Genomic DNA, 57,625 nt, shown 5'->3' on the forward strand with positions numbered 1-57,625 from the left:
TGCAGGCGGCGGGGAGCGGGCTGATCGACGGCAAGGCGGTGCGGCTCAGCGGTGACGTGACCGCGGCCGATCCACTCGGGGCGGGTGCCCCGCTGCTGGTGACCGATGGTTTGCGGCGGGAAGACACGACGTTCAGTCTGGCGCGTGACAACGCTTCCTATACGTACACGGCCACCGAGACCAGTCCACCGGGTCGGCAGGATGGGAGCGCGGGCAAAGCGCCGCGGCAGATCCTTCCGTTCCCGGGCGTCGAGCACCAGAGCGTCGCGGTGCTGGACGGGGCGGCTTCGGTGCAGGCCTCGACCTTCGGTTCGTGGCTGTTGCAGTCGCCGGAGTACGACCCGGTCAACGCCTTCGACGGGGATCCGGGGACCGCGTGGGCCGAGGGGGATCCGACGACGCCGGTCGGCCAGTGGGTCCAGATCACGTTCGACCACCCGGTGACGCTGTCGTCCGAGATCACCGTGCAGCTGCTCGACGACAGCGTCTTCCGGCCGGTCGCCACGCGGTTGCGGGTGGCCACGGATCAGGGCTCTGTCAGCGACGCGGTGTCCGCGACCCCGGACAGTCAGCCGCTGGCGCTGCCGCCGGGGCCGACCACGAAGCTGCGGGTGACGATCGAGGGTGCGCGGGGCGGGGTGCCGGGCGGGTTCGGCGCCGGGATCGTCGACTTCGGCATCCCGGGCGTGCACGTCACGCGGTACATTCAGGCGCCGCACGACGCGAGCACCGCGGGGCGCGACGTCACATTGTCGTTCCACCGGCAGGTGAGTGGTCAGACGCTGTACTCGGCCGGCGATCCGGAGTCCGGACTGTACCGGCAGTTCACGCTCGACGCGCCGGCCGGCTTCACCGCGACGTTGGCGGCGGTGTCCGTCGCCGGTCCGTCTCTGGACTCCTTCCTGGACGGGGTCTCCAAGCCGACAGGCCTGAGCATCACTGCGAGCCCGTCGCTGGGGGACCTGCCCGCGTTCCGGCCGCGGAACCTGGTCGACGGGTCGTACCTGACGGGATGGCTGGCCGGGGACGACCATCCGGAGGTCCATATGGCGTGGAACGGGAAGCGCAGTATCACCACGATGACGCTGATCAGTCCGGCCGGATATGCGGCGGCGCCGTTGAGCGTGCACATCGCGAGCCCCGATGGGACGCGTGACGCGCAGGTCGGTCCGGATGGGACTGTGACTTTCCCGGCGCTGAGCACGGATCAGCTGGACATCACGTTCCCGTCGATCGCCAAGGTCGAGCTCTACGACCCGGTGGCCGGGGCGGATCGGAACCTGCCGCTGGGGCTGTCGGAGATCTACGTTCCGGCGCTGTCGGACCTGCGGTCGGCAGCGACGGACGTGAACGCGCCGTTCCAGCTGCCGTGCGGGCAGGGTCCTGATATCTCGGTCGACGGCAAGAGCTATCCGACCTCTGCCTCCGGCACACTGGGCGACTTGCTGTATCGGACGCCTGTGAGCGTGCATCTGTGTCCTGGCAATACGACGGTCTCGTTCGGCGCGGGTACGCATCGGATCACGGCGCCGGGGTCGGGCGGGCTACTTGCGGTGAGCGACGTGACGCTTTCCTCGGCCCCGTCTACGCCGGCCTCGGGATCGCAGCCTCGTACCGTCGATATCGCCTCGTGGAGTGCCGAGAACCGGAGCGTGGATGTCGGGCCGGGCGACGCGGCGTATCTCGAAGTGCACGAGAACCAGGCGAAGGGTTGGGCCGCGAGCCTGGACGGACGCCAGTTGACGCCGGTGCGGCTCGACGGGTGGCAGCAGGGCTATGAGATTCCCGCCGGTGCCGGCGGGCTCGTCACGCTGACGTACACACCGGCCACCGGCTACCGGCTGACGCTGCTGCTCGGCATCGCGGTGGCGGCGCTGCTGGTCGGGCTGACGTTGCTCGCCGGAGGCATCGGGCGCTGGGACGGGCTCGGGGCGTCGGACGCGGCAGCGGCGTGGGGCCCGTGGACAGTGGTTGTCGGCGCCACGATACTGCTCGCGCTGGTCGCGGGGCCGGTCGCGATCGCCGCGCCGGTGCTGTTCCTGCTCGGGCGGTACCGGGCGTGGATCCTGCCGGTACTGGCGTTCGCGGGCTTCGCCGCCGCCGGGATCATCGCCGCGGTCTCAGTGAGCGGACCGGCGCCGGCGCGCAGTGCCGTGGCGGCGGTCCCGGGACCGGCGCCGGCGTCGGTCAGCAGCGTCGCGACGACGGGGAACGGACCGACGCCCGGCGCCGGGGCTTTCGGCCCGGCCGCGCAGGTGCTCGCGGTGGTGGCGCTCGGGGCGGCGCTCACCGTGCGGCAGAAGCCTGCTCAGTCGCCTTGAGGCGGCTGGGACCGGGGCCGTGCGGATCTGGCCGCGGGGATGCGGCGCAGGCACGTCAAGCAAGCCCGGCGCGCACAGGCCCGGCCTGCGAAGGCCCGGCGCGCCGATCCGACCCGTGCGGGCTCGCGGAGGGAGCGACATGATCGTCGGCGTCACGGCGGTCCTCGGCGCGGCGATCTCCAACAACGCCGGCCTCATCGTCGAGAAGCGCGCACTGGACCGGCTGCCACCCCTGGACCTGCGCCGTCCGCTCCAGATGGCGCGCACGCTGCTCGGTCGTCCGTTGTGGGCGCTGGGTTTCGTGCTGCTGCTCTTCGGCGCGGGACTCTATACATATGGGCTCGCGTTGCTGCCGCTGTCGGTCGCGCAGCCTTTGTTCGTGGTCGGGCTGGCCCTGGTGCTGGTCGTCGCGGCGGTAGTGCTCGCCGAGCCGCTGCGATCGGCCGAGCGGCGGGGCCTGGTCGTCGTCGGTGTGGCCTTCGCCTTGCTCGCCCTGTCCTTCGACTCGCGTACCGACAAGGCGGGAGTCCAGCAGCACGCCGCCATATGGACCATCGTCGTGGCCGGTCTCGCGGCGGGTTCGGTGCTGGTGTTCCTGACGGCTCGCACCGGCGTGCTGTACGGCGTCGCCGTCGGCCTGATGAACGCGGTCGGCGGGCTGAGCGCCAAGGCGACGGCGGCGTACCTCGTGCGGCACGGTTCGCCGGCCGGTCTGCTCGGATACGTCGCGGTGTTCGGGATCGCCGGGGCGCTGATGCTCGGCATGACGCAGATAGCGCTGCAACGCAGCCGTGCGGCGGCATTCTTGCCTGCGCAGGTGGTCGCCGGCAACGTCGCGGTCACCGCGGCCGGGACACCGGTGTTCGGCGAGCATCTGCCGGATACGCTGCCACGCCTGGTGCTCCGGCTCGCCGGATTCGGCGTCGCGTTGCTCTCGCTCGCGGTCATGCAGGGAACCTCCGAGGCTTCTCCCGCACCGTCGCAGCCGGCCCCGTCCCGGTCGCAGCCGACCCGGCCCCCGCCGCCGGCAGCCCGGGCCGCGGCGCAGCCAACCCGGCCCGCGCCCCAACCCTCGCTCCAGCCCGCACCGTATCCGAGTGCATCGCATGCTCCGGGAAAGCACGCCGGCGCGCCCCGCCCCCTCCGCTTCCGCCTCCCGCTCCCCCGCCGTCACACCGGCCGGCGCCGCTCCACCGCCTCGGCCAGCACGGACTCGAAGTTCGACACCGTCGAGGACCACGGCAGCGCCGATGCTCCGGCAGCCGCCGCCTCCCCCATGGCGTGACGCCGTCGGCCGTCCAGCGCCAGCGTGGCCCACGCCGAGGCGAAGCCGCCCTCGGTGCCCGCGAGCAGCCCGGTCCGGCCATGGTTCAGCGCGTCGCGCACGCCCGGCACGTCGAAGCCCACGGCCGGGGTGGCGCGCACCGCCGCCTCGGTGATGACCAGGCCCCAGCCCTCGATCTGCGCCGGGTGCAGCAGCAGCCAGGCCCGGCACAGCAGGGCGTGCTTGTCGCGCTCCGACAGCCGTCCCGTGAACTCCACGCCGGGGCCGGCCAAACCCTCCAGCCGTTCCCGCTCCGGGCCGTCGCCGGCGATGGCGAGCCGGCCGCCGGTGACCGGCCGCACTCGATCCCACAGGCGCAGCAACAGGTCCAGTCGCTTGTAATCGGCGAGGCGGCCGAACGCCACAAACAGCGGCTCTCCGGACTCGGCCAATACGTGCGCCGGTCGGTCCACGCCGTTGAGCACGATCCTGATACGATCCGGATCAACGCCGATGCCCTCCAGCTCCCGCGCGGTCGACGGCGACACCGCAACGAAGAGGTTGCCTCGATGGACACGCGGCATCACGACGGTCTCGGCATAGCGCCCGGCGACCGACACCGGGGGACGGTAGCGGACCGGCCACAAATCCGCGTGCACGTGGTTCACCAGGCAGACCACCGGGCCGCGCCACCACAGCGGGGCCAGGTAGGGCAGGCCGTTGCAGACCTCGACGACGACGTCGATGTGGCGGTCGATGTGGCTTGCCGCGTGCCGTCGGACGGTGAGCGGGGCCTTCAGGAACTGGCTGAAGTCGCCGCCGTTGCGGACCACGTCGTAGACGCGCTCGCCGGTCCGGCCGCCGCACACCAGGGTCACCCGGTGGCCGCGGGCGACCAGGCCCATGGCGAGGTGGTCTACGAGCATTTCCGAACCGCCGGCGCGCGGATGGGCCAGATCGCGCCCCGCGATGAACGTGATGTGCATCGCCGCCGTCCTCAGGGATGGGCCTGGCGAACAGGTCGTCAGTCAAGCTACTGTCCTATTGACGAATCGTCAACAAGGTTCGCCACGCGGACGGGGCTCCATTTTCAAGGGGTGTGTCGTGGCTGTGAGCAAGACTGAGCCATCCGCGCCAGCCGGCCGGCCGGGCCGCAGCCCGCGCCGGCGGATGGCCCCGGACGACCGGCGGCAGGCCCTGATCACGGTCGCGCTCGACCTGTTCAACACCCGGCCGTACGGCGACGTGTCGGTGGACGAGATCGCCGAGGTCGCCGACGTCTCGCGGCCGTTGCTCTACCACTACTACGGCGGCAAGTACGGGATCTTCCTAGCCGCCCTCGAACACGCCGCGGACCAGCTGATCACGGTGGTCATCGAGGCCTCGCGGGACGCCCCGCAGGACTGGCTGCTGGCCGGGCTGCGCGCCTACCTGGACTACGTCGAGCGGAACCCGATCGGGTTCGGCGCGCTGGTGCGGCACGGCGCCGGGCCCGGCGAGGGCGAGGACCAGGCGATCCTGGACGGCGTGCGGGACAAGCTGCTGCGGCTGATCGTCGACGCGCTGGTCGTGCCCGAGCCGCCGGCCGAGCTGCGTACTGCGATCCGCGGCTGGATCGCTCAAGTAGAGGTCTCCTGCCGGGACTGGCTGCCGGCGGCCAGGCCGCCGAAGGCCGACCTGTACCTGCTCGACCTGTTCGGCGGGGTGCTGCTCACCGCCGCACGTCACGACGAGGACGTACGGCTGGCTTTGCGGAGTTCGGCCACGGGGCTCGCGGGTTCCGGCGTCACGGTCATCTAATCTCGTCGGCGTCGCCGAACTCGCTATCGCAGAACACTGACGACTCATAGGCGAGACCCGCAAGAGGGTCGGTGCGCAGCTGATTCGGGACCAGGGCGCGGTACAGCGCGTCCTGGGCCCGCTGGGGCAGCAGCGCCGCCAGCCGCACGACGATCCCGTTGCGACCCGGCACCCAGACCTCGAACCGCGGCCGCAGCGCGACGCCGAGCACCGCCTCGGCGACCTGCTCGGGCGTCAGCCGCCGGCTCGCGGCACCGGTCGCCGGGCCGGCCGCGAACGACGTGTCGACCACGCCCGGCAGCACCACCGACAGGTGCACGCCGGTGCCGCACAACTCCTCGCGCACCGCGGCGCAGTAGCCGTAGACGGCGTGCTTCGTCGCGGCGTAGCAGGCCTGCCCGGGTGGGGCTATACGCCCGGCGGCGGAGGCGATGGTGATGACATGGCCGCAACCGCGCTCGCGCATCCGCGGCAGCACCAGCTTCATGCCGTGCAGGACGCCGAAGACGTTGACGCCGAACTGCCGCTCCGCGACGGCGTCGGGCTCCTCGGCGAACGGCCCGGCCCACATCACCCCGGCGTTGTTGACCAGGACGTCCAGCGGGCCGAGGGCCTTCTCGGCGTCATCAAGAAAGGCCGCGAACCACGGCCGGTTGGTGACGTCGAGCGGGATGCCGACGGTCATCGCCCCGGTCCGGGCGGCGATGCTCTCGGCGGCGGCCTTCACGGCGTCGGCGTCCAGATCGCCCAACGCCACGGCCGCGCCGGCAGCCGCGAGCCGCCGGGCGGTGGCCAGGCCGACGCCCCGGGCCGCCCCGGTGACCGCCACCACCGTACCGTCGAGACGTTCGTGTGCTGACATAGCGGGCTCTCCCCGGCCGGAACCCGGCCCGGTCCGGACCGGCCGGGCCAAGTGACAACACGAAGTGTCGGTTCTACGATGCGATAAGTCAATACACTGTGTTATCGAATCGGAGCAGGCCGTATGGCGGACACAAGCGCATGGCCGAGCTAGAGACCCGCCGCTATCGCGGCCTGGACGCCTCCGAGCGCCTGCTGGACCGGCGCACCCGACTGGTCGAAGCCGGCTTCGATCTGTTCGGCACCAAGGGCCACCACGCAGTTTCGATCCGTCAGCTGTGCCGCCAGGCGGGACTGACGGAACGTCACTTCTACGAGTCGTTCGCCGACAAGCGCGAACTGCTCAGCGCGGTCTACGAGGACGTGTTCACCACGGTCCGCGACGCGACGTTCTCGGCGGTGGCCCAGGCGCCCGGAACCCTGGAGGGGCAGGCCCGCGCGGGGCTGCGCACCTTCATCAGGGCACTGGCGGACGACCCGCGCGTGGCGAGGGTGCTGCTGTTCGAATCGGTCGGGGTCAGCGCGGAGCTGGACAAACGCCGCCGCGCGGTCGTGAACGAGTTCGCCGGCCTCATCGCGGCGACGGTGCTGCCCCACTCCGGCGAGCCGATCACGCCGCGGCTGTCGATGGTGGCGGCGATGATCGTCGGCGGGCTCAACGAACTGCTGGCGGAGTGGACGCTGGGGCAGCGGTACGGATCGATCGAAGAGCTGATCGACTTGGGGGTCGACACCTGCATGGCGCTCTACGACAAGTTCGTCAGGCGGACGTGAGCGGTGAACCGCGCCGGCTAGCACGTGGGAGGTGATCAGATGAGGTTTGGCTGCGGGACCTCTGTTGTTTCCTCAAGGCCGGCTGACGATTCCGCCGCGACGAAGCGGGCCAGCCGTTCGACGCCTTGGGCGATGTCGTCGAGCGTCAGATAGCTGACGGAGAGCCGGATGGTGCGCTGGCCGCCGCCGTCCGGGTGGAAGTACGCCATCGGGGTCCAGATGACGCCGAAGTCCTGGGCCGAACGAGCCAGTGCCGCCTCGTCCGCGCGGAAGGGGACTGAGAGCGTCAGGAAGAACCCGCCCTCGGGCCGGTTCCAGTGCACGCCGAGCGCGGCTCGACGCTCTGGCGGGAAGTGGCGGTCCAGAGCGCGCAGCGTCGCGGCCATCGCCTCGCCGTAGTGCGCGCTGGACTCGACGGTGAGCCGGGAGGCGCGAGTATCGGCGCTGAGCAGCATCCCCGCGACGACGGCCTGGCTGAGCGTCGGCGTGTTCACCGTGATCATGCTCTTGAGCTTCGCCAGCTCGTCGGCCAACAGCGACGTGCCGCCGGCGCTGTCCACGACCACCTGATCGGCGACCGCGTAACCGACTCGGGCGCCGGGAAACAGCGTCTTCGACAGCGACCCGAGGTGGACGACCGTGCCGCCGGGGTCCAGGGACTTCAGCGTCGGCAGCTGGGCCCCGGGGCTCACCAGCCGGTAGGGGCTGTCCTCCAGGATCAGGATACCGAGGCGGCGCGCGACCGCGATCAGCTCGTGGCGCGCGGCCAGGGACATCGTGGTCCCTGAAGGGTTGGAGTGGTCGGGAACGACGTAGAACGCGCGCGGGTTGCGGCCCCGAGCTCGTTCGCCTGCCACAGCCGCTTCCACATCGGCCGGCCACAGACCGTCCGCACGCTCCTCCACCGGGCGGATCGTGACGTCCAGAACGCGAGCCGCCCCGGCGATGCCGACGTAACACGGACTGGCGACCAGCAGGACGTCGTCGGGCCCGGCGATGAGGGCGCGCACCGCGAGGAACATGGCCTCCTGGCAGCCGACGGTGACCACGATCGCCTCCGGCGAGACGTCGATGCCCTCGTCCGCGCGCAGTGACGCCGCGATCACCTCCCTGATCTGCCCCGCCGCCGGGCCGTATTGGAACAGCGCGTCGCGGGTCTGCTCGGGCGACTGGCCGGAACGCCGCAAGTGGTCCAGATAGCCCTGCAGGTGCTCGAAGACCTTCTCGGTCGAGAAGAGGGCGCCGTAGGGCCGGCCCGGTGCGAATGAGATGGCATCGGGGTAGCGGGCCGTGATCTCGTTCAGGAAGTTCATCGTGTCCAGAACCGGATCCGACACGCTGGCGTGCAGGGCTTCTTTGCGCAGCGGCCGACCTTGCGGTGACTGAGCCGGAAGAGCCTGGGCCTGCGGTAGTTGCGGTGCCGGCGGGCTCGCGATCCGCACCGGCCCGTCCGAGGACCACACGGTTTCCGGGTCGGCTTGCGCCACGGAGTCGACACCCGCCAACTCCATCGCGTCGAGGAGTTCGGCGTGCATGATGTCCAGCACCTGCCGCACGCCTTCGGCCCCGGCGACGGCCAGCCCGTGCAGCACCGACCGGCCGAGGAGCACGGCGTCCGCGCCCAGGGCGAGCGCGGCCAGGACGTCCCTCCCGCGCCGGACGCCGCCGTCGAGCAGCACCGGGCACGCGGCACCGGCCGCTTCGACGACCTCCGGCAGCACGCGCAGCGTCGCGGGCGCGCCGTCGAGCTGTCGGCCGCCGTGGTTGGACACGACGATCCCGTCAGCCCCGGCCCCGACCGCGAGCCGAGCGTCGTCGCCGCGCAAAATCCCCTTGACCAGCACCGGCAGCGGGCTGATCGACCGCAGCCAGTCGAAGGTCGACCAGTCGAGGAAGGGCTCGAACTCGGTCGCCGCATGGCTGCCGGGATGGGAGTAGTCACCGGCCGGCAGGTTCGCCGGGACGACGCCCGGCGGCAGCTGGAAGCCGTTGCGCACATCCCGCAGCCGACGGCCCAACCGCGGCGCGTCGACCGTGAGCATCAAGGCCCGGAACCCGGCGTCATGGGCTGCGGCGATCAGATCACGGGTGACCGCGCGGTCCCGGAAGCAGTACACCTGGAGCCACAGCGGCCCGGTCGTGCCGCGTGCGATGTCCGCGAACGGCCGGCCGGCGAACGTGCTCACCGTGAGCGGTACGCCGAAGCCCGCAGCCGCCCGGGCCGTGGCCGCCTCGCCCTCCGGGTGGACGAGGGTGTGGTAGGCGGTGGGGGCGATCCCGAACGGCGCGGTCCAGTCCTCGCCCAGAACCTTCGCCGAGGGATCGGGCCGGGAGCGGTTGGCCAGAACCCGGGGCCGCAGACCGATCTGGTCGAAGGCCTCGGTGTTGGCGGCGAGGGTCCGCTCCTGCCCGGCCCCGCCCTCGATGAAGTCCCAGACCTCCGGATCCAACCGGGCGCGGGCGAGATCGGCGAAGTCGGCCAGATCGAGCGGCCCGGGATGGCGGCCGAAGCTCATCCGGCGGCCACCCGATCGCGCTCGACCGCTTCATAGAGCGCCCGGATGTTGGCCGTGCCGAACCCCTGGGCGCCCCGCCGCTGGATGAGCTCGAAGAACAGCGTGTTGCGGACGTAAGGGGAACGCGAGAACAGCTGCAGGAGATAGCCCCACTCGTCCCGGTCGGCGAGTACGTGCGTATCGCGCAGGTCCGCGACGGCTTCACTCAGTTCGCCCACTCGCGCGGCGAGCATGTCGTAGTAGCTGTCCGGGGTCGACAGGAACGCGACCCCCCGGCTCCGGAACTCGCGAACGGATCCGACGATGTCGTCCACCAGGAACGCGACGTGCTGCACGCCCGCGCCGCCGTTCCTCTCCAGGAACGCGTCCACCTGGCCGGGCTTCTTCGTCGCGTCCGGGGCGAGGATCGTGAAGGTCACCGTGCCGGACGCGTCACGGACGACGACAGAGTCCATCGCCTGCTCCCCGACAGCGACGTACTCGCTGTGGTACCTCTTGAGCCCGAACGCCTCGCAGTAGAAGTCCGCCGCCTTGTCCAGTGCCCCGGCCTCCACGCAGACGGCGAAGTGGTCGATCTCGCTGATCCGCTGCGCCGGCCGTGGCGATCCCCCGGACGGGACGCCGATCCAAGCACGTCCGTCGGGGAATCCGGAGTCGCCGGTCCTGGGGACCAGGGTGTGGCGAAGGCCCCCGATACCGGAAACCGTCGCCGGTCCCAGGAGTTCCGAACCCGCCGCCACCGCCGCGTCCCGGACCGCGGCCACGTCGGCACAGACGAACGCGATGTCGACGATGCCGTCTCCGTGCTCCGCCAGAAAGCCCTCCGTGGCGGGCCCGGACGTCACCACGAGGCCGACTTGCGACTGCCGCAGAAAGGTGGACCCGCTGTCGGTTCCGTCACAGTGTCCCGCTTCGACGAAACCGAACGAGGATACGAGGTACTCCACCGCCGCGGGCCGGTCGTGGACATACAGTTCGACATAAGCGAGCTCGTGCACTGTCATGGCTTTCCTTTGCTGGCCCGGAATGATTGGCGAGGAACGAATTCTCATGGGCGCGAGAACAGATCGGAGAGAATCGGCCCGTACCGGCGAACCGGGACGGAATCCATCATTTCCTCGTGCACGCAGTCGACGGCGTGGGTCGTCACAGCGCCCTTGGCGAACGCCGTCCAGTCGACTCCGAGCTCGTCCCGGATCCGCTGGGAGCCGTCCGCCTCGATGCTGACGATGCTTCCGCCGAACATCCGCGTCCGATGCTCCGCGAGCAGCCCCAAGCAGTACCGCGTCGTCTCCGACAGCCGGCTGATCCGGGAGCCGGAGAGCTCGCCGAGCGTCTGTCCGGCAACCCCGCGGATCGACTGCTCGACGAGCTCTAGCAGGCCCTCAGGCACATCGTCGCCGGTCTCGCGGCCGCGGCCCAGCGCGGGACCGGCATCGAAGAGCACGAGAAGCGACACGCACTCCCCGAGCTCCTCCAGAACCACGGCCATCTCCTGCGCGACGGTTCCGCCGAACGACCATCCCCCCAGGGCGTAGGGCCCCTCAGGCTGCACCTGCCGAAGCATGGCGACGTACTCGATCGCCAACTCCGCGACCGATTCCGGCCGCTGATCCGCTTCGGAATAGCCGCTGGACTGCAGACCGTAGACCGGGCGTCCCTTGGGGATGTGGGGCAGGAGCCGCGAGTAGCACCAGCTCAACCCGCCGATCGGATGGACGAGGAAGACCGGCTGGAGTTCCCCTTCAGCCCGGAGCGGGAGCAGCGACGCGAACGAGTCGCCCGGCACCAGGTCGAGCCGGCTCGCCAGCCCCGCGACCGTCGGCGCTTCGAACAGCGTCCGGATCGCCAGTTCCACGCCCAGGACGGACCGCACCCGCGACACCAGCCTGCTGGCCAGGAGCGAATGTCCGCCGAAGTCGAAGAAGTCGTCGTCGATCCCGATCCGGCTCACACCCAGGACCTCGGCGAACAGCCCGCACAGGACCTCCTCACGGTGCGTGCGCGGCTCGTCGTCCGAGACGGCGGCCCCGTCGAGGACGGGGGCCGGCAGCGCGCGCCGGTCCAGCTTCCCGCTCGGCGTCAGCGGCAACCGTTCGACCTCGACGACCAGCGGCACCATGAACTCCGGCACGGACTCGCCGACGAAACCGCGTACCCGCGAGGGGACCAGCTCGTGGGCGGCGGCCGACACCACGTACGCGACCAGGCGCTTGTCGCCGGGCCGGTCCTCGCGGACGATCACCGCGGCCTGGGCGACGTCCGGATGACGGAGCAGCACCGCCTCGATCTCGCCCGGCTCGATCCGGAACCCCCGCAGCTTCACCTGTCCGTCGGCACGGCCCAGGAACTCCAGCTCACCCGCGGGATTCCAGCGGGCCAGGTCCCCGGTCCGGTACATCCGGGTCCCGGCGGGGCCGAAGGGGTCGGCGACGAACCGCTCGGCCGTCTGTCCCGGCCGCCGCTGATAGCCCCGCGCCAGCCCCTCTCCGGCGACGTACAGCTCGCCGGTCACCCCCGGCGGCACCTGCCGGAGCATGCCGTCGAGCACATGCACCCGGGCGTTCGGTATCGGCGACCCGATCGGCGCCGTGGCCGGCCAGTCCCGGACGTCGGATGGCAGGGAGTAGGCGGTCACCACGTGCGTCTCAGTCGGCCCGTAGTGGTTGTGCAAGCGCCTACCGGGCACCGCCCGATGGAAGGCGGTGACCCGCTCGGACAGCACGAGCGCCTCACCCGCCTGCGCGATCTCCAGCAGATCCGGCAGCAGGAGTCCGGCCTCGGCGGCCGCCTCGCACACCGCGTCGATCATCACGTTGGGTGCGTGGAGCTCGCTTATTCGGTGGTCGCGCAGCCAGCGGACGAACTGCTCCGGATCCCGCCGAGTGTCGTCGGCGGGAACGACCAGGCAACCGCCGCGACTCAGGGTGGAGAGGATCTCCGTGGCCGAGACGTCGAAGCTGAGCGCGGAGAACTGCGCGGTCCGCACCGTCGGCCCGGCCGGTGACACGGACACGTGCCACAGGACGAGGTTCAGGAGAGCACGGCCGGGCAGCACCACGGCCTTGGGCCGCCCGGTGGACCCCGACGTGTACATCACGTACGCCGGATGCTCCGGGCGCAACGGAAGGACGCGATCCCGGTCGCCCGGATCCGCCGCCGACCCGTCGTCCTGTTGCGCCTCCACCAGGATTCGGGGGCAGGTCGTCTGCGGCAGAGCCTCAGCCGTCTCAGCGGTGAGCAGCAGAACCGCCGGCGCGGTGTCGGCGAGCATGAAGGAGATCCGGTCGGCCGGATAGGAGGGGTCGATCGGCAGGTAGGCCGCACCGGTCTTGAGGACCGCGAGGAGCGCGACCGCCATTTCGGCCGAGCGGCCCACGGCCAGCGCGACGACCTGCTCCGGCCCGATTCCCCGGCGCAAGAGCCGGTGGGCCAGCCGGTTGGCCCGCGCGTTCAGTTCGGCATACGTCAGCTCCACCGCGCCGCAGACGATCGCCACGGCCTCCGGCGACCGTGCCGCCTGCGCTTCGATCAAGCCGGGAATCGTCAGGTCCGGCAGCGGCAGGTCGGTGTCGCTCCACTCCGCGAGGCGGCGGCGATCGAGATCCGTGAGCACGTCGATCTGCCCGATCGGCACGCGCGGATTCGCCACCACCGCTTCCAGAATCAGCATCAGGCGGGCGACGAACCCTTCGACGGTCGACCTGTCGAACAAGTCGGACCGATACTCCACGGCGCCGTCCACGAAGGGCGTGGCGTCCGCGCGGTGGATCTCTCCGAACTCGAACGTCAGGTCGAACTTCGCCGTCTGCGACTCCATCGTCATGGGGGACATGTCCACGTCGGCGAGGTCCCATGACGACGCCTCGACCGCCTCGGCGTTGTTCTGCACCGTGACCATCACCTGGAACAGCGGATGGCGGGTCGTCGAGCGCTCGGGGTTGAGGGCCTGGACCAGGGCCTCGAACGGCAGGTCCTGGTGGTGGTAGGCCGCCAGATCCGTCTGTCGGACGCGTTGCAGCAGCTCCGCGAAGGTCGGATCGCCCGACACGTCGGTGCGCATGACGAGGGTGTTCATGAAGAAGCCGACCAGGTCGTCCGTGGCGTCGTCGGTCCGGCCGGCGATCGGACTGCCCAGCGGGATGTCGGTCCCGGCGCCGAGGCGCGAGAGCAGCACCGCCACCGCGGCCTGCAGCACCATGAACAAGGTGGTCCCGGATTCCCGGGCGAGTCCGGCGAGGCCCGCGGACAGGGTGTCGGGGAACTGGAACGGGACCATGCCGCCGGGCGAAACCCCGGACAGCGGGCGCGGGCGGTCGAAGGGGAGTTCCAACTCGGCCGGCAGGTCGGCGAGCGCGGCCCGCCAGAACTCAAGCTGCTTATGTGCCAGACTCTCGGGGTCCTCCGAGTCTCCCAGCAACTGCCGCTGCCATAGGGAGTAGTCGGCATACTGCACGGGAAGCGTCGGCCACACGGGTATGGCACCCTCGCGGCGCGCCCGGTACGCCTCGGCGAGGTTCTGCAGCATCGGTGCCGCCGACCAGCCGTCGAACGCCACGTGATGCACCACCAGCAGGACCACTTGTTCGTCCGGCCCGAGGGGGAACAGCCACGCACGGACCGGCAAGTCCACCGTGAGGTCGAAGCCCTGCGCGAAAGCGGCCGCGAGAGCCTCCTGCAGATCCTCCTCGCTGGTCGGCACCACCCGCAGCACCGGCCGCGAAGCAGGCCCCGTCAGCACTTCCTGCCACGGCCGGCCGTCGGCTTCCGGGAACACGGTCCGCAACGCCTCATGACGCGCCACCACATCACCCAACGCCGCCTCCAAAGCCCCGGCGTCCAACACCCCCGACCACCGGAACACGAACGGCACGTTGTACGCCGCCTGCTCCCCCATCCGATTCAGGAACCAGAGCCGGGCCTGAGCGAAAGACAACGGCACCCGCTCCGGACGCACCACCGGCACCAACCTCGGACGCACCACCGCAGCCTCATCCAACCGCTCCGCCAACCCGGCAACAGACGACGCCTCGAACAACGCCCGAACCGGAACCTCCACCCCCAACACCGACCGCACCCGCGACACCAAACGCGTCGCCAACAACGAATGCCCACCCAACTCGAAGAACCCGTCATCGATCCCGACCCGCTCCACCCCCAGCACCTCGGCGAACAGACCGCACAGGATCTCCTCGCGCGCCGTCCTCGGCGATCGGCCCTGCGAAGCCGCGGCGAAATCCGGCTTCGGCAACGCCCGCCGATCCAGCTTCCCGTTCGCCGTCAACGGCAAGGTGTCCAGTACCACCACCGCGGCCGGGACCATGAACGCCGGCAACGACGCCCCGACGGACCGCCGCAGCTCGGCCGGCTCGACGGCCCCGGGGAAGGCCTCCACCACATAGCCCACCAACCGCTTGTCACCCGGGATGTCCTCCCGGGCGATCACCGCGGACTGCACAACGCCCGGATGGCCGGCGAGCGCCGCTTCGACTTCGCCGAGTTCCACGCGGAATCCGCGGATCTTGACCTGTTCGTCGGACCGTCCGGCGAACTCCAGCTCCCCCTGGAAGTTCCAGCGGGCCAGGTCGCCGGTGCGGTACATCCGGCTGCCGGCCGGGCCGAACGGATCGGCGACGAACCGCTCCGCGGTCGCCGCGGGGTTCTTGACATATCCGCGGGCGACTCCGTTCCCGGAGACGTAGAGGTCCCCGGTGACCCCCACAGGCATCGGCTGCAACGCCGCGTCCAGGACGTACACCCGGGCGTTGTCCAGCGGATGTCCGATCGGCAGCGAGGTGCCGAGGGCGCGGTCGGCCCGCACCTCCAGGTGCGTGGCGCACAGGGTGATCTCGGTCGGCCCGTACAGGTGGCGCACGACCATGTCCGGGTAGCGGTCGAGCAGGAGACGCACGGCGCTGGTCGGCACCACGTCGCCGCCGGGGAGCACTTCGCGGACGCCTGCGAAGGCCTCCGGACGCTCTTCCACGAGGACCCGGAACAGGCCGGCCGTGGCCATCAGGATGGTGATCTTCTCCTTCGAGATGAGGGACTCGAACGAGGCGGAGTCGAGGTCTCCGGGTGGTGCCACGACCACGTGCGCGCCGGTCATGAGCGGTACCCACAGCTCGTAGTCCGACGCGTCGAACGAGTGCGGCGCGTGGAAGAGGATCCGGTCGTCCTCGCTGACGCCGAACCCGCGGTGGAACGCGAGATCCACGAGGTTCGCGTCGGTGACGGCGACTCCCTTGGGGACGCCCGTCGAACCCGAGGTGTACATGACATAGGCCAGTTGGTCGCCGTGCCGCGCCGGCCAGGCCTGGCGGCTTCCGTCCGACCCGCCGTCGGCTTCAGCGGCGGTCGGCACGGCACCCGGGTCGAGGACGATCAGGCCTCGGCCGACCGCCTCCGCGACCAGCGCGTGCTCTCTCGTCGCCCGGTCGACCACGATGACCTGGGCGTCGACGTTCTCCAGGACGAACACCATCCTGGAGAGCGGAAAGCCCTCCGGGATCGGGACGTAGTATCCGCCGACCTTGAGAACCGCGAGGAACGTCGCGACGAGGTCGACCGAGCGCTGCATCAGGACGGCGACCGCCGTCTCCGGTCCGACGCCCCGGCCGATCAGTTCCCGGGCCAGCCGGTTCGCCCGCTCGTCGAGCTCGGCGTAGCTCAGCACCACTCCATCGCACGACACCGCCGGCGCGTCCGGGTCCCGGTCCACCTGGGCCCGGAACAACTCCGGCAGCGTTCCCGCCGGTGCGGGGCACGCGGTGTCGTTCCATTGCGTCAACAGCTGTCGGCGCTCGTCCGGCCCCGGCACATCGATCAGGGACATCGCGACGCCGGGGTCCGCGGCCACGGCCTCCAGGACTCTCGCCAGCCGGGCCACGAACGCCTCCGCGCTGACCTTGTCGAAGAGGTCCGAGCGGTACTCCATCTCGCCGCCGAGCCACCGGGGCTCGCCGTCCGCCGGTTCCCGCTGGCTGAAGATGAAGGACAGGTCGAACTTCGCCGTGTCGGCCGCCGCCTGAACCGGACGCGTGACGAGTCCGGCGAAGTCGTCCTCGGCCTCGTCCGCGTTCTGCAGCGCCACGCTGGCCTGGAACAGCGGATTGGATCCCGCGATCCGTTCGGGGTTGAGGGCTTCGACGAGCGCCTCGAACGGGACGTCCTGGTGGGCGTACGCGGCCAGATCCGTCTCGCGCACCCGGGCCAGCACCTCGCGGAACGAGGGATCGCCCGACAGGTCGGTCCGCAACACCAGGGTGTTGATGAAGAAGCCGACGAGGTCGTCGAGCACGTCGTCGGTCCGGCCGGCGATCGCGGTGCCCAGCGGGATGTCGGTGCCGGCGCCCAGCCGCGAGAGCAGCACCGCCACCGCGGCCTGCAGCACCATGAACATCGTGACCTGGCACTCCCGGGCCAGCGCCAGCAGGCCCGCGTGGACGGCTGGTCCCACCTCGAAGCGGATCAGGTCGCCGGGAGCGCCGGCCGCCGGCCGGGCGTGGTCGAACGGCAGCTCCAACTGGTCCGGCAGGCCGGCCAGGGTGTTCGTCCAGAAGGCCAGCTGTTCGCTGAGGAGGCTGTCGGGATCCTCGGCCTTGCCGAGCAAGGCCGTCTGCCACTGCGCGTAGTCCGCGTACTGGACGGGCAACGTCGGCCAGTCGGGCACCGTTCCGTCCCGACGTGCCGCATAGGCCTGCGCCAGATCCCGGCGCAGCGGACCCGTCGACCATCCGTCACAGGCGATGTGGTGGATGACCAGCAGGAGCACGTGCTCCTCGGGGCCGAGCTCGAACAGCCGGGCCCGAAGCGGCGGCTCGGATGCCAGGTCGAAGCCCTGCGCGAAAGCGGCCGCGAGAACCTCCTGCAGATCCTCCTCGCTGGTCGGCACCACCCGCAGCACCGGACGCGAAGCAGGCCCCGTCAACACTTCCTGCCACGGCCGGCCGTCGGCTTCGGGAAACACGGTCCGCAACGCCTCATGACGCGCCACCACATCACCCAACGCCGCCTCCAAAGCCCCAGCGTCCAACACCCCCGACCACCGGAACACAAAAGGCACGTTGTACGCCGCCTGCTCCCCCATCCGGTTCAGAAACCACAGCCGGGCCTGAGCGAAAGACAACGGCACCCGCTCCGGACGCACCACCGGCACCAACCTCGGACGCACCACCGCAGCCTCATCCAACCGCTCCACCAACCCGGCAACAGACGACGCCTCGAACAACGCCCGAACCGGAACCTCCACCCCCAACACCGACCGCACCCGCGACACCAAACGCGTCGCCAACAACGAATGCCCACCCAACTCAAAGAACCCGTCATCGATACCCACCTCGGGCACGCCCAGGATCTCCGCGAACAGCTGGCACAGCAGCTCCTCGCGCGGCGACCGCGGAGCGCGGCCGGCCACCACCGCATAGTCCGGAGCCGGCAGGGCCCGCCGATCCAGCTTGCCGTTCGCCGTCGACCCGAAGGCGTCCACCACCACAAAGGCCGAGGGGATCATGTACTCGGGCAACGTCGAGGCCAGATGCGCACGGAGCGCGGGAACCTCCACCTGGACACCCGGCGCGGCAACCACATACCCGACCAGACGCCTGTCCCCCGGCCGGTCCTCACGCACCAGCACCGCGGCCTGACCGACCGACGGATGCGAGGCCAGCACCGCCGCCACCTCGCCGAGCTCGATCCGGAAGCCGCGGATCTTCACCTGGTCGTCGGTCCGCCCCAGGAACTCCACCTGTCCGGCGGCATTCCACCGTGCCAGATCCCCCGTGCGGTACATCCGCTCCCCGGCCCTGCCGAACGGGCAGGCCACGAACCGATCCGCCGTCAAGTCCGGACGGTTCAAGTAACCCCGCGCCACCTGGGCCCCGGCGACGTACAACTCCCCGACCACACCCACCGGAGCCAGCCGCAGTTCCTCGTCCAGCACATACGCCCGGACACCGGCCGGTGCGCGGCCCAACACCGGGGCCGCCGACACGCCGAACTCACACCACAACGAGTCGACGGTGTTCTCCGTCGGCCCGTACGCGTTGACGCCCACCAGATCCGCGCGGTCCCGCACCCGGCTCCACAGCGCTTCCGGCACCGCTTCGCCACCGAGGACCAACGCGCGCAACGACAAGCCGGCGCCGTCCAGCAACCCGCCGTCCACCAGCTCCGCCGCATAGGTGGGCGTCGTCTCCAGCAGCTCCACCCGCTGACCCCGCACGTAGCGCACCACGGCGGCCGGATCCCGGCGCACCCCCTCGCTCAACAGATGCAACTCGTGCCCGGCGAACATCGCCACCACCGGCGGCCAGCTCGCGTCGAAGGTCAGCGGCGCCGTCGTCGCCACCCGCGCCCGCTCCGCACCCGAGCGCGCCAGAAGCGGCGCGTACCTCGTCACCCGATAGTGCTCAGCGAGATTCGCCAGGCTCCGGTGCTCCACCACCACCCCCTTCGGCACGCCCGTCGACCCCGAGGTGTAGATCACGTACGCCGCGCCACCCGATGCCGCCGCGGCACCGGACAAGTCCTCACCGGGACATCCCGCCAGCACCACACCGGTGTCAACCGAGTCCAGCAGGACACTGTCGAACCCGGCGGGCACCGCCACCCCCGACACCGTCACCACCACCGCCGGCCGCACATCGGCCAGCACGAACCCCACCCGCTCCACCGGCGCCTCCACGTCCACCGGCACATACACCCCACCCGCCTTCAACACCGCCAGCAGCGCCACCACCGACTCCACCGACCGCGGCACCAACACCGCCACCCGGACCTCGGCACCCACGCCACGCCCCACCAACAACCGCGCCAGCCGATTCGCCCGGTCGTTCAGCTCCCCGAACGACACCTCCGCGTCCCCGCACACCAGAGCCCTGGCCCCGGCACCACGCCGCACCGTGTCCTCGAACAGTTCCACCACACCCGGCAGACCGGCGTCCGGCGGCAGCGGCTCCGAACCACCCCACTCGCCCAGCAACAACCGGCGCTCGTCCCCGGTCAGCACATCGACTCGGCCGATACGCAGATCCGGGTCGGCGCTCACCGTGTCGAGCAGATTCGCCAACCGGAGCGCGAAGACCTCGACCGTGCCCCGGTCGAACAGTTCGGTCGCGTACTCCACCGAACCGGCCAGCCCGGCCGGCTGCCCGTCGGGCCCGAACCGCTCCGCCACCGAGACCGTCAGATCGAACTTCGCCGCGGCGGCACCCTCGGGCCAGAGCTCCGCCACATCGAGCCCCGCCATCTCGAACCCGGCCCCCGCGGTGTTCTGGAAGACGAGCATCACCTGGAACAACGGATGCCGGGCCAGCGACCGCGTCGGCTTGAGCAGCTCCACCAGACGCTCGAACGGCAGATCCTGATGCGCGAACGCGTCCAGGTCCGTCTCCCGGACCCGGGCCAGCAGTTCCCGGAACGTCGGATCGCCAGACGTGTCGGTCCGCAGCACCAGGGTGTTGACGAAGAAGCCCACCAGGTCTTCCAGCGCCTCATCCCCACGCCCGGCGACCGGAGTGCCCAGGGGGATGTCAGCTCCCGCGCCCAGCTTCATGAGCAGCGTGGCCAGGGCGGCCTGCACCACCATGAACGGCGTCACGCCCGACTCCCGCGCCAACCCCGTGACCCGCTCGTACCGCACCGCGTCCAGCGCGAACTCGACGGTGCCCCCGCGATAGTCGGCGACCGCCGACCGCGACCGGTCCGTCGGCAGAGCCAGCTCCTCCGGCGCACCGGCCAGGGCCCGACGCCAGAACTCCAGCTGCCCCGCCATCAGGCTGTCGGGATCGTCCTGCGACCCCAGCAACTCCCGCTGCCAGATCGTGTAGTCGGCATACTGCACCGGCAACCCGTCCCACACCGGGGCCTGGCCACCCACCCGAGCCGCATAGGCATGGGCCAGATCACGGCCCAACGGCGCCAGTGACCAGCCGTCGCAGGCGATGTGGTGCATCAGCAGCACCAGCACGTGCTCGTCCGGGGCCGTCGAGAACCCACGCACACGGATCGGCACCTCGATCGCCAAGTCGAACACGTACCCCGCGGCCTCGGCAGCCCGACCGGCCACCTCACCAGCCTCGGCCTCAGCCCACACCACCGGCACGACAACCTCGTCCATCGGCAGAACCCGCTGCACCGGCTCACCGTCGACCACCGGGAACACAGTCCGCAAAGTCTCATGCCGGCCCACCACATCGGCCACCGCCGACTCCAACGCCCCCCGATCCAGCACGCCCGCCAGCCGCAACGCCACCGGCACGTTGTACAGAGCGCTCGCGCCCTCCAACTGCCCGACGAACCACAACCGCCACTGCGCAAACGACAACGGAACCCGCCCCGGGCGCTTCGCCGCCGTCTGGAGGAGCGCCCGCGAGGCCGCCGCGGAATCCAGCCGCCGGGCCAGTTCGGCCACGGTCGGAGCCTCGAACACCGCCCGGATCCCCAGCTCCACGTTCAACGCCGAGCGGATCCGGCCGATCAGCCGGGTCGCCAACAGCGAGTGGCCGCCGATCTGGAAGAAGTCGTCGTCGACCGTGACACCGTCGACTTCGAGGAGCTCGCCGAACAGCCCGCACAGGAACTCTTCGTGGGGGGTGCGGGGCGAACGCCCGGTCCCGCGGTCGGCGACCGCCGGCGCTGGGTGCACGGTGAGGTTGTTCCGCTGGTCGAGCAGCCGCTCCCGGTCGCGCTCGGTCAGGATCTCCAGCCGGGACAGGCGCACCGCCGGGTCGGCCACCACCAGGTCGAGCAGCCGAACGAGGCGGTCGGCCAGCGTCTGGACCGTTTCGTGGTCGAACAGGTCGGTGGCGTACTCGACGGTCCCGGCGATCCCGTCCGGAAGGCCGTCGGCCCCGCGCAGTTCCCGGAGCTCGAAGCTCAGGTCGAACTTGGCCGCCTCCTGCCCCCCGACCTCGAACTCCTCGACCCGCAGACCCGGCATGTCGCAGAAGGCCCCGGTGTCGGCGTCGAAGGCCAGCACCACCTGGAACAACGGGTGGCGGGCCAGCGACCGCGGCGGGTCCAGGATCTCCACCAGGCGCTCGAAGGGCAGATCCTCGTTCTCGAACGCCGCCAGGTCCGTCTCCCGGACCCGGTCCAGCAGCTCACGGAACGTCGGATCCCCCGACGTGTCGGTCCGCAGCACCAGCATGTTGACGAAGACCCCGACCAGCTCGTACAGCGCCTCATCGGCACGCCCGGCCGTCGGCGTGCCCAGCGGGATGTCCGACCCGGCCCCCAGCCGGGACAAAAGGGCCGCCAGCGCCGCCTGCACGACCATGAACGGCGTCGCCCGCGCTTGGCGCGCAAGTTCCTCGATCCGCGCGTGGGCCTCCGCCCCGATCACCACGGGAACCGTCGCGCCCCGGTGGCTGGCCGCCACCGGACGCGAACGGTCGAACGGCAGGGCCAGCTCCTCCGGCAGGCCCTCCAGCGCATCGCGCCAGAACCACGCCTGCCGAGCGGCTACGCTGCCCGGATCGTCCTCCGCCCCCAGCAGCTCCCGCTGCCAGAACGTGTAGTCGGTGTACTGAACCGGCAGTTCCTCCCAGACCGGCGCCGCCCCGGCCAGGCGCGCGGCATACGCGGCCGCGAGATCCCGGCCCAGCATCCCCAGCGACCAGCCGTCGCAGGCGGTGTGGTGCATCAGCAGCACCAGCACGTGCTCGTCCGGGGCCGTGGAGAACCCGCGCACGCGGATCGGCACCTCGGTCGCCAGGTCGAACACGTACCCCGCGGCCTCCGCGGCCCGACCGGCCACCTCATCAGCGCCGGCCTCAGCCCAGACCACCGGCACGACAACCTCGTCCATCGGCAGAACCCGCTGCACCGGCTCACCGTCGACCACCGGGAACACAGTCCGCAAAGTCTCATGCCGGCCCACCACATCGGCCAGCGCCGATTCCAACGCCGCCCGATTCAGCACGCCCGCGAGCCGCAAGGCCACCGGCATGTTGTACGACGCGCTCGCGCCCTCCAACTGCCCGACGAACCACAACCGCCACTGCGCAAACGACAACGGAATCATGCCGGCTCCCTCGTTCTTCCCGACCGTCGCCAGTCGCGGGCCGCAGCCGAAGCACGCCGAGTCATCGACGGGCACGGGGCCGCGGTGGACGTGTAGACAGCCCTCTGCGGGGCTGGCGATCTACGCTTCGTAGTGCTCACGCGTCGTCGTGGTCCAGCTCGGCCAGCGGCCGCTCGCCGTCGGAGACCAGGGCTGCGAGCAGGTTCCGGAAGTAGCGCGGGACGCGCTCGACGAGACCGGGGGCGACGGCGTCGGCCGCGAACTCGAAGTCACAGCGGAATCCGTCCGCACCGGCCACGATGTTCAGCGCCAGCGGGTGGCCGGTGTGGCTGATCGGCGACGGGTCGGCCTTCGACACCGTGAGTCCGTCCATCAGGGGCACCTCCACCTGGCGGTAGAACGAGATGGAGGTCGTCGACAGGCCGCCGCGCAGACCCGCTCCGGGCGGGCCCAGCTCGGTGACCAGCTCCGCGAACGGGTGGTCCTGGGTCTCCAGTCCGATCACGAGATGCTCCAGGACCTCGGCCACGTAGTCCGAGGCCAGGACGTCCGCCGACAACCGCAGCCGCAGCGGCAACAGGTTCGAGCAGAATCCGACCACCGGGTCCAGTTCCTGCGGACGGCGGGCGGACAGGACCGGGACGACGAGGTCGCCCTGCCCCGTCACGCGGTGCAGCACGGCCCCCCACGCCGCGACCAGGTAGGCGAACACCGTGGCGCCCTGTTCGCGGGCGGCGTCGCGGATCCGGTCGCAGAACTCGGCGTCGAGCTGGACGCTGTGCCGCACCGCTCGGTACGGGAAGGTCTCGGGCTCCTCCGACATCGGCAGTTCCAGCGCCGGCGCGCCCTTGAGCAGGGAGTGCCAGTACTCCCGGTGTTCAGCGGCCGCGGCGCCGCCCGCGACCCGCTCGTGCCAAGTGACGTAGTCCCGGAACTGCACCGCCGGCGGCAGCTCGGGGACGGCACTCCGACAGCCGGCGTTGTAGAGCTCGACGAAGTCGCCCACCAGGACGCTGAACGACCAGCCGTCCACCGCCGCGTGGTGCGCCGACATGACCAGCAGGTGGCGCTCGGGCTCGACCTGCGCCACCGCGACGCCGAACACCGGACCGCCGGCGAGGTCGAGCCGTCCCCCGGCCCAGGACTGCAGGAAGAGCCCGAGCTCCGCCTCCGTCGGGCAGCCGCACTCGGTGAGCACCTCGGCCAGAACCGCTTCCGTCGCGGGCTGGACGATGAGGGTCCCGCCTGCCACATCGAGGGTGGTCCGCAGGGACTCGTGGCGCGTGACAAGGCCCCGCACGGCGCCGCGCAGCGCGTCACGGTTCAGCGAGCCTTCGAGCCAGAACCCGACAGACATCTCGTACGCGGGGACGCCGCCCTCGTCGAGCGCCGCCTGCTGGCGCTGGGCGAGGGTGGCACGCAGGGGTGCCGGACCTGGCGTGGTCCCGGTCCGACCGGTCCGACCAGTCCGACCGGTCCGACCGGTCGGTTCGGCGCCGAGCACACCGTGCTCCCGTAGTTCGGCGACGGAGTCGCGCACCGCGGCCCGGACGTGGTCGAGGTCGGCCTGCTCGTGCGCGGTGGACAGGAAGAAGTTGCGCAGCTCCCAGACGAACACGCCGCGGTCGAGCAGGTTGAAGTAGAGCGGGTCCATGTTCTGCTCGTGCTCGAACCGGAAGAGCGAGGAGAACCGGCGGACGTCGATCGGCACGTCGAGCTCGCGGAAGTCGGCGTTCAGCTGGTCGACGAACACCTCGGTCTTGCGGTCGAGGTCCCGCTGCAGGCCGGGTCCCTGCGCGCGCAGGTGGTCCAGGACCGCCTTGGCCGCCGCCATGGTGAGTGGATGCTGGTTGAAGGTGCCGGCGAAGAAGGTGGACTCCGTCGTCGGGCGGGAGTCGTCGCCGAAGTTCCAGACGCCGCCGTCGACGGTGTCCATGATCCCGCCGCGCCCGGCGATCACGCCGATCGGCATGCCACCGCCGATGATCTTGCCGTAGGTGGCGAGGTCGGCCTCGATGCCGTAAAGCCCCTGGACGCCGGCCGGGTGGCAGCGGAACCCGGTGACCATCTCGTCGAAGATGAGCTTCGTGCCGTGCCGCTGCGTGATCTCCCTGACGCGGCGCAGGAATTCGGGGTTCTGTACGCCGGGCGTGCGCAGGGTCACCGGCTCGGTCATGACGGCGGCGAGCCGCGGTCCGTGCCGGTCGATGTAGTCCAGGGCCTCGTCCGTGCCGAATTCGAGCACGTGCACGTTCTCCACCGAGCCCGACGGGATGCCCGCCGTGATCGGCCGGGTGCGCAGCACGCCGTTGTCGTGGTGCGGGGCGGCGAGCACACTGTCGGCGTGGCCGTGGTACGCCGTGGAGAAGACCACGACGCCGTCGCGGCCGGTCCAGACCCGGGCCATGCGAAGCGCCGTCATGACCGCCTCGGTGCCGGAGTTGAGGAACGCGACGCGCTCCATGCCGGTGAGTTCGAGCAGGCCGGCGGCGACTTCCTCGACCAGCTCGGTGCGCGCGGCCAGAACGAAGCCGGTCTCCATCCGCTCGCGCAGGGCCGCCATCACGACCGGCGGATTGTGTCCGAGCAGGTGGACGCCCCAGCCCAGGGTGAGGTCGACGTACTCGTTGCCGTCGACGTCCCACAGCCGCGCACCCTGCCCGCGCTCGGCGGCGATCGGGTACAGCATCTCCTTGGTGGAGGGTCGGAAGCCGATGGAGGAGCGGCTGTCGGCCACGAGCTGCCGGAACCGCTGGGCGACGTCCTTCGAGCCCTTGGTCCGGGCGCCGAACCGCTCGGCCAGATCCTTGAGATAGGCGGCCCGCTGCGCCGACTCGACCCCTCCGGACCCGCCGCGGGCGCCGGGGGCGAGGGGAACAGCCGACCGGACCGGGGTCGGCCGGACGGCGGGCTGCGACACCGGTGCCGGGACGCCGGCTGAGGCGGTCGCCGCGGGCGCGGCGCCCTCGGCCAGCAGGTCGAGCTGGCGCCGCATGATGAGGAGTTGCTCCTGGATCACGCGTTCGACCGCCGTCGAGGCGCCGGGAGCCGGCGAGCTGACGGTCGGCGACGAGACCATCGCGGACGTCGGACCGACTGCGGTCGGCGAGGCGGCTTCGGCCGCCGGGGCCGACCACGCCTCGACCACGGCGGGGGCCGCGACGGGAACCGCGGCGAGGGCCGCGGCCGGTGCGGACGGCACCGGCCGCACTCCCGGCAGCTTCCCGCCGGGCGCGTTCGCGGCGACGTAGGCCGCCAGCCCGGACGGCGTCGGGATGTCGCCGAACAGCTGCCGGAGCGGGACCTTGCAGTCGAACCGGTCCTCCACCACCCGCAGCATGCCGAGCAGCGACATCGAGTCCGCGCCGAGCTCCGCGAAGGAGACGTCGGGGTCCAGGCCGCCGGACGGGACGTCGAAGTAGCCGCCGACGATGGTGACGATCTCCTGAAGCAGAGTCTCCACGGTGTTCTCCTCGTGGTCCATGTCGGGCGACCCGGTTCAGGCGGGCCGCGAGACGGTCGGTCGGGTTCCTCAACAGGTCGGACCCGCGGCAGCCGCTCCGGACGGACGGCACCACCCGTCCGGATCATCCCCTCACGTCACGCGTTCTCTTTCCTTCGCACCACGGGCCGAGGCGCGCTCCCGGCGGTGCCGAGCTGCGCCGCCAGGTCCCGGATCGACGGCGAGTCGAAGACCAGCCGGAGCCGCATCTCACAGCCCAGGACGGTGCGGACTCGGCTGGTGACCTGCATGGCGAGCAGCGAGTTCCCGCCGAGGGCGAAGAAGCTCTCCTCGGCGTCCACCTCCGGGAGGCCGAGCACCTCGGCCACGATCTGGCACAGCTGCTGTTCCCGGGATTCGGCGGGCGTCACGGCGGGGTCCGCGGGACCGGCGGCCGACGCCTCAGTGCTCGACGATCCGGTGCTCGAAGACCCAGTGCTCGACGACCCGGTGTTCGGCGGCTCGATGCCCGATGACTCGGTAGCCGACGACTCCTCGCCCGACGGCTTGAGGCCCAGCAGCGCCTTGCGGTCCAGCTTGCCGTTGGCCGTGATCGGGAACGTGTCGAGGAGCACCACCCGGTCGGGCAGCATCGCGGTGGGCAGCCGACCGCGCAGGAACTCCCGGACGGCGGACGTCGTCAGCCCGTCGCCGCCCTCGCCCCCCGCGATGACGAAGGCCACGAGCTGCGCCATCCGTGTGCCGGCGTCGGTCGCGACGACGGCGGCGCGGTCGACCGCGGGGTGCCCGAGCAGCGCGGCCTCCACCTCACCGGGCTCGACGCGCAGGCCGCGAACCTTGACCTGGTGGTCGATACGGCTCAGGATCTCCAGCTGACCGTCCGGGCGCAGGCGCCCCTTGTCCCCGGTGCGGTACATCCGCTGTCCGGGGGTGCTGTGGAACGGGTCGGCGATGAACCGCTCGCTGGTGAAGGCGGGCTGCCCCACATAGCCCTGACCCACACCGAGCCCGCCGACGCAGACCTCGCCGACGAAGTCCGGCGGCAGCAGCTGGAGGTGGTCGTCGACGATGTAGATCCGGGCCGTACCGACCGCGCGCCCGGCCACCTGCCGGGGGTTGTCGCCGATCTCCGCGACGGCCGAGTCGACGGTGCACTCGGTGAGGCCGTACATGTTGAACGCGAGCAGCCCGGGCTGCTCGTGCAGGCGCCGCCACAGCCGGTCGGAGGCCCGCTCGGCGCCGATCATCACGATGGCCGGCGGGTACGGCACCGTCAGGGCGCCGGCGTCGATCAGGATCTCCATCTGGCTGCTACTGCAGTCCAGCACGTCGATCGCCGTCCCGGGATCCGAGCCGCGGGCGATGAGCCGCAGCGGGTCCATCCGCTCCTCGTCGTCGATCAGCAGCAGCCGGTGTCCGAAGGCGATCATGCTCAGACACTGGTTGATGAACACGTCGAACGTCATGGAGCTCAACGCGCCGACGTTCACCTGACGGCCTTCGGGCAGCCGCGCGTACATCGGCGCCAGCTGAGTGGTGGCGTGCGCGACCAGGCCCGCCTGGTCGATGACCACGCCCTTGGGCTGCCCGGTCGAACCCGATGTGAAGAGCACGTAGGCGGGCGCCTTGGCCGGGCGGCGGACGGAGCCGCCGTCGGCGCGATCCCCCGGTGCGGACCCGGCCGCGCCGGCCAGGAGTACCGCGGCCGAGACCGTCGCCACCTCGGCGAAGGACTCGTCCGCGACGACCAGGGCGACCTTCCCCTCCCGCAGCAGGAGTCGCCGGCGCGCGACCGGCTGCTGGGGGTCCAGCATCATGAAGGCTCCGCCGGCGCACCAGGTGGCGAGCATCGCGACGATCAGGTCCGAGCGCCTCGGCAGACAGATCCCCACCATCGTGCCGGTCCGCACACCGCGGGCGCGCAGGCCGGCGGCCATCGTCCGGGCCCGGTCTGCCAGCTCGGCGAAGGAGAGGTGCTCGGTGCCCGAGACCACCGCCTCCCGCTCGGGGACAGACGCGGCGATCCGCTCGAAGAGCTCCCACGCCGAGGCGCACTCCGAGTCCAAGGCGGCGGCGTCATGCGCCCGATCGCCGGCGCCGAGTGCGAGGGTCTGCGCCAGTTCGGCCCCGTCGAGGACCGGGATGCTCCCGAGCGGGACCTCAGGCATCCGGGTGAGCGACGCCAGCAGCGTCCCGTACGCCTCCGTGAACCGCAGCATGACCGCGTCGGAGAAGCGCCGCCGGTCGTACTCCACGCCGATCGTGAGCCGGCCGGCCAGCCGGCGGATCCGCAGCGTCAGGTCGAACTGCATCGCCGACAGCTCCGACTGCTCCGGCGCGGCCGCCACCTCCAGCCCGTCCAGCGCCCAGACCTCGGCCGGGTCGAACGTGTCGTACTCGATGGCCGCCTGGAACAGCGGGTTGCGGTCCGCGTCCCGCTCCGGCGCCAGGGCATCCACCACGAGTTCGAAGGGCACGTCCTGGTAGTCGAGCGCGTCCCGGACCGTCGCGCCTACCTCGTCGAGGAACTGCGCGAAGGTCGAGGTCGGCCGCACCTCCGAGCGCAGCACCACCGTGTTGGCGAAGAACCCGATCGTCCGGAAGTAGTCCGAGTGCGGCCGGTCGATCATCTGCGCGCCGACCGTCTCATCGGCCCCCGCCCAGCGCCGCAGCAGGATGAAGTACACCGCCAGCAGTCCGGTGAACGGCGTGATCGAGCGCTCCTTGCAGAACGTCTCGAAATCCGCGGCCACGTGCTCCGGCAGCGGCACCGGCAGTAGGGACCCGACGGCGACGTCCGGGTCGTGGCCGCCGTCCTCGGGCAGGTTCGGCTCGACACCGGTCAACCGGCCGCGCCAGTAGTCCAGGCCCTCACGGTCCGCCTCGGCGCCGTTCTGCAGCAGGCAGAAATCGGCGTACTGCTTGGCCGGCGCCGCGAGGACGGCCGCGTCGGGGTCGGCGTAGGCCAGGCGCAGTTCCTCGGCGAAGACCCGCGCGGACATCTCGTCCATCATGATGTGGTGGGCCAGGAACATCACCAGATGCCGGTCGGACGACAGGCGTATCGCGGTCGTCCGCCACAACGGCCCCGACGCGAGGTCGAAGGGGGCGGCGGACCGTCGCCGGAGCTCTGCGTCCGCCCACTCCCGGCGTTCGGCCGGCGACTCTCCCTCGGCCGCGACGACGTCGATCAGGACGCTGTCGGCGTCGTCGTCCGCGTCCCGCACCACCTGCAGGACTTCGCCGTCACGGGTCACGAACGTCGTACGGAACGCCTCGTGCCGACGGTGCAGCATCTTGAGCGCACGCTCAAGGCGGTCCGTCGCGAGCTCCCCGTCGACGACGAGCACAGCCTGCCAGATGTCGGAGGCGCCATCGGGTCGCAGGGCCCAGGCGAAGTACATCCTCCGCTGCGCTGAAGAGGCGACGACCGTTCGGGATTGACGCCCGGTGAGACCACCATCCGAACCCGACACATCCCGCCAATTCTCGTGAGGCATTCCGGGCATGGGAGCTCCAACCGATCGGTCATGTCTTGGAGGGATTCAGTCTACGGATTCGGCGCAGATCCCCCATAAGGTCGAAGGGGTTGCGGGCATTTTGCGAGATGCCGGAACACCCGTCGACAAAGCACATCATCACCGAGCCGTACATGCGGCATCGGTTCGCTTCCGCCCCACGACAGATGTCGGTTCTTTGTCTTGCCGGCGAGACAGGAGCGGAACAGGTCATGCGAGAACGGCGAAGCCGGCTCTTTGTGCGATGTCCCGATCGCCGCGCCTGCCGGCCTCCGGCGGGCGCGGCGGCTCCTGCCGCGTTCAGGACGCGGCGTCGACCAGGCCGCTCAGCGCGTCGCTGAGGTCGCTGAGCACTGGGTTCTTCAGGACGACGCCGGTGATCCGCGCTATGCCGAGCTCCTCGCGCAGCGCCTGGGCCAGGCGTACCGCGACGATGGAGTTGCCGCCCACGGCCAGGAAGTCGTCGCCGATACCGATGCCCTGGTCCCCCAGGAGCTTACGCACGTTGGTGACCACCAACTCGTCCATCGGATTGCGGAACCCGTTGTCGACCGTCACCTGCCCGCCGCCTCTCTACCGCGACTCATCGGCCATCTCCCTGATCAGGCTGGCCGGCCGCATGTCCGTCCAATGCTCGGCGACGTACGCCAGACACTTCTCTCGGGTTTCCTCGCCGTACACGACCGTCCAGCCGGCCGGCACCGTGGCGAACACAGGCCACAGCGAGTGCTGGTTCTCGTCGTTGACCAGGACCAGGAAAACGCCTTCTTCATCTTCGAACGGGTTCACCGGGGCACTCCTGTATGGGCAACTGATACTCGGCGTCGAAGCGGCGGTCGGCACCGCGGCAGCGACGCCGGGGGCCGCCCACCGCGGCGCGCCGGTCCATCCTGCGCCTGTCTCGCTGGCGAGACAACATTCCCGCCGGTCATTCCCGATCCGCTCCGCGAGCAGTGGTCCGCGATAGTCGACAGCGTCGAGAATCGATGGCGGTCCGGCGTGTCGGCCGGGCCCCGGTTCGATTTATCCTCGGGATCGCCGAGGACGACCGGTTCCGGCGGCACCCGAGAATAGGGCACAGCGGATTGGCGTGCTCGCCTCGAAGCGCGCCGCCGACGCTGTACCCGCGGCATCGAAGGTGAGATTCAAGGACGCAGAATCTTTGCATATCACAACCCTTCCACGCCGTGTCTTCACAATTCCGTACCCGGAAGTGGACGCGGGGAAGTACGCCGCAGAGGATTGCGATGTACGCCAGTTCCACACAGCATATCCACACCCTCGGAGCCGCATGTGATCATCCTTGGCATCAACTGTGTCTTCCACGAGTCCTCCGCGGCGCTGATCATCGACGGACGTGTCGTCGCGGCCGCCGAGGAGGAGCGCTTCAACCGTGTGAAGCACGCCAAACGCGCCTCAGTGGACACGGCCGACGTGCTGCCGGTGCAGTCGATCGCGTACTGCCTCGACAGCGTCGGGCTGACGCCCGGGCAGATCGACCGGATCGCCTGCTCCTTCGACCTCGACCTGCGGCGGACGACGTTCGAAGTCGACCCGCTGAGCACTTCCGGGGACTGGGGCAGCGCCGAAGGCGAAGCGCTGTTCCTGCAGTCCCTGGCCCGGGTGCCGGAAGCGATGAGCACGCTGCTGAACACCGACCTCACCGATCGGTTCCGGTGGGTACCGCACCATCTCGCCCACGCCGCGTCGGCGTTCTACCCGGCGGGCGACGGGCATGCCGCGGTCATGGTCGTGGACGGCATAGGGGAGTCGGCCACCGCGTTGTTCGGCGGCGGCCACGGCACCACCATGGCCAAGACCGGCGAGCTCCGCTACCCCGACTCCATCGGGTTCGTGTGGGAGAAGCTCAGCGACTTCCTCGGCTTCTCACCCTATGACGCGTCCAAGGTCATGGGACTGGCCTCCTACGGCGACGGCGGCCGCTTCGCCGAGGCGATGGCCGACCTCACCGGGGCCGACGGCAAGGTCGCGGTCCGGTCGGAGGAGTTCAAGTTCCGCCTCCCCGACTTCCACGACCTCGAAGCCCGCTTCGGAGCCCGGCGGCTGCGCGACGCACCCATCGAGCAGCGCCACATGGACGTCGCCGCGGCCCTGCAGGACTGGAACAACCGCGTGATCCTGACGCTCGCCGAGCACGCCTACGACCTGCACCCCGCTTCCACGCTGTGCTACTCCGGCGGCGTGGCGTTGAACTGCACGACGAACTGGCTGCTGAAGGAGAAGGGTCCGTTCTCCGACGTCTACATCCCGTCGGCGCCGCATGACGGCGGGACGGCGATCGGAGCGGCGCTGTGGACGTACTTCGAGGCCGGCGACCAGGAGCACCCGGATCCCGCCGAGCCGGACACCCCGTACACCGGGCCCGAGTTCCGTGACGAGGAGATCCTGGCCGCGTTCGCAGCCGCCGGCCTGCGGCCGGAGCGCTCGGCGGACGTCGCCGAGGAGGTGGCCGGCCGCGTGGCGGCCGGGGCGGTCGTGGGCTGGTTCCAGGGCCGGATGGAGCTGGGCCCGAGAGCGCTGGGGAACCGGTCCCTCGTGGCCGATCCGCGCGACCCGGGCATGCGCGACGTGTTGAACCGCAAGGTCAAGCACCGCGAGGACTTCAGGCCGTTCGCGCCGAGCGTCCTGGCCGAACGCGCGGCGGAGTGGTTCGAGATGGGACGGTGGTCCGAGAGCTACCGCTTCATGCTGTTCACGTGCCCGGTCCGGCCGGAGCGCGCGGAGCGGATCCCCGCGGTCGTGCACACCGACGGGACCTCGCGGGTGCAGACGGTCTCGGTCCGGGACAACCCGCGGTACCACCGGATGATCTCCTGCTTCGAGGCGATCACCGGCGTGCCGATGGTGCTCAACACGTCCTTCAACGACAGCGAGCCGATCGTCTGCTCCCCCTCCGACGCCCTGGCCACGTTCGCCGGGACGCGGATCGACGCGGTGGCCGTCGGCGACTACATCGCGTCCCGCTGACAGACTCCGGCACCGCTCGCACGATGCCATGTGGAAGAACCTCGATGCCTCGCATCGAGGGGCGTGAAAGGGATCCCACCGATGACAGGCGTGTACGCCACGTGCCCTCCGAGGGACGGCCACACCCCCGCCTCCTACCGCGAGCGGCTGATCGGGGTGGCCAGATGGGCCGAGGAAGTCGGGTTCCACGGCATCCTCACCCACACCGACAACACCACCCTCGACCCGTGGGCCGCGGCACAGCTGATCATCGAGCACACCGAAACGCTGGTCCCGATGGTGGCCGTGAATCCGATCTACATGCATCCGCTGAGCGCCGTGCGGATGATCAACACGATCGGCTTCCTCTACGGCCGGCGCGTGGACCTGAACATGGTCAGCGGCGGGTTCGCCGGCCACCTCCGCGAAGCCGGCGGCACCCTGGACCACGATCAGCGCTTCGCCCGCCTGGCCGAATACGGGGAGGTCATGCGGCTCCTGCTCGCGGCCGACCGCCCGGTCAGCCATTCCGGCGAGTTCTACGCGCTGAAGGCGGCGAACCTGAACCCCCGCCTGCCCCCGGAACTGATGCCGGAGTTCTTCGTCGCCGGCGCCTCGCAGGCCTGCCTCCAGACCCAGCGGACGATCGGCGCGACCAGGCTGACCTACCCCCACGAGATCGCCACCTACGGAACGCCGTCGCCGCTGGACGGCAACGGCGTGGGATTCGGCATCATCGCCCGGGAAACCGCCGAAGAGGCCTGGTCCGTGGCGCACCGTCGGTTCCCGCCGGACGAACTCGGCGAGGAACTCCACGAATACTCCGCCGAGAACACCGAATCCCACTGGCACCAGAAGCTGTCACGCGATGCCGCGCTCCCGCCCGCCCAGCAGAGCCCGTACTGGCTCTATCCGTTCAAGTCGTATCGAACCTTCTCGCCCTATCTGGTCGGCACGTACGCCGACGTCGGTCAGGCCCTGTCCGAATACTTCGCCATCGGCGTGACCACGGTCATCCTCGACTCGGACGGCCAGACCGAACGGGACGACCTGCGCCACGCGGCCATCGCGTTCGACCTCGCCGAGAAGGCGATGGCCGCCGCGCCGCTCTCCGACTACGCGGGCTCTTCGAAACCGAGTCAGACATCACAGCCTTGAGCATCGCGGTCGCCTGTGACGCGGTCAGACGTCAGACCGGCTGCCTTCATCAGCTGGAATCAGCCCGCGACGGACCGCACCATGCCGAGCAGCGCCGCCGCCTGCTGCATGAAGTACATGTGGCCACCGGGCAGCTCGACCGCGGTGAACTCCGCCGTCGTCAGGTCCCGCCACTGCGCGATCTCCTCCGCCGACACGACATCGTCCTGGCTGCCGCGGATCGCGGTGATCGGCACGTCGAGCGGTGCGCTCGCCGACGGCCGGTAGTCCTCGTGCATGCGAACGTCCGCGCGGAGCATCGGTAGCTTCAGCTCCCGCAGCTCGGTGTCGTCCATCGCCGGATCGTGGTAGCCGGCGATCCGGCGCAGCTCGGCCAGGAAGCCGTCGTCGTCCTCGACGTCCGTCGCGCGTTGGTCGCGCGTGGAGTACGGGCCCGGGCTGCCGCTGACGAACAGGCGGGCGACCGTGACGCCGTCCGTGTCGCGCAGGCGCCGGGCCAGTTCGAAGCACTGGAGGGCGCCGAGGCAGTGGCCGAACAACGCGATCCGCTGCCCGCCGGCGAGCAGCGGCCGCAGGTCGCCCATGACGGCGTCCACCGCCTTGAGGACATCGGTGTACGCGGCCTCGCCGATCCGCCGGCCGTGTCCCGGAAGCTCGACCGGATGCACCCGCACACCCTCGACGTCGAACTGGTGCCAGGAGCGGAAGACCTCGGGACCCGCGCCGGCATGGGGCAGGCACAGCAGGAGCGTCGATCCGCGGAGTTCCCCGTCAGTCGCCATGTTCCCTGTCTCCTCGTACTCTTCGCTGGTCAGCGGCCCGAAATGAGTTCCAGCACGGTGGCACCGTCCGGGCTCTGGCTGGTGCTGATGACGCTCTTGTGCGGATCGCCGGCGCGCACCTCGCCCAGGATCGTGTCGCCCTCGCCGGCGGGCTCCGAACCCATCAGGCTTTTGCGATAGAGAGTCGCGAGCTGGCCCAATGTCAGCCCGCTCATCTTCTCCATCCTGGCCCCGAGGTGCGAGTGCTCGTGAGCGCCACCGGTGCCGTCGACGCCGCCGTCCAGGAGGCCGTGGATCTGCGCCAGGCTGTCCAGCAGGTCCGGCTGCTCGGCGGCCAGGTAGTCGCGCAGCGCCGCGCCTTCGTCGACGAACGGCGCGTAGACCATGCAGACCAACTGCTCCTCGGTGACTCCGTAAGCCTGCTCGGCATAGCCTTTCATCAGGTCCCGCATGTGCCGGACACCGTCCTGGCCCTCGTACCGCCGGTACATCATCTCGACGAGGTGCTCCGGGAAGTCCTTCTTCCGCATGATCCCGACGGCGAAGTCCACGTACTCGGCGAGTCCCTCGGCGTAGGACCTGCGGTACCGGTGCTCGCTCTTCAGGCCGCGCAGGTGCGCCATCAGACCCGGGTTCCCGCAGTCGGACTCGCTGAAGCTGAACGCGATGTCGTCGAAGACGAAGCCCAGATAGCCGGTCAGGAAGTCCCAGTGACTGCCGCTGGCGTAGTCGGCCTCGTCGTAGATCGAGAAGAAGGTGAGGCCGCGTTTGACGTTCTGCGGCACGGTGTGGAGCGTCTCACCGAGCCCCGCCGGACCGTGGATGTCGGTGAAGTACTGCCGCGACAGGCCGTCGAAGAGTTCGAGTACCCGGTTGAACCCGCCCTGCTCCGACTTCCGCGGGTTCAGGCTGAACGCCCGGGCCAGCTTGTTCATCCACGCCAGGTAGGCACGCTGCTCCTCGGGGGAGTCGCCGGTCACGATGACGTCGACCCCGTCGCCGTGGGCGCCGGCCACGGCGAACGCTCTGACCATGCTCAGGTTGCAGGCGTTGCAGAAGGTGGGACGGCCGTCTCCGGCGGAGCGGTGCCCGGTCATCAGGATGTCTGTCCGGTTCTTCTCGACGACCTTGCCGGGGAGCGGCAGGTCCACCCGGAACGGTGCGACCGTGTCGCCGTCCACGCACAGCAGCTCGCAGTCGGGGTCGTCGTGCAGTTCGAGCGCCTGATAGACGCGTTCGATGTTCTCCATGACCGCCTGCGGCATCCCGGCGTGCCGATTGGTCATGACGCGCAGCTGGAACGTGTCCCCGAAGACCTGTCGCCACACGAGCTGCATGCACCGCACGAAGGCCAGGGCGTAGCTGCTGTCCTTGCCGCCGCCGTAGGCCACCATCACCACTCGCCCGTCGACGCTCCCGGACTCCGCCAGATGCGCGCGCAGCCGGACCGCCGAGCCGGCGGCCGCGTCCAGGTCTCCGGGCGGCAACGCGGCACGGAGCCGCTGGTAGACGTCGAGGTCCGGCGAGACGGGGTCACGCCGGACGGCGCCGCCTTGGGTGTCGCTCATAAGAGGTCCTTCCTTTCGGTTCCGGACTGCGGTGCACCGCCGTCGACCGCGGCCGGCCGGCGGCCGGCACGGTCTGACCGCTCCAGGAAGTCGGCCAGCGACGCGACCGTCGGAAACCGGAAGAGGTCGGCCAGGCGGACGTCGATCCGTGGCTCGCCCTCCCGAAGCTGGGACCGGACGGCGAGCAGCCGGAGCGAGTTGCCGCCGAGCCCGAAGAAGTCGTCGTGCACACCGACGCGGTCCACGAGCAGGGCCCCAGCCCAGACGTCCGCGATCCGCGCTTCGAGCGGGTCGCGGGCGGCCACGTAGACCTGGCCGAGTTCGGGACGGGTGGCCGGGGGCACGGGCAGCAGCGAGCGGTCGACCTTGCCGGCTCGGGTCGTCGGGAACTCGTCCACCTGGAGGAAGACCTCCGGCACCATGTAGGTCGGCAGGCGCTCGGCCAGCCATTCGCGGAGCATGCCGTCGACCGGCTGTCCGGCGAGGTCCGCCCGCACATACGCCACGAGGCGCGCTCCCGCACCCGCGCCCGGGTCGTCGCGGCGGGCCAGCACGACGGCCTGGTCCACCAAGGGATGGGAGCGCAGCGCCTCGGCTATCTCCCCCAGCTCGATGCGATATCCCCGCACCTTCACCTGGTCGTCGGCGCGGCCGGCGAACTCAAGCATGCCGTCCGACCGCCACCGGACGATGTCACCGGTGCCGTACATGCGGCTGCCCGGCGGGCCGAACGGATCGGCCACGAACCGTTCGGCGGTCAGCTGGGGACGTCGCGCGTACCCGACGGCGACACCCGTCCCCCCGACGTACAACGTTCCGGAAACGCCGACCGGCACGGGCTCCAGCCAGTCGTCCAGGACGTAGACCTGGAGATTGGCCAGCGGGCGCCCGATGACCGGCGGGGCGCCGGGGCTCAGGGCGGCCAGCGTCGTCCACACGGTGCTCTCGGTCGGGCCGTAGGCGTCGACGACCCGCCGGTCCCGGGCCCATGGCTCGACGAGCTCCGCGGTGAAGGCCTCGCCGCCGACGACGAGGGTGTGCAGGTCCGGCAGCGTTCCGGGAGACCAGGTCAGGGTGGCGACAGCGGCCGGCGGCAGCGTCACCGAGGTGATCCGGGACTCGCGCAAGCGGTCCTGCAGGGTCGATCCCAGCCGCTCGTCCTCCTTGGCGATCTGCAAGAAGGCCCCCGCGGTCCAGACGAAGAACATGTCGGAGACCGAGACGTCGAAGCTGAAGGAGGCGAACTGCAGGAGCCGGTCGTCGGGGACGATCCCGAAGTCGTGGCGTTGGGCCAGGGCGAGGTTCGTCAGGGCCCGGTGGTCGATGACCACTCCCTTGGGACGCCCCGTCGATCCGGAGGTGTAGATGATGTAGGCGGTGTCCGCTGCCGTGACACCGGAGCCGGTGCAGGGCAGGTCTCCCCCGGCCCGCTCGATGCCTTCCGCGTCCGCGCCGTCCACGACCACCAGCGGTACGCCGGTCGGCCGCAGCCGCTCGGCGATCGAGTCCTGGGTGATGACCGTCCGGGCCCGGGAGTCCTCCAGCATGAACTCCAGCCGCTGGGCCGGGTACGCCGGATCCAGTGGTACGTAGGCGCCGCCGGCTTTGAGGACTCCAAGGACGGCGACGGCCATGTCCAGCGATCGGGTCAGGCACAGGCCGACCACCGTGCCGGGGCCGACCCCGCGGTCGCGCAGGTACCAGCCCAGGCGATCGGATCGCCGATCCAGTTCGCCGTAGGACAGCTCGCTGTCGCCGCAGCCCACCGCGGACCGGTCCGGATGGAGCCGGGCCCGCTCGGCGACCGCCTCGTGGACGAGTTGGTCCGGCACGTCCACGGCGGTCGCGTTCCAGTGCCTCAGCAACTCGGTCCGCTCCGCACCGGCGACGAGGGCGATGCGGTTGACCGGAGCGTCGAAGTCCTCTGCGAGCCCTTCCACCAGGACCGCGAAGTTGCCCGCCCACCGGATGACGGTCGCGGCCCGGAAGAGGTCGGAGCGGTATTCCAGACGGATGGCCAGATCGCCGCCGGCGACCACCGCCGCCCGCAGTTCGAGGTCGGTCCGGGCGGTGTTCAGCTCCAGGGACAGCGGTTCCACCTTCGCTCCGGGAAGGTCCGGGACGCGGTCGGCGGCGGGATCCGCCTCGAAGCGGTAGACCGTCTGGAAGACCGGGTCGTAGCTCAGCTCGCGGTCCAGGGCGAGAGCGGGGAGCACCGCGCCGAACGGGATGTCTCCGTGCGTGCGGGCGTCGGCAACGGCCTGGCCCACCCGGCGCAGCGCCTCACGGAACGCGGGGTTGCCGGACAGGTCGGCCCGGATGGCTAGGACGTCCGCGAACGGTCCGATCGCGTCCTGCGTGTCATGCGTCCGCCCGCGCTGGTCCTCGACGCCGACCACGATGTCGGACTGCCCGGACAGCCGCGACAGGAAGACCTGGTAGGCGCTGAGCAGCGCCACCTCCAGGGTCGTGCCGCAATCACGGCTCTTCGCCACCAGAGCGTCGACCACGCGGGCCGGGATCCGGACCGACTCCGAGGCGCAGTTCGCCGTCCGCAGCTGCGGTCTGGCGAAGTCCGTCGGCAGCCCCAGGAGCCGGGGTGCGTCCGACAGGGTCTTGGTCCAGAACTCCTCGTGCTCCCGCAGGCCACCGGATTGCAGCTGGTCGCTCTGGCGGAGCGCGTATTCGGGATAGTGCGACGAGACCGGGGCGAGTGGAGGTTGCCCGGAAGTCTGTGACCGGCGGTAGCTCGCGGCCAGGTCCGCCACGAGAACCCCGAGGGACGCGTCGTCCGCGACCAGTCGGTGCGCGCACACCAGCAGACCCCATTCGCCGCCGGGCAATTCGGCGATGACGCATCGGACGAGGGGGCCGCGGGCGGCGTCGAAGGGCCGTTCCGCCCGCTCGCGAAGGATTTCCGCCACGCCGCCGCGGTCGGCCACCGGCACGATCTCGACTTCCGCCTCGGCCGTAGAACGCACGATCTGCCGGTATTCGCGGTCGGATATCTGGAAAACGGTGCGCAGCGACTTGTGGCGTTGGACCACTTCGCGAAATGCAGCACGGAACGCCGATGTGTCGAGAACACCGTGGATCAGGAACGCCTGGGCGAGATGATAGGCGGTGTCGTCAGGGTCCACACTGTCGAGGACGAGTATTCGCTTCTGCCCTGGGGAGACCGGGAAGACCTCGACATCTTCGCTGGCTGGCATCAATGCTGTTCCCTCATCCGTTGCTGTTTCGATCGGATCACGCGGAGCCCGTCACCGTTTCGGCTCCGTGGCACGTGGGTGACGGTTCTCGGGACCGTCAGTCGCGGAGAGCCTGCCGCTCCGCGATACAGCGCTCGTGCTCGTGCTTCTCGATTCCCTGACAAACGGCGCGGCCGTCCCTTTTGATTCGGCGTATTGCTGCAACGAATCGACTACAGGGGGCGGCCGTGGACACCATGATGCCAGGGCTGTTGCCGTCCGCGTAGGGACGGCTGACCAGACGACTGTGAATGTAATCGCCGGCCACGGACGGGATCGTTGTCTCGCCAGCGAGACAGGCGCCGAAGGCGACCATCGGCATCGGCCGGCCCCGGTTGTCTGGTCCGCGGCCGGTCGGCTTCGCAATGCATTCCGGCGTTCGAGGCTCTCCTGAAGAATCTTCTGATCGACCGCACGCGGTACCATGGGGTTCGGCGTCCGGCTGCCTTTCCCACAGGTGTTGGACACCGGGTCAGCCCTTTGGCAGTGTGGGCACGTGATCGACATAGCCGGGGATGCGGTCCCGAAGAAGTCCCTGTGGCACAACCGAGATTTCATGTTCTTGTGGGGCGGGCAGACCACGAGCGGGCTCGGTTCGGCGGTCTCCTTCCTGGCGATCCCGCTCGCCGCCGTCGTCCTGCTCAAGTCCTCGACGATGGAAGTCGCGATCCTGTCCGGTCTCAGCGTGCTGCCGTACCTGCTGATCTCGCTGCCGGCCGGAGTCATCGTCGACCGCCTCGCCAAGCGCAAGCTGATGATGTGGTGCGATGTCGGCCGCTTCCTGCTGCTCGCCTCGATCCCCCTGGCCACGCTGCCGGGCCTGCACCTGACCTTCGCGCAGCTGCTGATCGTCTCGCTGCTCAGCGGGGTGCTGGCGGTCTTCTTCGAGATCGCCTACGTGAGCTACCTCCCGGTGCTGCTGGCCGGCGATGAGCTGATGGACGCCAACGGGAAGCTGGGGACGACGGCGTCGTTCGCGGAGTTCGCCGGGCCGTCGGTCGGCGGCGCGCTGGTCGGACTGCTCGGTGCGGCGCGGGCGATCGGCTTGGACGCGGCTTCGTACGCGGTGTCCGCCGTGTCGCTGCTGCTGATCCGGAAGCCCGAGCCGGCGCCGGAGCCGCGCGGCGAGGCCCAGAACATGAGGCGGCAGATCGCCGACGGGTTCGGGTTCGTCGTCAAGCACCCGATCCTGCGCAACGTGGCGTGCTGCATGAGCATGTTCAACTTCTTCGGCTCGATCATCGGCGCGGTGGAGATCGTCTTCCTGGTCCGGGTCCTGAAGGTCACGCCGGCGGGCGTCGGCCTCGCCTTCTCGGTATCGGCGGTCGGCGGCATGCTCGGCGGGCTGGTGGCCGAGCGCCTGTCGAAGCGGATCGGCAGCGCGCGGATCATCTGGGTCTCGGCGCTGGTCTTCAGCATCCCGACCTTCCTGCTGCCGATGGCGACGCCGGGGTGGGGCGTGGCGCTGTTCGTGGCCGGCACCTTCTTCTTCCTGCTCAGGGGCGTCGTCTTCAGCGTCGCGCAGGTCACCCATCGCCAGTCGGTCACGCCGCCGGAACTACAGGGCCGGGTGAACGCCAGCGTGCGCTTCATCACCTGGGGCTGGATGCCGGTCGGCACGGTCGTCGGCGGTGTGCTGGGCACGGCGATCGGGGTTCGCGAGACGCTGTGGGTCGCGGTGATCGGCTGCTGGTGCGCGGGATTCTGGGTGTTCTTCTCGCCCTTGCGGAAGACGCGAGACCTGGACCTGGACCTGATCGAGACGGGCCGGCCGGACGACTCGGCGGCGGAGGTCGGGCCCGAGGCCGACCCGGCCGCGGCGTTGGCCTGACCACCGGCCGACGAGTCCCGCGCAGGAGATCGATGAGCACCGCCTCTGCTGCCTCTGCCTCCGCTGCTGTAGCGGAGGCAGAGGCAGCAGAGGCAGAGGTATGGCGGCCTACCGCGACCGACCCTCCGTGGCCGGCCACTGGAACTCAGCCTTCTGATACAGCAGTTCCGAGCTGATGCCCCGCTCTTCGCAGATCTTCGAGAGCAGGCCGCTCTCCCGGACCTGTTCCGATTCGGGGTCGAACTCGCCGCCCGTGCGGTTCTTGAGCCAACTTTCGAGGCCCATCGCGTAGACGAAGACGCGGCGCGCTCGCGTCTGCACGGCGAGGGCGTCGGCCATCGAGGCGTCGGAACCGATCATGCGCCGGCTCTGGTTCTGCTGATGCGTCGGCAGGCTCCTCAGGATGGAGCCGTACAGCCAGCTCAGCGGGGCGCCGACGCATTCCAGGCCGATGAACAGCGCGTCCACCTCGCCGACGACCTCCGCCAACCTGTCGTAGAACGCGGGCTCCGGCAGAGCCACGTCGGTCGCGAACAGGAAGGTGCGGCCCAGGGCCCGGACCATCGGGACCATCTTCGTCCGGATGTCCAGGTCGGCGTGTTCCCCGACGAACGGGAGCGCGACCACTTCCATGTCCGGGCCGGCCGGTAGCGACTCCAGCTCGCCGAGCTCGTACACCCTGGGGAAGCCGAGCGCCTGCAGCATCATCTTCAAGCTCGGGTCCTGAATCGATCCGCCGGAGCTGCGGGGCACGATGATGTTCGTCGTCCGGCCACGCAGCTGGAGCAGGGCTTCCAGGGAGAAGTGGTCGGGGTGGGCGTGGCTGATGATCACCGCGTCGAGCTTCGCGGGGAGGTCGGCGATGGTGAAGTGGTCCGGACCGCCGTCACCTTCGTAGCCGATGAGCGGGTCCAGCAGTACTGCGCTTGAGCTGGTCTCGACCAGGACCGAGGCATGGCCGAAGTAGCGGGTCCGGACGGATCCCGGCTCGACGGTGTCATGAGGTGCCGGGGCGACGTCCGTGAAGAGGCTGGTGAACAGCGGCAGCGCTTCCGGGCCGAGCTCGAACCGGGCGGCGAGCTCCGACACGTCGACCGGCTCCGTTCGAGCGGCGAACAGGGCGTCCCAGTGCTCGGACGCGAACGGCAGGCTGATGTCGAGGCGCCCGGGGCGGGGCAGGATCGGGCTGCTGTAGAGGAACGGCTGTCCGATCTCCGGGGTCGCGGTGAACGACACGGCCTGCGCGTCGGGTTCGAATGCCGGCCCCCGGTACAGCAGTGCCTCGAAGAACCGCAGATGGGGTCGGTGCGCTGTGTCGTAGACCAGCTCGACGTATCCGCGCAGTGGCTCGGGGACGTCCGCGTAGAGCGAGTCCAATGAGCTGCCTGTCGCGCGCTCATCCAGCAGTACGAGCGCCTGGTCGATGGCGTCGGCCAGGTCCAGTCGCGGTCGGGCCCCGACAAGTGTGTCGGCCAGCAGCGCCTCGACTCCCGGCGGGCCGGCCGGGCCCGCGTCGATGTAGGGGGCACCGTACATGTCGGGATCGGCCACGGCCCGGGCATGCAGTTCGGGATCAGCGAGGTAGCTTTCCAAGCTCGGCAGCAGCTGGTTCCTGAAGGAGAGGCCGCCGGTGTGGGGGGCCAGCAGGAAGGGTGAGGCGTACCAGCGGTGAATCAGTGGTTGCGGTACGGCGCCGGCTCGTAGGAACGACATCCGGCCGCTGCGGGATTCCAATGTGTACCCCCATTGAGTTCTGTGTCGGCGAGTGAGCGTGCCGCATCAGCCAGCTTCCAACTCAACCCGGGTTCTGCACCAGACCGCCGCCGGAGGCCCGCGGGGCGCGGCGCCAGAATGTCCCGCGGACTGGTGACAACGGCCCCTGTCTCGCCGGCGAGACAGGATTCCGCACCCGATAGCGCCGGGGATCCCGGGAGCGCCACTGTTCGATTGAAGCCCGACGTCGAATGCGTTTAGGGTCGCGCATATTGTTCAAAACCCGCCACCGGCTCTCGGAACCGGGATCGCCGCACTCTCGCACGGGTCGCCGTGAAAAGCCAGGGAGAAGCACAGATGGACCTCAGCCTTTTCTACTTCGCGAATGACAGCGGCATCGCCGAGGAGGACCGGTACCGCCTGCTGCTCGACGGCGCCCGCTTCGCCGACCAGAACGGCTTCCGTGCGGTGTGGACCCCGGAGCGGCATTTCCACCCCTTCGGCGGGACGTATCCGAACCCCTCGGTGACCAGTGCGGCGATCGCCTCGATCACCGACCGCGTCAAGATCAGGGCCGGAAGCGTCGTGGCGCCGCTGCACCACCCGCTGCGGATCGCCGAGGAATGGTCGGTGGTGGACAACATCTCCCGGGGCCGCGTCGGGATCTCGTTCGCCTCCGGCTGGCACGCCACCGACTTCGCGCTGAATCCGGCGGCCTACGCCGACCGCCGGACCGAGATGTACGAGCGGGTCGAGCAGGTGCGGACGCTATGGCGCGGGAAGCCCGTCGAGGTCGCCGACGGCCGGGGGAATCCGACGGAGGTGCGCTCGTTCCCGCCGCCGGTGCAGGCCGAGCTCCCGGTGTGGATCAGCAGCGTCGGGGACGTGGAGACCTTCCGGAGCGCGGGCCGGATCGGCGCCGGGGTCCTCACCCACCTGCTCGGGCAGAGCGCCGATCAGCTGGCCGAGAAGATAGCCGCGTACCGGGAGGCCGCGGCCGAGCCCGCTCCGGACGGCTGGCCGGGCCATGTCGTGGTGATGGTCCACACGTTCCTCGGTGAGGACACCGAGGCCGTCCGAGAGCTGGTCCGACCCTCGCTGACGGACTACATGCGCAGCTCCCTCGGCCTCATTCTGGCGGCGGACCTCAGCACCGACAGCCTGGAACCGGACGAGATCGACATGCTGGTCGAGCGCTCCTTCGAGCACTACTTCGACAATGTGGGCCTGCTCGGCTCGGTCGGCAAGGGCGAGAAGGTGGTCGCGCGCCTCGCCGAGCTCGGAGTGGACGAGATCGCCTGCCTCATCGACTTCGGCCTGTCCACGGACGCGGTCCTGTCCGGCCTGACCTATCTCAAGAAGCTGAACGACCTGTGCGGCGGCGAGGCGGTCGCGTAGTGACGGCGTCGTCGCGGGCCGGCCGAGTGCCGGTCCGCGACGACGCCAGAGCACCGCTCGTGCCTCTCGCCGGCGAGAACAGACCCGGCCGGGGACGGGCTGTCGGCTCGCACCGGGCCGGCGGACGCGCTGTCAGATCCCGGCCCCGGCCGACAGGAGCTCGACCTGCTGCCACAGCTCGCCGAGAGTGGCGAACCGGTGGACGGCCTCGATCTCGATCCCGAACTCGGCCTCGACATTGACGATGATGTCCATCAGCGCGAGTGAATCGACGTCGAGGTCCGCTTCGAATCTCTGCGTCTCGTCGAGGACGGTGGATTCCGGAATCTCGCCGATCGACCTGATAATCCCCTCGAACTTCTGGTTCACGTGGCCACCCCTCGTAAAACTGCTACGACACCGCCGTAGGACCTGTCAGTCAATTGCCTCGTGAAGGCTAATCGCGTGGCCGATCAAGGAGCAAGGATTCGGTCCGGCATCGGCGGGTTCACCGGGCATTGACTCTTGATCGACGCCCTCCCTAGTTTGGGACATCCCGGCTCCGCATAAAGGAAGGCCAGCTGCCGTGCAAATAGCCACGCATTCAGCCAGACCCGCCGATCGGAGCGGGACGAGCTGCCAGGCCGCGCCGTGACCATCAGCTTCCGCCTGGACCAGGTGCGGATCTACGCCGCGGACCACCGGGACGGCGAGCGGTCGCTGCCGCCGGACGAGGACCTCGAAAGCGTGATCGGCAGCGCGGGCGATCGGTTCCGTGACTCGTTCACCCGCCTGTGCCTCTACGCGGCCCGCAGTTCCGACGCACACGCCGAGCGCTCGTGCGACACGGTGATCGTCGGCACCGAATACGGCAACGCCGAAGCCCTCGCCCGGCTGCAACGCGACGCGCCGCTTCTGGGCCGGCGTCTGTCACCCCAGGCCTTCCCGCAGGCGATCTCCGGCGCGGCGGCCGCCTCCGTCGCCATGGCCACCGGCGCCACCGGTGCCAACCTCACCCTCGGCGGGAACCTCCTGACCCCGGTCCTCGCGTTCTGGCAGGCGCACGCGACCTTGGACCGGTCGCCGGACTCCACGTGCCGGCTCCTCGTCGGAGACATGTACTCCGAGGAAGCGCGCGCGGACGCGCTGCGGCACCGGTCCGATCTGGCGTGTCGGTCCGGCATCGCGCACGCCGTGCTCGCCGCGGGCGAGGAGTTCTCAGCCGTCTTCGATTTCAGCCCCGCCACGCCGGCGGACTCGCCAGATCATCGTGTCCACGGCGCGGGTGCGGCGGACGGCGCGGAGCCGGCCGAGCGCAACGGGGCGTTCGCCCTGGGCCGGTTCCTGCGGCAGCTCCAGCAGCTTCCCGTCGGCGAGACGGCGGTCCTGGAGTGCCGGAAGTCGCCGACCCAACGTGCGGCAGTGCGCGTGACCCGCATGACCGACCACACTGCCGATCCCGGACGGAGCGAACGGTGAGCCCTTCCACTTCACGCATCTTCGTCACCGGGATGGGCGTCATCGCGCCGAGCGGTCTGGGCGTCGAGGCGTTCTGGCGCACGCTCTGCGCCGCCGAACCGTGCTTCACGGAGCTCAGCACGCTCTACGACGGCATGAAGCCCGGCGCACTCGGCGGCCGGGTCCCGGCCGCGGCGGCCGAGGCGGCCCAGACCCGGGCCCGGCAGGCCGGCGTCCACTTCGCGGGCCCCGCCGCCGCCTACGCCGTCACCTGCGCGCTGGACGCGCTCGCCGACGCGGGGCTGGCCCCCGGTGACCCGCTGCTGAGCTCGGCCATGGTGTGCGTCGGAACCAGCGACGGCCAGGCCGACCAGTTCGAGGCCGTCGTCGCCGAGGACGGGGACTCGCAGGACGCGAGGATCTCCAGCTACTCGATCGCCGAAGCCGTCGCCCTCGCCGTGCGGACCTCGGGCCCGGCGTTCGTCGTGCAGAACACCTGCGCCTCGGCCAACGTCGCCCTGTCCTGCGGGGTGGACATGATCCGGGCCGGCGTCTGCGACGTCGCCGTGGTCGGCGGCGCGGACGCCTACTCGATGAAGAACATCATCGGGTTCAACAGCCTCCAGGCCATCGGTCCCGATCCGTGCCGCCCGTTCGCCTCCGGGCGCCGATACGTGACCCCGTCCGAGGGCGCGGGAATCCTGGTACTGCAGAGCGAGCGGTCGCTGCGTGAAGGACTGACGCCGTGGGCGGAACTCCTGTCCGTCGCCGTCGGCAACGACGCGAGTCACCCCACCGCGCTCAACCCCGAGCGCGTGGCGGCCTGCCACGACGCCGCCCTGGCCCGGGCCGGGATCCGCCACGAGGACGTCGACGTCGTCTACGCGCACGGAACCGGCAGCGCCGTCAACGACGAGGTGGAAGGAAAGCTCCTCGCCTCCCGCTACCCCCGGGCCGCGGTCACCGCGATCAAGGGCACGGTCGGACACCTCATGGGCGCGGCCGGCGCGGCCGGGGCGGTCGCCTCCTGCCTCACTGTCCGCCACGGCATGATCCCGCCGACCGCGACCCACGCCGACCAGGTCGAGTTCGGCCTGGACCTGGTCACCGGGGCCGTCCGCACCGCCGACGTCCGCCACGTCCAGAACAACGCCTTCGGCTTCGGCGGGAACAACGCGATCAGCGTCTTCCGTGCGGTCCGGCCGTGACAGCGGCCGTCGACGACCCCACCGGTCCGGACGATCCGCCGTTGGGGGACGCCTCCCCCCTGCGCCTGTCCTTCGACGGCCCGCTCGCCGTGCTGACCATCGACCGGCCCCCGGAGAACGTCTTCGACCGCACCATGCTCGACTGCTGGCGCCGCGCGACCGACTGGGTCACGAGGAACCCGCCGCGGGCGTTGCTGATCAACGCCCGCGGCCGGGTGGTCAGCACCGGACTCGACGTCACGATCCTCGACGAGCTGGCGCAGCACGGCGCGGAAGAGTTCTGGGCCGAGCAGCTGGGCACCATCAGGGCGCTGGAGGCACTGCCGTGTCCGACGGTCTTCGCCGCGCACGGACTGACCCTCACCGCCGCCTTCGAGATCGCCCTGGCCTGTGATTTCCTCCTCGCCGCGAAGACCGCCCGGTTCGGCCTCGTCGAGCGCCGCGTCGCGTTCATCCCGTCCATGGGCGGCGTCCAGCGACTGGCCGCGCGCGCCGGGCTCAACCGCGCCGCCCAGCTGGTGATGACCGGTGACTTCTACCGCGCGAGCACGCTCGCCGACTGGGGAGTGGTCGACTCACTGTTCGATGCGGCGTCGTTCGCCGAGCAGGCGCGCGCCTTCGCGATGCGGCTCGCGCACGGCCCCACCCGGGCGCACGCCGCGACCAAGCAGGTGCTGGCCGCGGTGCGGGACGGCGGGGTCGCGGCGGCCGACGCCGTGCTGCCGCGGATCAGCGGGGAGGTGGCCCGGACCGAGGATCACCGCCGCGCCGTCGAGGCGTTCCTCGCTCAGGGGCCGCTGCACGAGACGGACTACTTCGGACGCTGACACGGGTTCGGGCTCGGCTCGGGCTCTGCGGCCGGAACGGTTCTCCGCCGGCCGCAGAGCCGGAGCCCGTGTCAGGAGACTCCGGTCAGGCGGGCCGCGAGGCGGTCGATGGTCGGGTTCCGCAATAGTTCGATCGTCGGCAGTGACACGCCGAACTCGGTCTCGATCCGCCGCGCCAGCCGTACCGCCAGCAGGGAGTCGTCGCTGATGTCGAAGATGCTCCGGTCGTAGCGGTCGACCTCGGTGCGCAGCACCTCGGACCACAGCCTGGCCAGCACCCGCTTCAGCTCCTCGCCGTCGGGGTGTTCGCCGTCGGGGTGTTCGGCGGCGGTGGCCCCGAACCTTGCCGGTTCCGGTTCCGGGTCCGGCTCGTCCAGCCGGAGCCGGCCACGGTTCATCGGATGCACCGGCAGCGGAACCCGGCAGGGCTCGCCGCCGAACCAGTCCGACCAGTCCACCGGCACGCCCGCGGTCCACAACCGGCCCGCGTCACGGAGCAGCCGCGTCACCGGCGAGGAAAGCGGGTCCACGGCCAGACCGAACTCCTCGGACCATCCGTCGGGCACGGCTCCGATGGCGACCGGTATCGCCCCGTCCGACACCCGGCTCGTGAAGGCCTCGGCCAGCCGGCCGCCCTCCCAGACGTCGCGGGTCCAGTGCAGGGGATCCAGCGCCCGGGACTCCGGCAGTTCGCCGCCGACGACGGCCGACAGGATCGGGACCCGCGGGCTCCGCGGCCGCACGACCGGCGGCTCGTCGAGCAGCCCGGCCCGCCAGGACAGCAGCGCCAGCGTCTCGGCCTCGTCGAGGACTCCGCTGTAGCAGGCCGCGAAGACCTCACCGGTGCCCGCGCCGCCGACCGCCTCGGGCCGGGCTCCGGACCGGGCCCACAGCCCGGCCATCGTCTGGGCGGCGGTCACCCGGGCCGCCAGCGGATTCTCGGCACAGGTCACGGCGTCGTCGATCGTCTGTTGCACGATGGCGGCGACGGCGGGTACCTGCCCGGCCAGCTCCCGGAAGTCCGCGACCTCGACCTCGCCGAACAGGAACAACACCGCCGGGGCGGTCTGGGCCGCCGGTACGGTCGCGACCGTTCCGGCGGCGACGGCGCGCAGCCCGGCCGCCGCGGCGGTGTGGTCGCCCGCGACGACGGTCTGGCGGTACGCGAAGCCGCGCCGCCCGGCCCGCAACGTGTGGGCCACGTCGGCGAGGTCGGGCGCGTCCGGCCGGTCCACCGCGTCGGCCAGCCGACCGGCCAGCTCGCGCAGCGCACCGTCGCTCTTGGCACTCACCGCGAGCAGCCGCGGGCCGTCGGCCGGTGCCGTCCGGCCAGGCTGCGGGGGCGCCTCCTCCAGGACGACGTGGGCGTTGGTGCCGCCGATGCCGAACGAGCTGACCGCGGCCCGCCGCGGGGTCGGGCCCACCGGCCAGGGCGTCGGCCCGGTGTCGATGCGAAACGGGCTGCCGGCCAGGTCGATCTGCGGATTCGGCCGCGTGAAAGCCGGGTGGCCGGGGATCTCCGCGTGCTGCAGGGCCAGCACCGCCTTGATGAACCCGGTGACCCCCGCCGCGGCGGCCAGATGCCCGACGTTCGCCTTCACCGAGCCCAGCGCGCACCGCCCCACCTCCGCGCCGCCGTCGAAGAAGGCGTCGCTCAGCGCTGCGAACTCGATCGGGTCGCCCAGCGCCGTCGCGGTCCCGTGCGCCTCGACGAGCGTGATCGTGGCGCTGTCCACCCCGGCGACCGCGTGCGCCTCGCCGATCACCGCCCGCTGCCCCGCGTACCCCGGGGCGGTGAAGCCGATCTTGTCGGATCCGTCGTTGTTGACGGCGGAGCCCTTCACCACGGCGAGGATCTGATCGCCGTCCTCGACGGCCTCGGCCAGCCGCTTCAGTGCGACCATGCCGACCCCGTCGCCGAACGTGGTGCCCGCGGCGGCGGCGTCGAACGGACGGCACCGCCCGTCCGGGGAGAACATCATCCCCTCGGTGAACACATAGCCCGGAAGGCTATTGACGATCACTGAGACGCCGCCGGCCAGCGCGATGTCGCACTCCCCCGCGATCAGGCTTTGCACGGCCACGTGCACCGCGACCAACGACGTCGAGCAGCCGGTCTGCACGTTGACACTCGGTCCCGTCAGGCCCAGCTTGTAGGAGATCCGGGTGGTCAGGTAGTCCTTGTCGTTGCCGAGCATGATCTCGGTGCCGTCGAAGCTGAGCGGGTCGCAGGCCCGGGCCACGACGTTCGTCAGGTACGTGTTCATCGACGCGCCGGCGAACACCCCCACGGCCTGATCCCCGGCACCCGCCGAGTAGCCGACCGTCTCAAGCAGCTCCCACGCGACCTCCAGCAGGATCCGCTGCTGCGGATCCAGTAGCCGCCCCTCGCGCCGGGTGTAGCCGAAGAACTCGGGGTCGAAGTCGAACGCGTCGGGCAGGAAAGCGGATCGCCGGACATAACGCGGATCATGCGACACCCGCTCAGGCACCCCGGCGGCGGCGAGCTCGGCATCACTGAACGTGGTCAGCAGATCGTCCCCGGCCAGCAGCCGGCTCCAGAACCGGTCCAGGTCGGGCGCGCCGGGGAACCGGCCGCGCATCCCGATCACCGCCACGTCGTTCGCCCGGTCCGGCAGGGCGGGCACATCCTCGTCAGGCATTCTCGTCTCCCCCAGCGTTCGGAACGCTTCGCCCGCGGGCGCGCAGGCGCGCGTTGCGGACCGTGTCGTGCACCGGTTGGGCCCGCCTGTTCGGCGTGCGGTCACGATCGGCGCCGCCGGCCGGCGCGGCCGGCGCGGCGGGGACCCGCCCGAGACGCGCGGCCAGGCTGGCCACCGTCGGATAGCGGAACAGTTCGGAGACCTTCAGCGACGGGTCCGCGGCATCCCCGGCGAGCAGCTGCTGGTGGACCTGCATCAGCAACATGGACGTGCCGCCGAGGTCGAAGAAGTTGTCCTCGCGCCCGATGCCCGGCCGCCGCAGGACCTGCTGCCAGACCGCCGCGACCCGGCGCTCGTGGGCGCTCAGCGTCACGACCAGACCCGGTTCGGTCCGCGCGACCGCGTTCGCGAACTGCCCGGCGAGCTGCGCGCGGTCCACTTTCTGGCTGGCGTTCAGGGGGAACGTGTCGAAGAAGCCGATCGCGGTCGGCACCATGTACGGCGGCAGCGACGAGCGCAGCTCGGCCTTCAGGTCCGTCTCGGTCAGCTGCCGCCCCGGTTCGGGGATGACGCAGGCGACCAGTCGGCGGTCGGCGACCCCCTTGCCGACTACCAGCGCCGAGGACCTGCGGACGCCGGGCACCGCGTCGAGCCGGGCTTCCACTTCCTCCAGCTCGATCCGGAACCCGCTGATCTTCACCTGGTTGTCGACGCGGCCGAGGATCTCCAGCCGCCCCTGGGAGTTCACCCGGGCCAGGTCGCCGGTGCGGTACAGCCGGCCCCGGGGTTCGAGGGGACTGTCCAGGAAGCGTTCCTTCGTCAGCTGCGGCCGGTTCACGTACCCTCGGGCGACGCACTGCCCGCCGATGTACAGCTCTCCGGTGAACTCCGGCGGCACGGGCCGGAGGTGTTCGTCGAGCACGTGGGCCCGGGCGTTAGCCAGTGGGAGGCCGACGGGAACGCCGGTGCCCGTGCAGTCCTCCGCCCGGACCGCCTGGGCGGTGACCCAGACCGTGGTCTCGGCCGGGCCGTACATGTTCCACAGCGTGCCGCACCACTCGCGGGCGGTCCGGGCCAGCGGCGCGGGCAGCGGCTCGCCGCAGGAGAAGACATGCCGTAGCGCAAGGCCCTGCGGACCGTTCTGCCGCACCGCGGCTGCGAGGCCGTGCAGTGCCGACGGGGTCTGGACGATGTGCGTGACCTGTTCCTCGACGAGCAGCGCGTGGAAGAGGTCGGGCGACCGGGCCGCGGTCGACGGCACGACGACCAGGCGCGCTCCGGCGAGCAGGGTGCCCCACACCTCCCAGACCGACAGGTCGAAGCCGGTCGAGTGGAAGAGCGCCCCGACCGCGGTCTCGTCCATGACGACGTGCTCCGGCATCGCGTCGATCAGGCTCAGCACGTTGCCGTGCTCGACGTCGATCCCCTTGGGCGTCCCGGTCGAGCCGGAGGTGTAGACGGTGTAGGCCACGTCGCCGGCACCCGGCAGGGCGCCGGGTTCGTCGGGTGCGCCGCGTTCGCCGGCCGGCGGCAGCTCGGTCTCCGCCATGACCAGGACCGGCACCGCGGCATCGGCCTCGGCCAGCATGCCGGCCAGGCCCGGCTCGGTGAGCACCACCCGCGCCTGGCTGTCCTCGATCACCAGCCGGCACCGGGCCGCGGGATAGGACGAGTCCAGGACCACGTAGGCCGCGCCGGTCCGCTGGACCGCGACGATGGCGAGCACCGTGTCGATGGAGGGTTCCAGCAGGAGAGCGACCCGGCTGCCCGGCCCGACGCCCTCGGCCCGCAGCCGAGCCGCCCAGCGGCCGGCGAGGTCGTCGAGCTCGGCGTAGGTGAGCCGGTCGCCGTCGCAGGACACGGCCACGCGATCAGCGTGCTGCGCCGCGGTCCTGCGGAACCGGACCGCCAGACTGTCGTCCGGCGCGACGGACACCGACGCGGCGTGCCGATCGGCGCCGCCTTCAGCCTCGGTGTGGAGCGGCAGATCCGCCACACTCCGGCCCGGACCGTCGATCGCGGCCCGCAGCAGCGTCAGGTAGTGCTCGGTCATCCGCCGGGCGGCAGCGGTGGAGAAGACGGCCTTGTGATGCTTGAGCACCCCGACGAGCCGGTTCCCGTCGTGGACCACCTCCAGGACGAGTTCAAGCTGGTCGTCCTGCTGGTCCAGCGGGAACGGCACCGCGGTCAGCCCGGCCCAGGCGACCGGCGCCGCACCCTCGTCGGCCGCGTACAGGCCGGCGTGCGCCGGATACCGGGTGGGCTTGTGGTAGCCGAACATCGTCTGGAAGATCGGGTTCCGGTCACCCACCCGACGCGGAGCCAGTTCGCCGACCAGCAGCTCGAACGGATAGCCCTGGTGTTCCAGCGCCTCCAGGACGGTCTGGCGGGTCCGGCCGAGCTGTTCCCGGAAGGAGTCGGCGCCGCTCAGGTCGGCGCGCAGCACGACCGGGTTGACGAAGTTCCCGACGCACTCGGCCAGCGTCCGGTCGGTCCGGCCGGCGACCGGGGCCCCGATCAGCACATCGTTCTGTCCGGTGTAGCGGCTGACAAGGACCTGGAAGGCCGTCAGCAGCACCACGAAAGGCGTGACCCCCTCTTGCTTGGCCAGCGCGACCACATCGTGGGCGAGCCCGGCGGGGAAGGGAAACCGGATCGTTCCGCCCTCGACGGCGTCCGCCGGGTCGAGGTCGAACCGGGGCCACTCGGTCGGCGCCAGTCGGCCGGAGAGCCGGGAGTGCCAGTAAGTGCGGGCCCTGTCGCCCTTGGACCCGGCGATCAGCCGGCTCTGGTGCGCGACGAAGTCGCTGTACGGGACGTTGCGTGCCGGGAGCTCCGCGGGGCGGCGTTCGGCGTCCGCGAGGTAGAGCTGCTCAAGTTCGGCCACGATGATGCCCAGCGACCAGAAGTCGCACACCACGTGGTGCAGGGCCAGCAGGACGACGGCCTCTCCGGGCGCCACCTGGTAGACCCGGACCCGGAACAGCGGACCGGTCGCGAGGTCGAACGTTTCGCGGTGGGCCGTCCGTACCGCCGTGTCGAGCTGCCCCGCGGTCCATGCCCGGGCGTCCAGCTCGGCGAAGTCGGGTTCCAGCCAGCCGCGCACGGTCTGGTGCCCCGCGGTGTCGTCCGGGCCGCCGGTGCCCACCCGGCTGAAGGTGGTGCGCAGCGCCGAATGCCGGCCGACAAGCGACCGGACCGCGCGGTGAAGCCCGGCGGAGTCGAGTCCGCCGGTGAACCGGGCGGTGAAGGCGACGTTGTAGGACGCACTGTCCGGGTTGATCTGGTGCAGCATCAGCAGCGAGCGCTGCGCGTACGAGAGCGGATACTCGGTCCGCGCCTGGCCGGCCCGCGACCGGAGCGTCTCCTCCAGCCGCGTCCGAATGTCGTGGTCGGTCATGACAATCGCCTCTCGGTCGATCCGGCGGCGTCGTGGTGGTCCAGCCAGGGCAGGAGGGCCTCGATCTGGTCCTGGGTCATGGAGTGGAACGCGGCCAGCAACCGTTCCGCCGCTTCGGGGGAGAACGGATCCGCGGCCGGGACGCCGGCCCGTCGCAGCCGGTCCAGGTGTTCCAGGACCGTGGCCGGATCCGGGTTCCGGTCGGACAGGCCCGGCAACCAGAGCTCGACACCGTCGGACCGGGCGCGGCGGCCCGAGGCGGTGAGCGTCCGGCCGGGTCCCGCCTCCAGGAAGACCGTGCAGCCGCTGTCGAGCAACTGGCGCAGGCCCGACAGGAACCGGACCGGCGAGACGAGTTGACGGCCCCAGTACTCCGGGCCGAGATCCCCGGCGGCGGCCCACGCGCCGGTGAGGTTCAACGCCAGCGGCACGGCGGGCGGGTGGTGGGTGATCCGGCGCGCGGCCGCCACCAGGGCCGGGACCGCGGGGGCGACCAGCGGCGAGTGGAAGGCGTGCGTGGTCTCCAGCGGGATGGTCGGCCAGCGCCGCTGCCCGAACGCGCTCGCCAGATCACGCATCGCGGCGTCCGTGCCCGAGACGGTGACGCGGTCCGGCGCGTTGTAGGCGGCCACCGTCGCCGCGTCGCCCTGGGCCGCGACGAGTTGCTCCAGCTCTGTCGGATCGGGGCAGCCCACGGCGACCATCCGGCCGGCACCGGGCACGGCCGCGAAGGCTCGACCGCGCGCGCTCACCAGCTCCAGCCCCTCCTCAACGCCGAACACTCCCCCGACGCAGGCGGCTGCGTACTCGCCGAGGCTGTGGCCGATCACCGCGTCCGGCGTCACGCCGCACGCGGCCCAGAACTCCGCCAGTGCCACCTGCAGGAGGAAGACGGCCGGCTGGAGCAGCTCGGCACGCCTCTGGGCCGCCGCGTCGGCGAACACGTCGAGCGGGCCGACGCCGGTGAGGCGGCGGAAGGCGTCCGCCGACCGGTCGATCGCCGCGCGGAACGCCGGCTGCTCGCGGTAGAGCTCGACACCCATGCCGGGGTATTCGGAGCTCTGTCCGGGGAACAGAAAACCGATCCGAGGCTTGCTCCCGGTCGCTGTCATGGGGCTGGCACGCCTGCCATCCGCCCGGGCTTGGTTCGGGACGACCTTGTCGGACGCGATGGCGGTCCAGCGCGTCTTCCTGTCCAGCGCTCCGGGCACGAAGAAACCCCCGCCGATCTGTTCTGTCTGCTTTGTCGCCGGAAAATCAGTCTTCTGAGTTCACGGAGTGACCCCGCGAAAACTGCTCGTGTTCAGGTGCGCGGCATCCCCACGCGGCCCGACCGTGAAGGACCGTAACCGGCGTCGCCATCCTCGCGCAGCGTCGACGACCTTGGCCAGTTCGCGCCGGATCCGCCGGAGGCGGCTCGCGTACCGGCTCGACCGGCTCGAAAGCGTCCGCTCGCTGACCTCGATACCTGGGCCGACCTGGGGAAGATCTGTGCCGGCTGCATCGGTCTGTGTCTCGCCGGCGAGACAGCGGCGACGTCGCCACGGGATGAGGCAATGATCAATACACTCGTGTTTCGCGCCGGCTAAATCTTGCGGCGATGACAGAACGACCTCGTGGATCGCGAACACGCAGACGATCACCAAGAGTGCAAGAGACGCAAATACGTGTCGAGGTTGCGTAAATCCACGGACTGTCGTCCAGGGGCGGTTCGATCTCTCCGGCGGCGGACGTCGGAAGGCTCTCAAAATGCTGTGACACAGCTCCGCAATCCTCGCCGAGGCCGAGGCCGATCGCGAGCATCGCCGGTCACGCGACCGGCGCCGGAACCTCCTGCCGTGTCCGCGCCGGGGTCGACGTTCAGACCGAGCGTCGCGGGTCCCGGGGCCGATACGGTTACCGCGTAAGAACAGCGTGTTGCACACCCACGGGGGTAACGTTGCGTACCTATTCAACTGCTGAACGTCCACACCGAACAGAGATGCCGCCCGTGAAGGCGGCTCCGGACGCACCGCACGGCGTCGCCGGCGGCCGGCAGCTGATTGGCCCGGGTATCCAGGTTCACAGGTCAGGTTTGTTGTTCATGTCCAGACAGACATTGGACATGTGGGAACAGATGGGTAACAGGCTCTTCGCCTTCGCAGATTCCTCAACCTGGTGGATAGCCGATTGGCTGGTCTACGGCGAGTCCACATTCCAGGACCGATATGAGGAGGCAATCAAGCAGACATCACTGAGCTACCAGACTCTCCGCAACTATACCTGGGTGGCCCGCAGGTTCCCACTGTCCCGCCGACGACCGGGGCTGAGCTTCAGCCACCACCTGGAGGTCGTGGCCCTGGATCAGCCGGAGCAGGACTACTGGCTGCGCAAGGCCGAAGAGCTGGGCTGGAGCCGGAACAAGCTGCGCGCCGAAGTCCGGGCCAGCCTGCTCACCAGACAGAGTGATCCAGCCATTTCCACCACCGAGAATCCCCCTACCACGGACGGCGACGACACCACCGCCGAATCCACTCCGGCACCAGCCGACGGCAGCGCGACCCTGACGTTCGAAACACGCCTCCTGCGCATCGAGCTCTCCGCCGAGGACCTGACCCAACTCGAGAAGGCCGCCAGCCGAGACAACGAGACGCTCGAAACGTGGGCCGCGGCGATGCTGCAAGCCGCCGCTCGCGCGTCCTGAACCGCGGCGAGCAGTTTATGCAGGCGCTCGGCTGGGGTTTCCCAGCCGAGCGTTTTGCGCGGGCGGCTGTTGAGCCGCTCAACGACGATGGCCAGGTGCTCGGGGAAGTATTGTCGCAGCCAGGGACTGGCGCGCCCGCAGAAGGAGACCGGGACGCCGATATCGCGGGTGAGGCTGCGGCTGCTGCGTTCGCCCAAGGCGGCGATGGCGGAGCGCGACTTGCGGCCTACGATGAGGCGCGTTCCCAGCGGCCTGCGACAGTTCGGCTGGCCGCCTCGATGGGCCGCTCGACGCGCTACTACCCGTTGCGCCATCGTTATGCCCGAGGCCGACGCGGCTCTCGCCCGGACCTGGAATCCACCCGGTGTGTATAGCGGCCCGGGTATACCGACACAAAAGCTGCCAGCTCGACAACCGGGCTAGCAGCAGAAAATACTGTCCGATCCCATCCCAGATACTTCCCAGATGGGATCAAGAACTGTATTGAACCTCGACCGCCAAGGCCATGGCAAAGCTCTCAATGACACTTTACTAGCTGTAATATGAATGCTTCTTGTCGACAGTGGCGAACCAAACCCACGACATGACCAGTCGGCGCCTGAACGGTACTACTTCGCTGCGAGCTGCAGGACCTTGCCCTTTTTGATGCACGAGGTGCAAGCGTTCAGCCGCTTCGGCGTGCCGCTCACCGTGGCCCGAACACGCTGAATGTTCGGCCGGAACATCCTTGAGGACTTTCCCTTGATGCGCCGATGCATAGCATTCGTACCCAGCCGCGCAACCGTCTTGCCGAAACTCGGCTCCTTGCCACAAACATCACAACGAGCAGACACCAGAGAGCTCCTTCAACCATCCACGATGACATGCGCCATCACGCCGACAACTCAGATTACCACAGGGCTTCTTGCACTAAGCGCCGGCACGGAGCAGGACTGCTGCTGACCTCGGCCCGGCTGCCAGACGCACGCCTTCACGGCGTGACCGCGATGCTTGGCCAGACCGTGTCTGCCAGGCCAGGAACGCCCGCCGGCGGGGCTGTCTGGACTGCCGTCCGATCGGCTACGAACCGTCAGGCACTTTACGCAAGACGTAGATCCTCGGGTTACGTCCTGGGACGTGGTGTATCGGTTAGCTCTGATGGGCGTATCGCCGATAGTTGAGGCGGTCATCGGGTGATCCTTCGAGATGGATTGAT

30 protein-coding genes and 1 pseudogene (1 of these 31 only partly in view) are annotated in these 57,625 nt (G+C 70.4%); 12 read left to right on the top strand and 19 right to left on the bottom strand.

Going from position 1 to position 57,625, the window contains the following annotated elements; genetic code table 11:
• Window positions 1-2,321 carry the 3' portion of an alpha-(1->3)-arabinofuranosyltransferase family protein gene (locus tag ABH935_RS13435; protein WP_370378190.1) on the top strand. The gene continues 1,888 nt to the left of window position 1, outside the view, so the window shows 2,321 of its 4,209 coding nt (coding positions 1,889-4,209); its start codon lies off the left edge, out of view; it ends in the stop codon at window positions 2,319-2,321.
• 139 nt (window positions 2,322-2,460) lie between these two features.
• Window positions 2,461-3,606, top strand: coding sequence for a hypothetical protein (locus ABH935_RS13440; RefSeq protein ID WP_370378191.1), 1,146 nt, complete (start codon window positions 2,461-2,463; stop codon window positions 3,604-3,606).
• Here ABH935_RS13440 and ABH935_RS13445 read toward each other — a convergent pair.
• Complete coding sequence (locus ABH935_RS13445) at window positions 3,492-4,571, bottom strand: glycosyltransferase family 4 protein (protein ID WP_370378192.1); 1,080 nt, start codon at window positions 4,569-4,571, stop codon at window positions 3,492-3,494. The two genes, ABH935_RS13440 and ABH935_RS13445, sit on opposite strands and share 115 nt — an antisense overlap.
• Before the next feature lie 124 nt (window positions 4,572-4,695).
• On the opposite strand from ABH935_RS13445, the gene ABH935_RS13450 reads away from it, so the two are divergent.
• Window positions 4,696-5,385, top strand: coding sequence for a TetR/AcrR family transcriptional regulator (locus tag ABH935_RS13450; RefSeq protein WP_370378193.1), 690 nt, complete (start codon window positions 4,696-4,698; stop codon window positions 5,383-5,385).
• Here the strand turns inward: ABH935_RS13450 and ABH935_RS13455 are convergent.
• Window positions 5,378-6,247, bottom strand: a complete 870-nt coding sequence (locus tag ABH935_RS13455; protein WP_370378194.1) for an SDR family oxidoreductase — start codon at window positions 6,245-6,247, stop codon at window positions 5,378-5,380. The two genes, ABH935_RS13450 and ABH935_RS13455, sit on opposite strands and share 8 nt — an antisense overlap.
• A gap of 140 nt (window positions 6,248-6,387) precedes the next feature.
• Between ABH935_RS13455 and ABH935_RS13460 the strand changes: the two genes are divergently transcribed.
• Entirely contained in the window at window positions 6,388-7,020 is a 633-nt protein-coding gene (locus ABH935_RS13460; RefSeq protein WP_370378195.1) for a TetR/AcrR family transcriptional regulator, read from the top strand.
• Window positions 7,021-7,055: 35 nt separating this feature from the next.
• Here the strand turns inward: ABH935_RS13460 and ABH935_RS13465 are convergent, their stop codons facing one another.
• The 7 genes from ABH935_RS13465 to ABH935_RS13495 form a co-directional block, all read right to left on the bottom strand.
• A complete protein-coding gene (locus ABH935_RS13465) occupies window positions 7,056-9,536 on the bottom strand; it encodes an aminotransferase class I/II-fold pyridoxal phosphate-dependent enzyme (protein ID WP_370378196.1) in 2,481 nt (826 codons plus the stop codon).
• Window positions 9,533-10,540, bottom strand: coding sequence for a 4-hydroxyphenylpyruvate dioxygenase (gene hppD, locus ABH935_RS13470; RefSeq protein ID WP_370378197.1), 1,008 nt, complete (start codon window positions 10,538-10,540; stop codon window positions 9,533-9,535). The genes ABH935_RS13465 and hppD overlap by 4 nt, the downstream gene beginning before the upstream one ends.
• Window positions 10,541-10,584: 44 nt before the next feature.
• Window positions 10,585-22,638 carry an amino acid adenylation domain-containing protein gene (locus ABH935_RS13475; protein WP_370378198.1) on the bottom strand — a complete coding sequence of 4,018 codons (12,054 nt, stop codon included), beginning with the start codon at window positions 22,636-22,638 and terminating at the stop codon, window positions 10,585-10,587.
• A 61-nt stretch (window positions 22,639-22,699) separates the two neighbouring features.
• Window positions 22,700-26,026 (bottom strand): aminotransferase class III-fold pyridoxal phosphate-dependent enzyme, encoded by a 3,327-nt coding sequence (locus tag ABH935_RS13480; protein ID WP_370378199.1) that lies wholly within the window; start codon window positions 26,024-26,026, stop codon window positions 22,700-22,702.
• 137 nt (window positions 26,027-26,163) lie between these two features.
• Window positions 26,164-29,571, bottom strand: a complete 3,408-nt coding sequence (locus tag ABH935_RS13485) for an amino acid adenylation domain-containing protein (protein WP_370378225.1) — start codon at window positions 29,569-29,571, stop codon at window positions 26,164-26,166.
• A gap of 273 nt (window positions 29,572-29,844) precedes the next feature.
• The gene (locus ABH935_RS13490; protein ID WP_370378200.1) at window positions 29,845-30,102 is read right to left on the bottom strand and encodes a phosphopantetheine-binding protein; all 258 of its coding nucleotides are present in this window, start codon (window positions 30,100-30,102) and stop codon (window positions 29,845-29,847) included.
• A gap of 15 nt (window positions 30,103-30,117) precedes the next feature.
• Window positions 30,118-30,333: an MbtH family protein gene (locus tag ABH935_RS13495; RefSeq protein WP_370378201.1), complete on the bottom strand. Its 216-nt coding sequence runs from the start codon at window positions 30,331-30,333 to the stop codon at window positions 30,118-30,120.
• Window positions 30,334-30,837: 504 nt separating this feature from the next.
• Between ABH935_RS13495 and ABH935_RS13500 the strand changes: the two genes are divergently transcribed.
• Both ABH935_RS13500 and ABH935_RS13505 read left to right on the top strand, forming a co-directional pair.
• A complete protein-coding gene (locus ABH935_RS13500) occupies window positions 30,838-32,532 on the top strand; it encodes a carbamoyltransferase (RefSeq protein WP_370378202.1) in 1,695 nt (564 codons plus the stop codon).
• Window positions 32,533-32,613: 81 nt separating this feature from the next.
• Window positions 32,614-33,669, top strand: a complete 1,056-nt coding sequence (locus ABH935_RS13505) for an LLM class flavin-dependent oxidoreductase (RefSeq protein ID WP_370378203.1) — start codon at window positions 32,614-32,616, stop codon at window positions 33,667-33,669.
• Between the two features lie 59 nt (window positions 33,670-33,728).
• On the opposite strand, the gene ABH935_RS13510 is transcribed toward ABH935_RS13505, so the two are convergent.
• From ABH935_RS13510 to ABH935_RS13520, 3 genes are read right to left on the bottom strand one after another with little or no spacing between them, the layout of a single operon-like run.
• Window positions 33,729-34,451, bottom strand: coding sequence for a thioesterase II family protein (locus ABH935_RS13510; RefSeq protein ID WP_370378204.1), 723 nt, complete (start codon window positions 34,449-34,451; stop codon window positions 33,729-33,731).
• A 29-nt stretch (window positions 34,452-34,480) separates the two neighbouring features.
• The gene (locus ABH935_RS13515) at window positions 34,481-36,019 is read right to left on the bottom strand and encodes a PqqD family protein (RefSeq protein WP_370378205.1); all 1,539 of its coding nucleotides are present in this window, start codon (window positions 36,017-36,019) and stop codon (window positions 34,481-34,483) included.
• Window positions 36,016-39,231, bottom strand: coding sequence for an amino acid adenylation domain-containing protein (locus ABH935_RS13520; RefSeq protein ID WP_370378206.1), 3,216 nt, complete (start codon window positions 39,229-39,231; stop codon window positions 36,016-36,018). The genes ABH935_RS13515 and ABH935_RS13520 overlap by 4 nt, the downstream gene beginning before the upstream one ends.
• A gap of 535 nt (window positions 39,232-39,766) precedes the next feature.
• Here ABH935_RS13520 and ABH935_RS13525 point away from each other — a divergent pair.
• On the top strand, window positions 39,767-41,101 hold the full coding sequence (locus ABH935_RS13525) for an MFS transporter (protein ID WP_370378207.1): 1,335 nt from the start codon (window positions 39,767-39,769) through the stop codon (window positions 41,099-41,101).
• A gap of 108 nt (window positions 41,102-41,209) precedes the next feature.
• Here ABH935_RS13525 and ABH935_RS13530 read toward each other — a convergent pair whose 3' ends face one another.
• The gene (locus ABH935_RS13530; protein WP_370378208.1) at window positions 41,210-42,835 is read right to left on the bottom strand and encodes an MBL fold metallo-hydrolase; all 1,626 of its coding nucleotides are present in this window, start codon (window positions 42,833-42,835) and stop codon (window positions 41,210-41,212) included.
• Between the two features lie 336 nt (window positions 42,836-43,171).
• On the opposite strand from ABH935_RS13530, the gene ABH935_RS13535 reads away from it, so the two are divergent.
• Complete coding sequence (locus ABH935_RS13535) at window positions 43,172-44,212, top strand: MupA/Atu3671 family FMN-dependent luciferase-like monooxygenase (RefSeq protein ID WP_370378209.1); 1,041 nt, start codon at window positions 43,172-43,174, stop codon at window positions 44,210-44,212.
• Window positions 44,213-44,344: 132 nt separating this feature from the next.
• Here ABH935_RS13535 and ABH935_RS13540 read toward each other — a convergent pair whose 3' ends face one another.
• Window positions 44,345-44,581, bottom strand: a complete 237-nt coding sequence (locus tag ABH935_RS13540; RefSeq protein WP_370378210.1) for an acyl carrier protein — start codon at window positions 44,579-44,581, stop codon at window positions 44,345-44,347.
• Window positions 44,582-44,842: 261 nt separating this feature from the next.
• Between ABH935_RS13540 and ABH935_RS13545 the strand changes: the two genes are divergently transcribed.
• Genes ABH935_RS13545 through ABH935_RS13555 form a run of 3 tightly spaced genes read left to right on the top strand, consistent with a single transcriptional unit; the run spans window position 44,843 to window position 47,684 of the window.
• Window positions 44,843-45,670 carry a hypothetical protein gene (locus tag ABH935_RS13545; protein WP_370378211.1) on the top strand — a complete coding sequence of 276 codons (828 nt, stop codon included), beginning with the start codon at window positions 44,843-44,845 and terminating at the stop codon, window positions 45,668-45,670.
• Window positions 45,667-46,857, top strand: coding sequence for a beta-ketoacyl synthase N-terminal-like domain-containing protein (locus ABH935_RS13550; RefSeq protein ID WP_370378212.1), 1,191 nt, complete (start codon window positions 45,667-45,669; stop codon window positions 46,855-46,857). The genes ABH935_RS13545 and ABH935_RS13550 overlap by 4 nt, the downstream gene beginning before the upstream one ends.
• Complete coding sequence (locus ABH935_RS13555) at window positions 46,854-47,684, top strand: enoyl-CoA hydratase/isomerase family protein (protein ID WP_370378213.1); 831 nt, start codon at window positions 46,854-46,856, stop codon at window positions 47,682-47,684. The genes ABH935_RS13550 and ABH935_RS13555 overlap by 4 nt, the downstream gene beginning before the upstream one ends.
• Window positions 47,685-47,755: 71 nt before the next feature.
• Here ABH935_RS13555 and ABH935_RS13560 read toward each other — a convergent pair whose 3' ends face one another.
• From ABH935_RS13560 to ABH935_RS13570, 3 genes are read right to left on the bottom strand one after another with little or no spacing between them, the layout of a single operon-like run.
• Window positions 47,756-50,347 (bottom strand): type I polyketide synthase, encoded by a 2,592-nt coding sequence (locus tag ABH935_RS13560; protein ID WP_370378214.1) that lies wholly within the window; start codon window positions 50,345-50,347, stop codon window positions 47,756-47,758.
• On the bottom strand, window positions 50,340-53,747 hold the full coding sequence (locus tag ABH935_RS13565; protein ID WP_370378215.1) for an amino acid adenylation domain-containing protein: 3,408 nt from the start codon (window positions 53,745-53,747) through the stop codon (window positions 50,340-50,342). The genes ABH935_RS13560 and ABH935_RS13565 overlap by 8 nt, the downstream gene beginning before the upstream one ends.
• Window positions 53,744-54,859 carry an acyltransferase domain-containing protein gene (locus ABH935_RS13570; protein ID WP_370378216.1) on the bottom strand — a complete coding sequence of 372 codons (1,116 nt, stop codon included), beginning with the start codon at window positions 54,857-54,859 and terminating at the stop codon, window positions 53,744-53,746. The genes ABH935_RS13565 and ABH935_RS13570 overlap by 4 nt, the downstream gene beginning before the upstream one ends.
• Window positions 54,860-55,737: 878 nt before the next feature.
• Between ABH935_RS13570 and ABH935_RS13575 the strand changes: the two genes are divergently transcribed.
• Window positions 55,738-56,430 carry an LmbU family transcriptional regulator gene (locus tag ABH935_RS13575; protein WP_370378217.1) on the top strand — a complete coding sequence of 231 codons (693 nt, stop codon included), beginning with the start codon at window positions 55,738-55,740 and terminating at the stop codon, window positions 56,428-56,430.
• Here the strand turns inward: ABH935_RS13575 and ABH935_RS13580 are convergent.
• Together ABH935_RS13580 and rpmB are read right to left on the bottom strand one after the other, a co-directional pair.
• Window positions 56,415-56,636: pseudogene (locus ABH935_RS13580) on the bottom strand (IS30 family transposase); the annotation flags it as partial. The gene ABH935_RS13575 and the pseudogene ABH935_RS13580 overlap by 16 nt on opposite strands.
• A gap of 402 nt (window positions 56,637-57,038) precedes the next feature.
• On the bottom strand, window positions 57,039-57,263 hold the full coding sequence (gene rpmB / locus ABH935_RS13585; RefSeq protein WP_370378218.1) for a 50S ribosomal protein L28: 225 nt from the start codon (window positions 57,261-57,263) through the stop codon (window positions 57,039-57,041).
• Window positions 57,264-57,625: the final 362 nt, after the last annotated feature.

Origin of the sequence: Catenulispora sp. GAS73, assembly GCF_041262085.1 — a bacterium.
In the GTDB taxonomy this organism is placed as follows: domain Bacteria; phylum Actinomycetota; class Actinomycetes; order Streptomycetales; family Catenulisporaceae; genus Catenulispora.

Coding starts and splice junctions, on each gene's coding strand:
- ABH935_RS13440 (WP_370378191.1), top strand. CDS start 2,461: ATGATCGTCGGCGTCACGGCGGTCCTCGGCGCGGCGATCTCCAACAAC.
- ABH935_RS13445 (WP_370378192.1), bottom strand. CDS start 4,571: ATGCACATCACGTTCATCGCGGGGCGCGATCTGGCCCATCCGCGCGCC.
- ABH935_RS13455 (WP_370378194.1), bottom strand. CDS start 6,247: ATGTCAGCACACGAACGTCTCGACGGTACGGTGGTGGCGGTCACCGGG.
- ABH935_RS13460 (WP_370378195.1), top strand. CDS start 6,388: ATGGCCGAGCTAGAGACCCGCCGCTATCGCGGCCTGGACGCCTCCGAG.
- ABH935_RS13465 (WP_370378196.1), bottom strand. CDS start 9,536: ATGAGCTTCGGCCGCCATCCCGGGCCGCTCGATCTGGCCGACTTCGCC.
- hppD (WP_370378197.1), bottom strand. CDS start 10,540: ATGACAGTGCACGAGCTCGCTTATGTCGAACTGTATGTCCACGACCGG.
- ABH935_RS13505 (WP_370378203.1), top strand. CDS start 32,614: ATGACAGGCGTGTACGCCACGTGCCCTCCGAGGGACGGCCACACCCCC.
- ABH935_RS13510 (WP_370378204.1), bottom strand. CDS start 34,451: ATGGCGACTGACGGGGAACTCCGCGGATCGACGCTCCTGCTGTGCCTG.
- ABH935_RS13515 (WP_370378205.1), bottom strand. CDS start 36,019: ATGAGCGACACCCAAGGCGGCGCCGTCCGGCGTGACCCCGTCTCGCCG.
- ABH935_RS13520 (WP_370378206.1), bottom strand. CDS start 39,231: ATGCCAGCCAGCGAAGATGTCGAGGTCTTCCCGGTCTCCCCAGGGCAG.
- ABH935_RS13535 (WP_370378209.1), top strand. CDS start 43,172: ATGGACCTCAGCCTTTTCTACTTCGCGAATGACAGCGGCATCGCCGAG.
- ABH935_RS13560 (WP_370378214.1), bottom strand. CDS start 50,347: ATGCCTGACGAGGATGTGCCCGCCCTGCCGGACCGGGCGAACGACGTG.
- ABH935_RS13565 (WP_370378215.1), bottom strand. CDS start 53,747: ATGACCGACCACGACATTCGGACGCGGCTGGAGGAGACGCTCCGGTCG.
- ABH935_RS13570 (WP_370378216.1), bottom strand. CDS start 54,859: ATGACAGCGACCGGGAGCAAGCCTCGGATCGGTTTTCTGTTCCCCGGA.